The sequence below is a fragment of the Geobacillus sp. FSL W8-0026 genome (assembly GCF_037966255.1).
Classification (GTDB): domain Bacteria; phylum Bacillota; class Bacilli; order Bacillales; family Anoxybacillaceae; genus Geobacillus; species Geobacillus icigianus.
On the sequence record NZ_CP150194.1, the window covers coordinates 2,605,217 to 2,661,822 of the forward strand.

Annotated in this window: 57 protein-coding genes, 1 pseudogene and 3 riboswitches (2 of these 61 running past the window's edge); of the genes and pseudogenes, 22 read left to right on the top strand and 36 right to left on the bottom strand. The window is 51.9% G+C overall.

From position 1 onward, the window contains the following. Window positions 1–505 carry the 3' portion of a ZIP family metal transporter gene (locus tag NST29_RS13010; protein ID WP_033843392.1) on the top strand. The gene continues 230 nt to the left of window position 1, outside the view, so 505 of the gene's 735 nt are visible here — the last part of the coding sequence; its start codon lies beyond the left edge, outside the window; the stop codon is at window positions 503–505. Between the two features lie 338 nt (window positions 506–843). Here the strand turns inward: NST29_RS13010 and NST29_RS13015 are convergent, their stop codons facing one another. The 5 genes from NST29_RS13015 to NST29_RS13035 form a co-directional block, all read right to left on the bottom strand. Beyond that, complete coding sequence (locus tag NST29_RS13015; protein WP_033017646.1) at window positions 844–1,386, bottom strand: cupin domain-containing protein; 543 nt, start codon at window positions 1,384–1,386, stop codon at window positions 844–846. A gap of 31 nt (window positions 1,387–1,417) precedes the next feature. Then, window positions 1,418–2,050 (bottom strand): methylthioribulose 1-phosphate dehydratase, encoded by a 633-nt coding sequence (locus NST29_RS13020; RefSeq protein ID WP_033017644.1) that lies wholly within the window; start codon window positions 2,048–2,050, stop codon window positions 1,418–1,420. Then, window positions 2,047–2,709, bottom strand: coding sequence for a 2-hydroxy-3-keto-5-methylthiopentenyl-1-phosphate phosphatase (mtnX, locus tag NST29_RS13025; RefSeq protein ID WP_033017642.1), 663 nt, complete (start codon window positions 2,707–2,709; stop codon window positions 2,047–2,049). The genes NST29_RS13020 and mtnX overlap by 4 nt, the downstream gene beginning before the upstream one ends. Continuing rightward, window positions 2,706–3,947 (bottom strand): 2,3-diketo-5-methylthiopentyl-1-phosphate enolase, encoded by a 1,242-nt coding sequence (mtnW, locus tag NST29_RS13030; protein WP_033017640.1) that lies wholly within the window; start codon window positions 3,945–3,947, stop codon window positions 2,706–2,708. Before mtnW ends, mtnX begins: the two co-directional genes overlap by 4 nt. Before the next feature lie 67 nt (window positions 3,948–4,014). Further along, window positions 4,015–4,122, bottom strand: a riboswitch (SAM riboswitch). A 97-nt stretch (window positions 4,123–4,219) separates the two neighbouring features. Further along, window positions 4,220–5,395 (bottom strand): pyridoxal phosphate-dependent aminotransferase, encoded by a 1,176-nt coding sequence (locus NST29_RS13035; RefSeq protein WP_339232231.1) that lies wholly within the window; start codon window positions 5,393–5,395, stop codon window positions 4,220–4,222. A 99-nt stretch (window positions 5,396–5,494) separates the two neighbouring features. Here NST29_RS13035 and NST29_RS13040 point away from each other — a divergent pair, with 99 nt between their 5' ends. The 6 genes from NST29_RS13040 (at window position 5,495) to NST29_RS13065 (ending at window position 12,635) form a co-directional block, all read left to right on the top strand. Further along, on the top strand, window positions 5,495–6,310 hold the full coding sequence (locus tag NST29_RS13040) for a carbon-nitrogen family hydrolase (protein WP_033017638.1): 816 nt from the start codon (window positions 5,495–5,497) through the stop codon (window positions 6,308–6,310). Window positions 6,311–6,403: 93 nt separating this feature from the next. Next, a riboswitch (SAM riboswitch) is annotated at window positions 6,404–6,572 on the top strand. Between the two features lie 85 nt (window positions 6,573–6,657). Then, window positions 6,658–7,848: an S-methyl-5-thioribose kinase gene (gene mtnK / locus NST29_RS13045; RefSeq protein ID WP_339232232.1), complete on the top strand. Its 1,191-nt coding sequence runs from the start codon at window positions 6,658–6,660 to the stop codon at window positions 7,846–7,848. Window positions 7,849–7,918: 70 nt separating this feature from the next. Next, on the top strand, window positions 7,919–8,986 hold the full coding sequence (mtnA, locus tag NST29_RS13050) for an S-methyl-5-thioribose-1-phosphate isomerase (RefSeq protein ID WP_033017636.1): 1,068 nt from the start codon (window positions 7,919–7,921) through the stop codon (window positions 8,984–8,986). Continuing rightward, window positions 8,973–10,133 carry a sugar ABC transporter substrate-binding protein gene (locus NST29_RS13055; protein WP_033017635.1) on the top strand — a complete coding sequence of 387 codons (1,161 nt, stop codon included), beginning with the start codon at window positions 8,973–8,975 and terminating at the stop codon, window positions 10,131–10,133. Before mtnA ends, NST29_RS13055 begins: the two co-directional genes overlap by 14 nt. Next, window positions 10,130–11,680 carry a sugar ABC transporter ATP-binding protein gene (locus NST29_RS13060; RefSeq protein ID WP_033017634.1) on the top strand — a complete coding sequence of 517 codons (1,551 nt, stop codon included), beginning with the start codon at window positions 10,130–10,132 and terminating at the stop codon, window positions 11,678–11,680. The genes NST29_RS13055 and NST29_RS13060 overlap by 4 nt, the downstream gene beginning before the upstream one ends. Beyond that, window positions 11,622–12,635, top strand: coding sequence for an ABC transporter permease (locus tag NST29_RS13065; RefSeq protein ID WP_033017633.1), 1,014 nt, complete (start codon window positions 11,622–11,624; stop codon window positions 12,633–12,635). The genes NST29_RS13060 and NST29_RS13065 overlap by 59 nt, the downstream gene beginning before the upstream one ends. Before the next feature lie 61 nt (window positions 12,636–12,696). On the opposite strand, the gene NST29_RS13070 is transcribed toward NST29_RS13065, so the two are convergent. Beyond that, window positions 12,697–13,188: a methylated-DNA--[protein]-cysteine S-methyltransferase gene (locus NST29_RS13070; protein WP_033017632.1), complete on the bottom strand. Its 492-nt coding sequence runs from the start codon at window positions 13,186–13,188 to the stop codon at window positions 12,697–12,699. Beyond that, entirely contained in the window at window positions 13,178–15,394 is a 2,217-nt protein-coding gene (locus tag NST29_RS13075) for a PAS domain-containing sensor histidine kinase (protein ID WP_033017631.1), read from the bottom strand. The genes NST29_RS13070 and NST29_RS13075 overlap by 11 nt, the downstream gene beginning before the upstream one ends. A 198-nt stretch (window positions 15,395–15,592) precedes the next feature. On the opposite strand from NST29_RS13075, the gene NST29_RS13080 reads away from it, so the two are divergent. The 3 genes from NST29_RS13080 (at window position 15,593) to NST29_RS13090 (ending at window position 18,126) form a co-directional block, all read left to right on the top strand. Further along, the gene (locus NST29_RS13080; RefSeq protein WP_033017699.1) at window positions 15,593–17,365 is read left to right on the top strand and encodes a B12-binding domain-containing radical SAM protein; all 1,773 of its coding nucleotides are present in this window, start codon (window positions 15,593–15,595) and stop codon (window positions 17,363–17,365) included. A gap of 260 nt (window positions 17,366–17,625) precedes the next feature. Continuing rightward, complete coding sequence (locus tag NST29_RS13085; protein ID WP_339232235.1) at window positions 17,626–17,853, top strand: DUF4277 domain-containing protein; 228 nt, start codon at window positions 17,626–17,628, stop codon at window positions 17,851–17,853. Window positions 17,854–17,991: 138 nt separating this feature from the next. Further along, on the top strand, window positions 17,992–18,126 hold the full coding sequence (locus NST29_RS13090; RefSeq protein ID WP_255358713.1) for a hypothetical protein: 135 nt from the start codon (window positions 17,992–17,994) through the stop codon (window positions 18,124–18,126). A 134-nt stretch (window positions 18,127–18,260) separates the two neighbouring features. Here the strand turns inward: NST29_RS13090 and NST29_RS13095 are convergent, their stop codons facing one another. From NST29_RS13095 to NST29_RS13130, 8 genes and pseudogenes are all read right to left on the bottom strand, one after another. Next, on the bottom strand, window positions 18,261–18,701 hold the full coding sequence (locus tag NST29_RS13095) for a hypothetical protein (protein WP_235597990.1): 441 nt from the start codon (window positions 18,699–18,701) through the stop codon (window positions 18,261–18,263). A gap of 300 nt (window positions 18,702–19,001) precedes the next feature. Continuing rightward, window positions 19,002–19,336, bottom strand: a pseudogene (locus NST29_RS13100) (UPF0236 family protein); the annotation flags it as partial. Between the two features lie 145 nt (window positions 19,337–19,481). Continuing rightward, the gene (locus tag NST29_RS13105; protein WP_160331370.1) at window positions 19,482–19,637 is read right to left on the bottom strand and encodes a hypothetical protein; all 156 of its coding nucleotides are present in this window, start codon (window positions 19,635–19,637) and stop codon (window positions 19,482–19,484) included. A 105-nt stretch (window positions 19,638–19,742) separates the two neighbouring features. Further along, entirely contained in the window at window positions 19,743–19,895 is a 153-nt protein-coding gene (locus tag NST29_RS13110) for a hypothetical protein (protein WP_165570907.1), read from the bottom strand. Then, a complete protein-coding gene (locus tag NST29_RS13115; protein ID WP_011230441.1) occupies window positions 19,888–20,055 on the bottom strand; it encodes a hypothetical protein in 168 nt (55 codons plus the stop codon). Before NST29_RS13115 ends, NST29_RS13110 begins: the two co-directional genes overlap by 8 nt. After that, window positions 20,052–20,207 carry a hypothetical protein gene (locus tag NST29_RS13120; protein ID WP_165570906.1) on the bottom strand — a complete coding sequence of 52 codons (156 nt, stop codon included), beginning with the start codon at window positions 20,205–20,207 and terminating at the stop codon, window positions 20,052–20,054. The genes NST29_RS13115 and NST29_RS13120 overlap by 4 nt, the downstream gene beginning before the upstream one ends. A gap of 322 nt (window positions 20,208–20,529) precedes the next feature. Beyond that, window positions 20,530–21,357, bottom strand: a complete 828-nt coding sequence (locus NST29_RS13125; RefSeq protein ID WP_033018462.1) for a carbohydrate ABC transporter permease — start codon at window positions 21,355–21,357, stop codon at window positions 20,530–20,532. 14 nt (window positions 21,358–21,371) lie between these two features. After that, on the bottom strand, window positions 21,372–22,196 hold the full coding sequence (locus NST29_RS13130) for a sugar ABC transporter permease (protein WP_051985051.1): 825 nt from the start codon (window positions 22,194–22,196) through the stop codon (window positions 21,372–21,374). Window positions 22,197–22,304: 108 nt separating this feature from the next. Between NST29_RS13130 and NST29_RS13135 the strand changes: the two genes are divergently transcribed. Further along, a complete protein-coding gene (locus NST29_RS13135) occupies window positions 22,305–22,505 on the top strand; it encodes an alpha/beta-type small acid-soluble spore protein (protein ID WP_033018461.1) in 201 nt (66 codons plus the stop codon). A 12-nt stretch (window positions 22,506–22,517) separates the two neighbouring features. Here NST29_RS13135 and NST29_RS13140 read toward each other — a convergent pair whose 3' ends face one another. The 3 genes from NST29_RS13140 to NST29_RS13150 all read right to left on the bottom strand — a co-directional run bounded on the left by NST29_RS13140 (window position 22,518) and on the right by NST29_RS13150 (window position 26,227). Further along, entirely contained in the window at window positions 22,518–23,552 is a 1,035-nt protein-coding gene (locus NST29_RS13140) for an anti-sigma factor domain-containing protein (protein WP_033018460.1), read from the bottom strand. Beyond that, window positions 23,549–24,289 carry an RNA polymerase sigma factor SigI gene (gene sigI, locus NST29_RS13145; RefSeq protein WP_033018459.1) on the bottom strand — a complete coding sequence of 247 codons (741 nt, stop codon included), beginning with the start codon at window positions 24,287–24,289 and terminating at the stop codon, window positions 23,549–23,551. The genes NST29_RS13140 and sigI overlap by 4 nt, the downstream gene beginning before the upstream one ends. 522 nt (window positions 24,290–24,811) lie before the next feature. Continuing rightward, entirely contained in the window at window positions 24,812–26,227 is a 1,416-nt protein-coding gene (locus tag NST29_RS13150) for an amino acid permease (RefSeq protein WP_033018458.1), read from the bottom strand. A 322-nt stretch (window positions 26,228–26,549) separates the two neighbouring features. On the opposite strand from NST29_RS13150, the gene NST29_RS13155 reads away from it, so the two are divergent. Further along, entirely contained in the window at window positions 26,550–26,891 is a 342-nt protein-coding gene (locus NST29_RS13155; RefSeq protein WP_033018457.1) for a DUF485 domain-containing protein, read from the top strand. Further along, the gene (locus NST29_RS13160) at window positions 26,891–28,426 is read left to right on the top strand and encodes a cation acetate symporter (protein WP_033018456.1); all 1,536 of its coding nucleotides are present in this window, start codon (window positions 26,891–26,893) and stop codon (window positions 28,424–28,426) included. Before NST29_RS13155 ends, NST29_RS13160 begins: the two co-directional genes overlap by 1 nt. Before the next feature lie 187 nt (window positions 28,427–28,613). On the opposite strand, the gene menC is transcribed toward NST29_RS13160, so the two are convergent. From menC to NST29_RS13205, 9 genes are all read right to left on the bottom strand, one after another. Further along, window positions 28,614–29,738, bottom strand: a complete 1,125-nt coding sequence (gene menC, locus NST29_RS13165) for an o-succinylbenzoate synthase (RefSeq protein WP_033018455.1) — start codon at window positions 29,736–29,738, stop codon at window positions 28,614–28,616. Then, window positions 29,735–30,574 carry a GNAT family N-acetyltransferase gene (locus NST29_RS13170; protein WP_339232238.1) on the bottom strand — a complete coding sequence of 280 codons (840 nt, stop codon included), beginning with the start codon at window positions 30,572–30,574 and terminating at the stop codon, window positions 29,735–29,737. Before NST29_RS13170 ends, menC begins: the two co-directional genes overlap by 4 nt. Then, a complete protein-coding gene (locus NST29_RS13175; RefSeq protein WP_051962655.1) occupies window positions 30,532–31,722 on the bottom strand; it encodes a M20 peptidase aminoacylase family protein in 1,191 nt (396 codons plus the stop codon). The genes NST29_RS13170 and NST29_RS13175 overlap by 43 nt, the downstream gene beginning before the upstream one ends. 101 nt (window positions 31,723–31,823) lie before the next feature. Then, window positions 31,824–32,261 carry a threonine/serine exporter family protein gene (locus NST29_RS13180; RefSeq protein ID WP_033843369.1) on the bottom strand — a complete coding sequence of 146 codons (438 nt, stop codon included), beginning with the start codon at window positions 32,259–32,261 and terminating at the stop codon, window positions 31,824–31,826. 17 nt (window positions 32,262–32,278) lie between these two features. Continuing rightward, window positions 32,279–33,022 (bottom strand): threonine/serine exporter family protein, encoded by a 744-nt coding sequence (locus NST29_RS13185; RefSeq protein ID WP_033019861.1) that lies wholly within the window; start codon window positions 33,020–33,022, stop codon window positions 32,279–32,281. Between the two features lie 120 nt (window positions 33,023–33,142). Further along, a complete protein-coding gene (locus NST29_RS13190) occupies window positions 33,143–33,358 on the bottom strand; it encodes a hypothetical protein (protein WP_033019850.1) in 216 nt (71 codons plus the stop codon). 109 nt (window positions 33,359–33,467) lie between these two features. After that, on the bottom strand, window positions 33,468–34,382 hold the full coding sequence (gene murB, locus NST29_RS13195) for a UDP-N-acetylmuramate dehydrogenase (RefSeq protein WP_033019848.1): 915 nt from the start codon (window positions 34,380–34,382) through the stop codon (window positions 33,468–33,470). 428 nt (window positions 34,383–34,810) lie between these two features. Then, window positions 34,811–35,851 (bottom strand): ribonucleotide-diphosphate reductase subunit beta, encoded by a 1,041-nt coding sequence (locus tag NST29_RS13200; protein ID WP_339232240.1) that lies wholly within the window; start codon window positions 35,849–35,851, stop codon window positions 34,811–34,813. A 197-nt stretch (window positions 35,852–36,048) separates the two neighbouring features. Further along, window positions 36,049–38,331 (bottom strand): ribonucleoside-diphosphate reductase subunit alpha, encoded by a 2,283-nt coding sequence (locus NST29_RS13205; protein WP_339232241.1) that lies wholly within the window; start codon window positions 38,329–38,331, stop codon window positions 36,049–36,051. A 129-nt stretch (window positions 38,332–38,460) separates the two neighbouring features. Beyond that, window positions 38,461–38,654: riboswitch (cobalamin riboswitch) on the bottom strand. A 208-nt stretch (window positions 38,655–38,862) separates the two neighbouring features. Here NST29_RS13205 and NST29_RS13210 point away from each other — a divergent pair. The 4 genes from NST29_RS13210 to NST29_RS13225 all read left to right on the top strand — a co-directional run bounded on the left by NST29_RS13210 (window position 38,863) and on the right by NST29_RS13225 (window position 42,608). Continuing rightward, entirely contained in the window at window positions 38,863–39,879 is a 1,017-nt protein-coding gene (locus NST29_RS13210; RefSeq protein WP_033843364.1) for an ATP-binding cassette domain-containing protein, read from the top strand. Beyond that, entirely contained in the window at window positions 39,876–40,691 is an 816-nt protein-coding gene (locus NST29_RS13215; RefSeq protein ID WP_033843363.1) for an ABC transporter permease, read from the top strand. The genes NST29_RS13210 and NST29_RS13215 overlap by 4 nt, the downstream gene beginning before the upstream one ends. Window positions 40,692–40,872: 181 nt before the next feature. Then, a complete protein-coding gene (locus NST29_RS13220) occupies window positions 40,873–41,547 on the top strand; it encodes a response regulator transcription factor (RefSeq protein WP_031404957.1) in 675 nt (224 codons plus the stop codon). Beyond that, the gene (locus NST29_RS13225; protein ID WP_031404959.1) at window positions 41,544–42,608 is read left to right on the top strand and encodes a HAMP domain-containing sensor histidine kinase; all 1,065 of its coding nucleotides are present in this window, start codon (window positions 41,544–41,546) and stop codon (window positions 42,606–42,608) included. Before NST29_RS13220 ends, NST29_RS13225 begins: the two co-directional genes overlap by 4 nt. Window positions 42,609–42,955: 347 nt before the next feature. Here the strand turns inward: NST29_RS13225 and asnB are convergent, their stop codons facing one another. Continuing rightward, window positions 42,956–44,863: an asparagine synthase (glutamine-hydrolyzing) gene (asnB, locus tag NST29_RS13230; RefSeq protein WP_172418598.1), complete on the bottom strand. Its 1,908-nt coding sequence runs from the start codon at window positions 44,861–44,863 to the stop codon at window positions 42,956–42,958. Between the two features lie 338 nt (window positions 44,864–45,201). On the opposite strand from asnB, the gene NST29_RS13235 reads away from it, so the two are divergent. Further along, window positions 45,202–46,053 carry a C39 family peptidase gene (locus tag NST29_RS13235; RefSeq protein ID WP_172418815.1) on the top strand — a complete coding sequence of 284 codons (852 nt, stop codon included), beginning with the start codon at window positions 45,202–45,204 and terminating at the stop codon, window positions 46,051–46,053. Window positions 46,054–46,419: 366 nt separating this feature from the next. On the opposite strand, the gene NST29_RS13240 is transcribed toward NST29_RS13235, so the two are convergent. The 5 genes from NST29_RS13240 to NST29_RS13260 all read right to left on the bottom strand — a co-directional run bounded on the left by NST29_RS13240 (window position 46,420) and on the right by NST29_RS13260 (window position 50,141). Then, window positions 46,420–46,758: a DUF86 domain-containing protein gene (locus NST29_RS13240; protein WP_033019839.1), complete on the bottom strand. Its 339-nt coding sequence runs from the start codon at window positions 46,756–46,758 to the stop codon at window positions 46,420–46,422. Then, window positions 46,742–47,083: a nucleotidyltransferase family protein gene (locus tag NST29_RS13245; RefSeq protein ID WP_051962651.1), complete on the bottom strand. Its 342-nt coding sequence runs from the start codon at window positions 47,081–47,083 to the stop codon at window positions 46,742–46,744. The genes NST29_RS13240 and NST29_RS13245 overlap by 17 nt, the downstream gene beginning before the upstream one ends. A 124-nt stretch (window positions 47,084–47,207) precedes the next feature. Then, window positions 47,208–47,411 (bottom strand): copper chaperone CopZ, encoded by a 204-nt coding sequence (gene copZ / locus NST29_RS13250; protein ID WP_033843361.1) that lies wholly within the window; start codon window positions 47,409–47,411, stop codon window positions 47,208–47,210. 21 nt (window positions 47,412–47,432) lie between these two features. Then, window positions 47,433–49,829: a heavy metal translocating P-type ATPase gene (locus NST29_RS13255; RefSeq protein ID WP_033843360.1), complete on the bottom strand. Its 2,397-nt coding sequence runs from the start codon at window positions 49,827–49,829 to the stop codon at window positions 47,433–47,435. A 12-nt stretch (window positions 49,830–49,841) separates the two neighbouring features. Then, complete coding sequence (locus tag NST29_RS13260; RefSeq protein ID WP_033843359.1) at window positions 49,842–50,141, bottom strand: metal-sensing transcriptional repressor; 300 nt, start codon at window positions 50,139–50,141, stop codon at window positions 49,842–49,844. A 419-nt stretch (window positions 50,142–50,560) separates the two neighbouring features. Between NST29_RS13260 and NST29_RS13265 the strand changes: the two genes are divergently transcribed. Continuing rightward, window positions 50,561–51,475, top strand: coding sequence for a LysR family transcriptional regulator (locus NST29_RS13265; protein WP_033843358.1), 915 nt, complete (start codon window positions 50,561–50,563; stop codon window positions 51,473–51,475). A 46-nt stretch (window positions 51,476–51,521) separates the two neighbouring features. Here the strand turns inward: NST29_RS13265 and NST29_RS13270 are convergent, their stop codons facing one another. Beyond that, window positions 51,522–52,559, bottom strand: a complete 1,038-nt coding sequence (locus NST29_RS13270) for a putative sulfate exporter family transporter (protein WP_051962649.1) — start codon at window positions 52,557–52,559, stop codon at window positions 51,522–51,524. Between the two features lie 469 nt (window positions 52,560–53,028). Between NST29_RS13270 and NST29_RS13275 the strand changes: the two genes are divergently transcribed. Both NST29_RS13275 and NST29_RS13280 read left to right on the top strand, forming a co-directional pair. Continuing rightward, entirely contained in the window at window positions 53,029–53,409 is a 381-nt protein-coding gene (locus NST29_RS13275; RefSeq protein WP_033843357.1) for a hypothetical protein, read from the top strand. Window positions 53,410–53,666: 257 nt separating this feature from the next. After that, window positions 53,667–53,921, top strand: a complete 255-nt coding sequence (locus NST29_RS13280; protein WP_033019819.1) for a GlsB/YeaQ/YmgE family stress response membrane protein — start codon at window positions 53,667–53,669, stop codon at window positions 53,919–53,921. A 20-nt stretch (window positions 53,922–53,941) separates the two neighbouring features. On the opposite strand, the gene NST29_RS13285 is transcribed toward NST29_RS13280, so the two are convergent. Continuing rightward, a complete protein-coding gene (locus NST29_RS13285; RefSeq protein ID WP_033019816.1) occupies window positions 53,942–54,313 on the bottom strand; it encodes a hypothetical protein in 372 nt (123 codons plus the stop codon). A gap of 573 nt (window positions 54,314–54,886) precedes the next feature. Between NST29_RS13285 and NST29_RS13290 the strand changes: the two genes are divergently transcribed. Continuing rightward, window positions 54,887–56,383, top strand: a complete 1,497-nt coding sequence (locus NST29_RS13290) for an HD-GYP domain-containing protein (RefSeq protein WP_033019814.1) — start codon at window positions 54,887–54,889, stop codon at window positions 56,381–56,383. 72 nt (window positions 56,384–56,455) lie between these two features. Here NST29_RS13290 and NST29_RS13295 read toward each other — a convergent pair whose 3' ends face one another. Then, window positions 56,456–56,606: the 3' portion of a transposase gene (locus tag NST29_RS13295; protein WP_235597991.1), read on the bottom strand. The gene runs 134 nt beyond the window's last position; 151 of the gene's 285 nt are visible here — the last part of the coding sequence; the start codon falls outside the window, past its right edge; the stop codon is at window positions 56,456–56,458.

Here is a 56,606-nt window from a genome sequence, read left to right on the forward strand (position 1 = left end):
AACCATACTGGAATTAGCAGTTCCCCATCTCGACTTAGAACATACAAAAAGTGGGGTGCCGTTTGACGAAAAGGCAATGCTCATCATTGCTGCCATTACGTTGCACAATCTTCCGGAAGGACTATCAATCGGAGTCAGCTACGCCTCAAACAGCGCTGCTCCAATGGGCAATCTCATTGCCTTAGCCATTGGCTTACAAAATGCGCCAGAAGGGTTTCTAGTGGCCTTGTTTTTAGTCAACCAGCAAATCGGCCGCTTCAAAGCATTTTTGATCGCCACATTGACGGGAACAGTTGAAATAGTCACGGCACTGCTCGGCTTTTATTTGGCCTCTCTCTTTGAAAGCTTAGTTCCATATGGTTTGGCGTTTGCTGCTGGAGCCATGTTGTTTATTATTTACAAAGAACTCATTCCTGAAAGTCATGGTGATGGAAATGAGTGGGCAGCAACATACGCGTTTATTATCGGTATTTTATTTATGTTCTTTTTCATGGAAACATTGTAAACCCTACTAAGAAGGCCAGTGAAAAGCGGCAACCACGAGCAAAGCAGCAACATCTCGCCTACAAAAAAACCTGTTTCGCTGATATTTTTTAGAGAAGCAAATGGAATCGCACTATTTTGTCTGAAATCACTCCTCCTCTAGTGAGAGGGGAAACGCCTTAATAGAGCGAGAGAAGGGAACGAGCTGTTTTCATTTGAATAAAGTGGAATAGAACTAGGCAAACTACTTTATGAAGGAAGGCCACCGGTGCGGCCTCCCTCGTTCCACACCATTCTCAACGAGGCAGCACACTCAGACAAACCGAGCAGAAAATTTCCTGATTAGTCACAGTAGACTGTTCATCCGTTTCCTTCTTCTGTTTCCTCATACGGATGAGCGACCCAGCCGGACGGATCGATGAACAGGCGGACAGCCACCACCCGGCGGTCATCCATCAATGTGAAGTAGTGCGGATTCCCTTCCGGCACGGAAATGACATCGCCGGCTTCGAGTTCCACATCGAAATAGCCCGTTTCTTTGTCGCCTTTGATGATGAAAATGCCGTGGCCGGCCGTAATGGCGCGCACTTCATCTTCTGTATGAATGTGGACTTGTTCAAACTTTTTCAGCAGCTCATCCAAGTTCGGCGTCGCGTCGGACAAAGCGACAATGTCCCATGTTTTGTAGCCGCGGCGCGCCGCCAAGTCTTCGATCTCGTCTTTAAATGCCGCTAAAATTTCCGCTTTCTCTTCATCGCTTAACACATACTTGTCGTGCAAATGTTCCGGCAGCTTTGTAATATCCCAATGCTCGTACAAGACACCTTGGCTGTTTAAAAACGCGCGGACGTTGTCCTCTCCCTCAATCACTTGACCAGTTTTTTTCACTTTAATGACTGCCATCGTTTTCATCCTCCTTGGAAATGAATATAGATCAACCAACTGGCAAGCCAGCCCGTTGCAAAAGCAGCCGCTTTACTTGCCAGCGGAATAAAAACTCCCATGCTTCCAAATGTTTTTTCACTTCAAAGGCGTCGCGGCCCCAGACGGTGATGCCGTGGTTATGGATCAATACCGCGCCCGTATCGCCGTCGACATGTTTCGCGAATTTCGCGGCCAACGTCGGGATGTCGGCGTCATTGTCAATGATCGGAATGCGCACCGCGGCGTTTTCCTCCCAAATGCCGAACGCTTTGATGATTTCTTGGCCGGAAAAAACCGCCTCCCCGTTTTGGGCGTACACGTCGGAAATGAGGTTGTTGTCGACCGTATGGACGTGCAAGACGCAGCCGGCCTTCGTCCGCCGATAAATCTCAACATGCAGCAGCGTCTCCGCCGACGGCTTCAAATGCGTGTCTTCCGCCGGGTTTCCATCACCATCAACGAGCAGAAAATCTTCGTCTGTCTGCTTCCGTTTGTCTTTGCCGCTGGCCGTGACAAGAAAGGTGAGCGGATCGTTTGTCACTTTGATCGACAAATTGCCGCTTGTCGCGAAAAACCAGTCGCGGGCGGCAAGCTCGGCCTTCACCTCGGCGAGCTCGTTCCATTTTTGCACGACGAGGCTCATACGATCACCTCCACCTGCTGCAAATGATCCATCACATCAAAAAACGTCGCAAACGGCGCATGGGGTAAGCCAAGCTCTTGGCATTTTTGGAGCAAAAAATCGCGTGCCAACACGTAATCCGCTTGCTTCGCCACCGCTACGTCCGTAATCGAATCGCCGATGACGACATGATACCCGTCCGGGCGGGAAAGCTTGCGAAGGAGCGACGGCTTGCAGCAGCCGCAGCCGTTTTGGCACTCGCCGTCGCACGCGTAAGGCCACGTGATGCGGATCGTCGCGCCGCTGAAATCGGAGCCGTTGCAAAAAATGCACTCTCGTTCGATGATCCCGTCAAGCAGCGGGTAGACAAAAAAGTCGATCCCACCGCTCACCACATAGAGCGGAATGCCCTGCTCTTTCGTCCAAGCGGCGAATTCGCGAAACCCTTCGCGCAAACGGGCGGTGCCCCGCAGAAAATCGACGATTTCGCCCTTTAGCGAAGACGGAAGGAGGGAAAACATCTTCCCGACCCCTTCCTGAACGGAGATGCGCTCAGCGAGAATGTCGTCTTTGAGCGCCTCCCACTCCGGCGGGGCGAACTGTTTCATAATGGCGATAATGTTGTCGTTTTCCGTAATCGTGCCGTCAAAATCGCAAAAGAGAACAAGCTGCCTCGTCATGCTTCCACCTCAACAGCGCCCCAACGGTCGATCGCTTTTTGTAGGGCCTCGTTTTCAACAGCTGCTTCGCGGAGCGGCCGACCGGCCAACACCGCATCGATCGCCGCGCGAAACGCCTGGCCGCCGCCGATCGCCCCGTCCGGATGGCCGTGAATGCCGCCGCCGGCGTTGACGATGCTGTCAAGGCCGAAATCGCGGACAAGAAGCGGCACGAGCCCCGGATGAATGCCCGCCGACGGCACCGGAAACGCCCGCGCAAACGGCTCTTGGTCATCGGTGAGCGCCCGGGCGATGCCAAGCGCCTGCTCGCGCTCGAGAGCGACGCTGCCGTACGGCGACGGGAACAGGACGAAATCAGCCCCGGCGAGCCGCAACAGCTTGCCGAGCAACAGCGACGGGGCGACCCCGTAAAACTCAGACGGCGTGATCGCGCCGCTAAACGCCGGATGCGCCATAATCGGCACGGTGATGTTTTCATCCTCGCGCAGCCCTTGCAACACATCAAGCCCGTAGGCGAACACGTTAAACAACAGCACGTCGGCGCCAAGCTCGGCGGCCCGTTTCGCTTTTTCTTTCAGCTCAAACGTTTTACCGGTCAAGTTAACGGCGTACAGCGTCCGTTTGCCCGTTTGTTCGTACACTTCCCGAAGCGCGGCCTTTCCTTCCGTAATCCGCTTCTCAAACGGAAGAAGCTCGCTATCAAACAAAATTTCGTCATCTTTGACTAGGTCGACGCCGCCAAGCGCCTGTTTTTTCAATTCGGACGTCAAATACGCCAAATCGCGGCCGATGATGCCTTTAAAAATGCTCATTAACAGCGGGCGGTTATATACCCCGACTTTTTCGCGAATGCCGCTGATGCCAAAGCGCGGCCCCGGAAATTGCCGCTTCCACTCGTCCGGAAACTCGAGATCAAGCAGCCGCACTTCCCCATCAAGCGACAATTTGCCAAACGTCGTCACCAAAAGCGCCGGCAAATCAGCGCTGAAGTTGACCGTCGGATAGGCGATTTTGACGATCGCCCGCTTCAGCCGCTTGCCGAAATACGCGTTTACACGCTCGCTTTCGCCAAGCTCCTCAACGGCGACCACTTCCCCTTTATGTTTGCGAAGCTGCTCCTGCTCCAACGCCGGCAAGTCGGTCCACGTGCCGACCGTCAAGCCGAGCGCGATCCCTTCCGCCTTTTTGCGGATGTCTTTCTCGTCATGAAGCAAATACGTTGCCATCACTGCACTCATCATTCATCCCTCTTTCCAAAGAAAAAAGCCTCTTCATAAGAAGAGGCGTCATTCGTTTATGGCGCTCTTCTTATCTCTCAGCGTTTCCGCTGCAAGAATTAGCACCGTGCTTGAATGTACCAAGCCGGTTGCCGGGCTTCATTGGGCTCGTCCCTCCGCCTGCTCTTGATAAGAATGCTTGCGTAACTATACACTTGTCAAACGATTTTGGCAAGTATGGCAAATTTACTTTGAATTATGACAGCCTTTGCCGCCGTTGTCAATCATTTTTTTCAAAACAGCCCGAGCCGTCCGATCCGCTCCGCCGCTTCACAGAGCCGCGCCTCATCGGTCAATAGGCCGACGCGCACATACCCTTCGCCGTGCTCGCCAAAGCCGATGCCCGGAGCGACAGCGACATGCGCCTGCTCAAGGAGCACATCGGCAAACTCGGCGGACGACCACCCTTTCGGTACGGGGAGCCAAGCGAAAAACGAACCGGACGGCGCCGGTGCTTCCCAGCCGATCTCGCGCAAAGCAGAAATGAACGTATGGCGGCGCGCTTCATACAGCGCGACAAGCTCGTTGACGCAATCTTGCGGGCCGAGAAGCGCTGCAGCCGCCGCTTCCTGGACGGCGCCGAACAGGCTGACGTACAAATGATCTTGCAGCAGCTCAGGCGCCCGAATGATCCGCTCGTTGCCGACGGCAAACGCGACGCGCCAGCCGGCCATATTGTACGTTTTCGAAAACGTGTAAATCTCGACGCCGACGTCTTTCGCCCCGTCAACTTCGAGGAAGCTGACCGGCTTTTTGCCGTCAAAACCGATCGCCCCGTAAGCAAAATCGTGCACGACGGCGATACCGTGCTTGGCGGCGAACGCCACCGTCTCGGCGAAAAACTCGTTCGTCGCCGTCGCACCGGTCGGGTTGTTCGGATAGTTTAAAAACATCAGTTTCGCCTGATCGGCGACCGCCGCCGGAATGGCGCTGTAATCGGGCAAAAATTGCTGCTCGGCGACAAGCGGCATCATTTCCATCCGCGCGCGGGCGAGCGCGATTCCCGACCAGTAATCCGGATAGCCCGGGTCGGGGACGAGCACCACATCGCCCGGGTTGACGAGGCAAAGCGGCAGCTCGACAAGCCCGGCCTTGCCGCCAAACAAAATGGCGACTTCGCGGGTCGGGTCGACCTCAACTCCATACTCGCGCGCATAAAAGGCGGCAACGGCTTCTTTCAAAAACGAGTAGCCTTGAAACGGCGAATATTTATGGTACTTCGGATTGGCCGCCGCCCGCTGCATCGCCTCAACGATATGCTTCGGCGTCGGCTGGTCCGGATTGCCTTGCCCTAAATTAATGACATCATGCCCGGCCTTGATTTTCTCTCCCACTTTGGCGACAAGCGAAGCAAAAAACTGCTTCGGCAGCTGTTCAAGCAGTTCGGAAAAAGGAAATTCGATCGTCATCGCCCACACCTTCTTGAAAAATTCTTGAAATTCTAGTGCAACATCATATATCGTAAAAAGCAAAATGTAAAGCAAATTTTTTCATTGGGGTGAAAAACAATGACCATCCGCATCGCTTGCCTCCAGCTCGATATCGCGTTTGGCGATCCGCAAACGAACGAACAGCAAGCCGAAACAGCCGTGCAATCCGCCGCCAACGAAGGAGCCGATATCGTCGTGCTTCCGGAACTATGGACGACCGGCTATGACTTGACGCGCTTGGACGAAATTGCTGATGACGATGCCGGGCGGGCGAAAGCGTTCGCCTCCCGCCTGGCGCAAACATACGGCGTCCATTTCGTCGCCGGCTCAGTCGCCAAAAAAACCGCTGCCGGTGTGACGAACACGATGATCGTCGCCGACCGAAGCGGCCAAATCGTCAGTGAATATAGCAAACTTCATCTGTTCCAGCTGATGGATGAGCATTTGTATTTGCAGCCGGGAAACGCGCCAGGCTTATTTTCGCTTGACGGGCTGTCGTGCGCCGGAGTCATTTGCTATGACATCCGCTTTCCAGAGTGGATTCGCGTCCATGCTTTAGCCGGAGCGGAAGCGCTGTTTGTCGTCGCCGAATGGCCGCTTCCTCGCCTTCACCATTGGCGGACGCTGCTGATGGCGCGAGCGATTGAAAATCAATGCTACGTCATCGCCTGCAATCGGGCCGGAAGCGACCCGAACAACGACTTTGCCGGCCATTCGCTCGTCATCGACCCGTGGGGCGAAATCATCGCCGAGGCCGATGAAAAGCCGGGTGTTCTTCTGGCGGACATCGACCCGGCGCTCGTTAAACAGGTGCGTGCGCGCATCCCGGTGTTTGCCGACCGCCGGCCGCGCGATTACGACGAGGCGGCAAAAAAATTTTTCAAAACGTATTGACAATCCGCCTGCCCAACCTGTATGATTCGAATCAAGCAACCAAACGATTGTTAACATCGCGAAAATTGCAAAAACTCAATAGCTAGACCGGTACTCTTATCAAGAGTTGGCTGAGGGAATTGGCCCAATGAAGCCCAGCAACCGACCGTAATGCTATCGTGAGATAGGGCGCACGCCAAGGGCGGCGCCGGAAGCGACCCGCTTCCGCAGGGCACGGTGCTAAGTCCAACAGAAAGACCGCTGTCTTTCTGAAAGATAAGAGGCGCGAAGACTAACAATCTTCAAGCCTCTTTCCGTATGCGAAAGAGGCTTTTTCATTTGCCAAAACGTAAAGGGGGAACGTGAAAATGACGATTGTCCAATCAGCTGTTTACGAACCGCTCACCGAACAAAAAGCGACCGCCCTCGCCGTCCGCCTCGGCTTGTTCCGCGACGGGGCGCCACTTGCCTGCCGTGAGATCGGCGACGGAAACTTGAACCTTGTTTTCCATATCGTCGACCAAGAAACAAAGCAAGGCGTCATCATCAAACAAGCGCTGCCGTACGCGAAAGTCGTCGGGGAAAGCTGGCCGCTTACGTTAAAGCGCGCCGTCATTGAAAGCAACGCGCTGCGCACGTTTGCCAGCTATGTGCCGCAATACGTCCCAAAAGTCTATTATTCCGACGAATCGCTCGCCATCACGGTGATGGAAGATTTGTCCCGCCTGCAAATCGCGCGCAAAGGGCTGATCGAAGGGAAAACGTACCCGCTGTTGTCCCGGCATATCGGCGAATTCATCGCCAAAACGGCGTTTTACACGTCTGATTTCGGCATGAACCAACAAGAGAAAAAGAAGTTGGCGCAAAACTTCGTCAATCCGGAACTGTGCAAAATTACGGAAGACCTTGTCTTTACCGATCCGTTTTTCGACCATGACACGAACAACTTTGAGGACGAATTGCGCCCGGACGTTGAAGCGCTTTGGCAAGATGACCGTCTTCATCTTGAAACAGCCAAGCTGAAGCGCAAGTTTTTGACTGAAGCGGATGTACTGCTGCACGGAGACTTACACACTGGCAGCATTTTCGCCAGCGACGACGAAACGAAAGTGATCGACCCGGAATTCGCCTTTTACGGCCCGATCGGGTTTGACCTTGGCCAATTTTTCGCCAACTTGCTGTTAAATGCGTTGTCCCGTCCTGAAGCGGAGCGTCAACCGCTCTTTGTTCACATCGACTCAACATGGAAGGTGTTTACGTCCATTTTCGCTGAGCTGTGGCAGACGGAAAGCGTCGAAACGTACGCCGCGACGCCCGGACTGCTTGATGAGGTGCTGCGGCAAGCGTTCATTGACGCCGTCGGTTTTGCCGGCTGCGAAGTCATTCGCCGGACGATCGGCCTCGCCCATGTGGCGGATCTCGACGGCATTGAACAAAAAGCCGAACGGCTCGCCGCGAAACGGCACGCGCTCCGTCTCGGCCGCCGCCTGATCGTTGAGCGCGCTGAACTGGCGGGAACGGACGGCTTCCGCCGCCTGTTTATCGAAACGGAACGATGACACCCTCTGCCCGGGCCGGCCGTCCAACGCCAGCTTGGGCCAATCGATCAACCGAGAAAGGAAGACGACGATGAACTCATTTGCCATCCCGCGCTCTGTCGAATGGCGCGAGACGCATATCACGATTTTAAACCAACAAAAACTGCCATCGGTCACCGAATACATCGACTTGCATACGCTCGAAGACGTGCATGAGGCGATCGCGACGTTGAAAGTGCGCGGGGCGCCGGCGATCGGCATCACGGCCGCCTATGGCTTGGCGCTCGCCGCCTCGCGCTATGAAACCGAAGCGGTGGACGAATTTCAGCGCCGCTTGCAACAAGACCGCGACTACTTAGCGAGCGCGCGCCCGACGGCCGTCAACTTGTTTTGGGCGCTCGATCGGCTCGTCGCCGCCGCCAACAGCGCCGCTTCCGTCAACGAAGCGAAAACATCGCTCATTCACGAAGCGATCCGCATCCAAATCGAAGATGAGGATGTGTGCCGCCGCATCGGCGAATACGCCTTGACCCTTTTCCGCCCGGGCGACCGGGTGATGACGATTTGCAACGCCGGTTCGATCGCCACCGCCCGCTACGGAACGGCGCTTGCTCCGTTTTATTTGGCGAAAGAAAAAGGAATCGAGCTGTCCGTCTACGCCCTTGAGACACGTCCCGTTTTGCAAGGGGCGCGCCTGACCACATGGGAACTCATGCAGGCGGGCGTCGATGTGACGCTCATCACCGACAACATGGCGGCGCAAACGATCAAGGCGAAACATATTAACGCCATCATCGTCGGCGCCGACCGGATCGCGCGAAACGGCGACACGGCGAACAAAATCGGCACGTTCGGCCTCGCTTTGCTCGCTCAATCGTTCGGCATTCCGTTTTACGTCGCCGCGCCGCTGTCTACGATCGACATCAAGACAAAAACAGGGGCGGACATCCCGATTGAAGAGCGCCATCCGGACGAAGTGACCCATCTCGCCGGCGTGCGCATCGCCCCGGAAGGCGTCAACGTGTACAACCCGGCGTTTGACGTGACACCAAACGAACTCATTACCGCCATCATTACCGAAAAAGGCATCGTCCGCGGCCATTACGAAACGGCGCTGCCATCGTTATTCGCAAAGGAGGAGCAGTATGAAACGATTTAAAGCCTTATCACCTCTTTTTCTTCTTTTCTTTACGGTGTTTTCCATCTTAACCGGCTGCACGAACGAGCAAGATGCCATGAGCGCCAAGCCGGCCAACGAAACGAAACAAACGAACAACAACGACGCCACATCGTCCAACAGCTCCACCGCCGCGAGCAGCGAGCAGGCGGCCATTCCGGAAAAACTGAAAAAGCCGGTGAAAATCGCCGCCATTATGCAACTGTCGATCGGCACATTCTCCTCGCAATACATCGCCGGCGTGAAAGAACAAGTGCAAAAATTCGGCGGCGAAGTGCAAATTTACAACGCCGACAACGATTTGACAAAGATGGCATCGTATGTTGAAACGGCCATTACACAAAACGTCGACGCGATTTTGCTTGACCACGGCCGCGCCGATGCGCTCGAAGGTCCGGTAAAAAAAGCCGTCGCCAAAGGCATTCCGGTTGTGGCGTTTGACAACGATTTGAACATTCCCGGCGTCACCGTCATCGACCAAGACGACTATAGCCTCGCTTGGAAAACGTTAAAGACGCTCGCCGAAGATTTAAACGGCGAGGGCAACATCGTCACGATTTGGGTCGGCGGCTTTACTCCGATGGAACGGCGCCATGTCATTTATGAGGCGTTCAAAAAACGCTACCCGAACATTAAGGAAATCGCCAAGTTCGGCACAGCGAGCGCCAACACCGCGCTAGACACGCAAACGCAAATGGAAGCGATTTTGAAAAAATACCCGAACAAAGGCGACATTGACGCCGTCTTCGCCACATGGGACGAGTTCGCCAAAGGGGCGACGCGCGCCATCGAACAAGCCGGGCGCACGGAAATTAAAGTGTATGGCATCGATTTGAGCGATGAAGATTTGCAAATGATCCAAAAACCGAACAGCCCGTGGGTGGCGACGACGGCGACGGATCCGGCGGAAGTCGGCCGCGTGCAAGTTCGCTTTGCCTACCAAAAAATTGCTGGTGAAAAAACGCCGAACATTTACTCGCTCGAGCCGCATTTAGTGAAACGGTCCGACCTGCCGGACAAACAAGTATCAATGAGCGATCTCTCGCAATACATCCCGGGCTGGGGGCAATCGAACGTCGCCATCTCGCCGTGGATGAAAACGTTGGAAGCTCAGGTGAACAAAAAATGAACGGGTTGTCAATGCGGGGCATGGAAAAATCGTTTGGCGCCGTGCGCGTGCTTGACGGCGTGGACTTCGACGTTCGTCCGGGCGAAGTCCACGCCCTTTTAGGCATGAACGGCGCCGGCAAAAGCACGCTGATGAACATGTTGGCCGGCGCCATTTCGCCTGATGCCGGCACGATCGCAATCGACGGCGCCCCATGCGCGTTTTCCTCGCCGTTTGACGCGAAACGAGCCGGCATCGGCTTTGTCGTGCAAGAAGTCGACACAGCGCTGTTTCCTGGTTTGTCAGTGTACGAAAACATCGCCGCCGATGAACTCGCTCGCGCCACGCAGCGGCCGATCCGCTCGCTGCGCCAAGAAAAAGAGCGGGCCGCCGCTCTCCTTCGCCGCGTCGGCCTTTCCATCCCGCCGACGAAGCTCGTGCGCGACTGTTCGCTCCACGAAAAGCAGCTGATCGTGCTCGCGAAAGTGCTGTCATCCGACGCCCGCTACATCATTTTGGACGAACCGACCGCGGCGCTGAGCGAGGCGGAAACGAAGCGGCTGTTTGCCATCATTCATGAGCTGAAACAGCAAGGCGTTGGCTTTATTTATATTTCTCATAAGCTGAAAGAAGTGCAAGAAATCGCCGACCGGCTGACGATTTTGCGCGACGGCCGCGTCGTCTATCACGGCGCCGCCGGCAGCCTGTCGCTTGAAGACATCGTCCTGCATATGACCGGGACAAAGCGAAGAACGTCTGCCAACCAGGCGCGCACGTACGGGGGCGACATCGCCTTTGCCGCCCGCGGAATCACGATTGACAAAACCGGCACGACCATCGACCTATACGCCCATCGCGGGGAAATTGTCGGCATCGCCGGCTTGGTCGGCGCCGGCAAGACGGAGCTTGCTGAAAGCTTGATCGCCCATCGAAAAACGGCGGGCGAATGGGAAATCGAGGGGCGGCGCTATGTATTCTCGTCACCTTATGAAGCCATCGCCGCCGGCGTTTGCCTTATCCCCGAAGAGCGGCGCAAACAAGGGCTGTTTTTGCCCGAATCGGTGCGGGCGAACATCACCGTGCGCCTTCTTTCCCGCCTAGCGCGCTGGCAATGGATCAAGCGGGCACAAGAAGCGGAAGCCGCCAATGCTCTCGTGCGCTCGCTCGGCATTCATCCGCCGTCAAGCGCCACGGCTGTCCGCCATTTGAGCGGCGGCAACCAGCAAAAAGTCGTGATCGGCAAATGGCTAAACACGAACGCGCGCGTCTTTTTGTTCGACGAGCCGACGAAAGGGATCGATGTTCACGCGAAGCAGGACGTGTTTGCCATCATCCGCTCCCTTGCCGATGAAGGAAAAACGGTGCTGTACTTTTCCAGTGAATGTCAAGAGCTGCTTGACATTTGCGACACCATCTACGTGATGGTCGACGGTCGGCTGCTCGCCCGCCTGCCGGCCGCTGAACTCACGTACGAGCAGCTTGTTTATTATTGCAGCGGAGGTGAAATCGATGAACCAGCCGGCCGTTTCCGCGACGCCGTCGAAAAAAACGGCACCGTCTATTCTTGAGTTTTTGTATAAACACGGGACATTGCTCGCCATTCTGGCCGTGATCGCCTATTTTGGCATCACGCAAGACCGGTTTTTCACGTATGAAAACTTCAGCGACATTTTGCGTTCGATTTCGATCGTGACGCTCGTGGCGATCGGGATTACGTTTTCGCTCATCGTTGACGGCTTCGATTTATCGGTCGGGTCAACGGTCAGCCTTGCGACGATCGCCAGCGCGGCGGCGCTTGTTCTGTATCGCCAAGAAATTTTCGTCACCTTGCTCGTGCCGCTGTTGCTCGGCGTCGCCGTCGGACTGCTCAACTCGCTCTTGATCGTCAAATTCAAATTGCCGGATTTGCTTGCGACATTGGCGACGATGTACGCCATCAACGGGGTACAGCTCACCTATACGAAAGGATTTTCGATTTATAACGATATGCCGCTGCCAGACGGCGGCACGGCGCCGGGCAAATTCATCCCTTCCTTTCTATTTATCGGCCAAGGAGAGCTGTTCGGCGTGCCGTTTTCCGTTTTGCTGATGCTGTTTGTCGTTATAGCTGCCCATTTGTTTTTGACATACACCAAACCGGGACGCCTCTTTTATTTGACGGGGGAAAACCGGGAAGCGGCAAGGCTGTCGGGGATTCCGGTGAACCGTTACCGGACGTACGCGTACGTCATTAGCGGTTTTTTCGCCGCCCTTGGCGGCATCGTCCTCGCTTCACGCATCGGCACCGGGCAAGTGTCCGCCGGCGCCTCGTTTTTGATGGACGGCGTCGCCGCCGCCTACATCGGCTTTTCCGTCTTTGGCGCCGGCAAGCCGAACGTCATCGGCACGTTGTTCGGCTCGATTTTGATGGGGGTGTTGTTGAACGGCTTGACGATGGCCAACGTTCCGTACTACGCCCAAGACATTATAAAAGGCGCCATTTTAGTCGGCGCCCTCGCGTTGTCGCATTGGCAAAAAAAATAACGCCCGATCCCGCCCCTGTGGACTCAAGTCCTAGGGGCGGCGTTTTTTTGCACCTTTGCCCCTATTTGTGGCGCCGCTCGAGCGCCAACAGCTTCTCCTTCACATCGGTGCGGCTTCCGGCATAGCCGGTCAAGGCGCCGTTTTTGCCGATCACGCGATGGCACGGAACGATGATCGCCAGTTCATTCGCCCGGTTCGCCTGTCCGACGGCGCGCACCGCTTTCGGCCGGCCGATTTGCGCGGCAATATCGGCGTAGGTCGCCGTTTCGCCGTACGGAATGCGGCAGAGCGCCTTCCACACGTCTTGTTGAAAAGCCGTGCCTTGCCACCGCAGCGGCAAATCGAACGCTTGACGGCGGCCTTGAAAATATTCATCCAACTGCGCAAGCGCGCGTTCCAAAAGCGGCGACCGGCTTTCCACCACCGGATGCCTGCTCGCAAACGCGCGCCATTCCTCCGAAAACAGCTCAACTTTCACAATCGCCTCACCGTCAGAAGCGATGTACATATCGCCGAGCAGCGCTGAACGGTATACCGCATAGTCAATCGTCATCGTCGTCCTCTCTTTCCGTTCGCTCGATCGGCAGCGTAATATGGAACGTCGTGCCGACGCCGACCTCGCTTTCCACGTCAATTTTCCCTTGGTGTTCTTCGATAATTTTATAGCTGACCATCAAGCCGAGCCCGGTGCCGCGCTCTTTTGTCGTATAAAACGGCTCGCCGAGCTTTTTAATTTTATCTTTCGGGATGCCGCACCCTTGGTCGGTGATCGAGATGCGCACATGGCAACCGGCGCGGGCGATGCGCACCGTAATGTCCCCGCCTTTTGGCATCACTTCAATGGCGTTTTTCAAAATATTAATGAACACTTGCTTCAGCTGGTTCGGCTCGCAATATACCGGCGGCAGCGCGCGCTCGAAATCGGCAATGATTTGCACGTTATGCATCATCGCTTGGGCGCTGATCAAATCGATCGTATCTTGCATAATTTTGCAAATGTCGTTTTGCTTGTATTGCACCGCCTGCGGTTTCGCCAGAACGAGAAACTCGGTAATGATCGACTCAATCCGCTTCAACTCCGACATAATAACATTAAAATACATCGAATAGTCGCCGTCAATGCTTCCTTGCAGCAGCTGGATAAACCCTTTTAACGCCGTCATCGGGTTGCGGATTTCATGGGCGATGCCCGCAGCCAGCTCGCCGACGACATTGAGCGTATCCGATTTGCGCAGCTGCAGCTCCATCTCTTTCCGTTCCGTCACGTCGCGGAGCATCATCATCCCGACGCCGGGAATCACTTCTTTTTTCAACGAAAATTCGACCATTCTTCCTTTCCACTCATCGGAAAACTCCACTTCTCCACTCGCCTCACCGGCTCGCTCGCATTGAGCAAGCAGCTTGTTCAGCTGGCGGCGCGCCCGATCTGGAACGCACTCTCCCACGGTTCGGCCGAGCAGCTGTTCTTTGGCAGCGGCAAAGATGTCGCAGGCGATCGGATTGGCGTCAATGATGCGATGCTCCCGATCCCAGAGCAAAATGCCGTCCATCGCATGGTCGAAAATGCTGCGGAACTTTTGCTCGCTTTCGCGCAGCTCGCGTTCGATTTTGCGCCGCTCGCTCACATTGCGAAAAATGGTCAAATGATAGCCGTCGATCGCCCCTTTTTTCATCGTAAACTCGAGCTGTTTATCCTCACCGTTCGGCATATGGAACGTCAATTCATCGCGAATTTCTCCTTTGCGGCGAAATTCGCTAAAAATGCGCTTCACCTTTTCCTCTCCATAGTCGACAAAATCCAATAAATTGCGGCGCACAAGCAAGTTCAACGGCAGCTCGAACGTGCGGCTCGCCGCTGGGTTGGCGTTCAATATGTAGCCAAAGTCGTCCCAAATGAGAATCGCTTCGTGCGCCTGCTCAAAAATGGCCCGGAATCGTTCTTCGCTTTTTTGCAGCTTGACCTCCATATTTTTCCGCTCCGTCACATCGCGCATAATGGCCATGTAAAATCCGCTGTACACGTTCGACGTCGCCGTCAGCTCGAACATTTTCACCGTGCCATCGGGGCGAATGAGCGACAGCTCGCCCTTGGCTGTCCCTTTTTCTTTCATCTCCGCCAGCAAACGAGCGAACTCCTCGGCGCACTCGCGGGCGACAAACTGCTGGAACGATAAGTTTAGCAACTTGTCTTTTTCCAAATTCAAACTCAGCGAAAACGCCGGATTCACGTCAATAAAGCGGCCGAACTCATCAAAAATGACGATGCTGTCGACCGCGCGGTTAAAGACGTCGCGAAACAAAAACTCGTGAATGATCCGCTCGCGCTCAAGCGCCTTATGGGCCGAAACATCGCGCATCATGACGAGGTCAAATTCGTCGAACACATCTTTTTTCATAGAAAATTCAACATGCTTGACCTTGCCGTCCGGCAGCTTGATGAGCAATTCATCGCTAAACGAACCGAACTTTTGCAGCATCGAGCGCTGAAACAGCAAAATATCGGGCGGCACGAGTTCTAAAAAGGAAGAGAAGGAACGGCCGACGAGCGAAAACTTATCCATTTCAAACAGCTTGCACGCCGCTTCGTTCACATCGACAAATTCGCCGTTTTTATTTAAAATGACAATGGCATCAAGCGACCGCTCGAAAATGATTGAATAGCTGTTTAACCGCTCCTTCAAACGTCGATTTTCTTCTTCAAGCAGCCGCACGTCCGGCGATGCATGTTGCTCTTCCCGGGGAGAAAGGCTTTTGGCCATATCGATCTCTCCTTGTCTATTCAAACCATATCAACTACATGTATATTCGCTGTGGAAAAATTTACTCCTCCCTTTATTTACGAAGATTTTGCAAAAATCTTTTCTTCAATGTTCGACAAGTTTTTTCTTCTTTTTCATTTGGCGAAACTGCGCTATAATGAAAGGTTAGTACGAATGGAAAAAGGGGTTTTCATTTCGATGAACATTATTTGCACGACCTTAAACGCCAAATACATTCATATGAATCTCGCCATCCGCTATTTGAAAGCATACGCCCAACCAGAGTTTGACGTCAAGCTCGTTGAATATACGATCAAAGATCCGGCCATGAACATCGTCGCCGACTTGTACCAGCGCCGGCCCGATGTCGTCGGCTTTAGCTGCTACATTTGGAACATTGAAGAAACGATCAAAGTCGTAAAAATGATAAAAAAAGCGGCGCCGAATCTGATCATTGTCGCCGGCGGACCCGAAGTGTCCTATGATGTGCGCGAGTGGATGGAGCGGGTGCCGGAATTGGACTTTATCGTGATTGGCGAAGGGGAAGAAACGTTTAAACAGCTGCTGTTCGCCCTAAACGGCGGCGGGGACGTAAGCAATATCGCCGGGCTGGCGTTTCGGGACGGAGACCGCATCGTCGTCAATCCACAGCGGAATAAAATTCGCTTGGCGGACATGCCGTCACCGTTTCGCTTTCCAGAAGACATCCCCCATCTTCCCAACCGGATCGTTTATATCGAAACGAGCCGCGGCTGCCCGTTCAGCTGCCAGTTTTGCCTGTCATCCATTGAGGTCGGCGTCCGCTATTTTGACCGCGAAAAAATCAAAGACGACTTGCGCTATTTGATGCAGCACGGGGCGCGGACGATCAAGTTCGTCGACCGGACGTTCAACATCAGCCGCAGCTACGCGATGGACATGTTTCGCTTTTTAATTGACGAGCATGTGCCGGGGACGGTGTTTCAGTTTGAAATTACCGCCGACATCATGCGCCCGGAGGTGATCGAGTTTTTAAACAACGAAGCGCCCCCTGGGCTGTTCCGCTTTGAGATCGGCGTTCAATCAACGAACGATGAGGTGAACCGCCTGATCATGCGCAAGCAAAACTTCGCCAAGTTGTCGCGGACGGTGACGATGATTAAGGAAGGTGGGAAAATTGCCCAGCACTTAGATTTGATCGCCGGCCTGCCGGAAGAAGATTACGACTCGTTCCGGAAGACGTTCAATGACGTGTTCGCTCTTCGTCCCGAAGAGCTGCAGCTCGGGTTTTTGAAATTGCTGCGCGGCACCGGGCTGCGCCTGCGCGCCCTTGAATACGGCTACGTATATATGGATCATGCGCCGTACGAAATACTGAGCAACAACGTTCTTTCCTTTGAGGACGTGATTCGCATCAAGCAAGTGGAAGACGTGCTCGAGAAGTATTGGAACGCCCATCGGATGGATGAAACGATTGAATATTTAGTCACCGACGTCTTCTCGTCGCCGTTTGACTTTTTCCAACAGTTTGGGACGTATTGGGATGAACGCGGCTGGGCGCGCATCGGCCACCAGTTAGAAGACTTGTTCCGCCGCCTCCATGAGTTTTTGCGCACCTCTGCGCCAGACGCTTTGCCGATCGCCGAATCGCTCATGAAATACGACTACTTGCGCAACCAAAATTATAAGCCGCGCAAACCGTGGTGGGACGAAAAAACGGAGAAAACGGCGCGCGCGGCCGTCTACCGGGCGCTGCTGGAGCGCCCCGAGGCGCTCGGAGCGGATTTTGCCGCCCTTGGGCTCGGGGAAAAAGAACTGTTTAAACATACGGTCGTTGAAATCGTGCCGGTGGATGTCGGCCGCTACACGGCCAAAAAACAGCTTTCGTTCACGCCAACCGCCATCGTCGCCTACTTCGCCCCGTCCGGCGCCGGTGCGACGCTGTTTTCCGCGCCGCTTTCAGCGTTGTCGGTTTCTTCGGCATCGGCGTAGACGGAAAGCTTTTTGTCATGGCCGGCCGCTCAAGATATCCAACTCACATTTCGCACCCTCTCGACAAAAATCGGGAGGCTTTTTTTATCTTCCTGTCGAATAAAACCTTGAAACACAAGGAAAGCAAAGGAGTTTGCCCATCATGGACGTTTGAATTCGGGCCATTATTATGAAAGTTCTTATTTGAATAGAATAAGCACCGTGTTCAAAGATCTTGACCTTCCTCAGTTGATGGATCATCTCGTTCCCGTGAATTCGCAATGCCAAACTCGAGCCAGCGATATCGTCAAACTAATCATTCTGGATATCTTGAGCGGCCCCGGCAAGCGCTCGTTCATTGGGAACAATGGGTGCATGACATCGATTGGCCGAAGCGGATTCGGCCAGGGCTGGAGCCGTCTTGGTTCAACGACGATGCCATCGCGCGTCATTGGGATCGACGGTATGAGGCGAATCTCCATCAAGTCCTTTCGTCTTGCCTCGTGTAGATCGACAAGAAAGAAAGCCTCTCTCTGTTGGCCTTGGCCATTTCCCGCGCCGGGCGTCCGTTCATCACCCCGGAACGCCCATGAAAGGGCGCGGGGGGCCGGAAACTGACCCGCCCGACCGGGCAGGCGATTTTTCAATTGTTCCGGTATGTGAACGTCGTCCTACTAGAGCTGCCGGATGGGCGCATCCAACGCGCGTTAGGGAAACCGCTCACCCCTGATCAGCGAAGGATCCTGCAAGGATTGGGCATGGATGAGAGCATTGACGTGTGACGTCATACGCAACGACTAGCGATGGTAAAAAAGGATTGCCATCGCTCGTTGTGTTGGTCGAAATGGTATTCTGAAAAACGAAATAAAACATCCTTTCTTTCTACCCTGTTAAGGTGCGAAAGGTGAGTTAAAGATTATTCCTGAGTCAAGTAATTAAAATGTTTATCAGTGATATATGTTAAATCAATGTCAAAATTCATCTTATCTAAGATAGGTTTAATATACTCTACTAAATGTGTGCCAACCTCAAAATGATGAGGGAATTTACTAATATAGAAAGAGTTATTATTATCACAATTTGGCTTATGTTCAACTAACCCTTCGATTACCTCAGCAATTTGGTTCACAATATTTTCTTCTAATTCTTTTTCTGAAATTATTACCGTGTGGATATAATTCTCCGCGCCTTCAAATGAATCCTCATCCTCTATTTCCTTTAAAATAGGAAAATCATCTAAAACACTAGGTCTCCTATAATCTAAAATCAATAGCATACAGACAGTTTCATTATCTTGATTATCTAAACGAAACAACTCTAAGTCTCGCAATTTCAACATTCTTACCAATTTGAACATTAATATCACCTCTTTAACTTTGAATTCCCTTTTTCAATGCTATCTTTTCAAAGTAATGAAACATAATTAATCCGATTATAAAATATACTAAAGAATTTAAAAAAACTATACTTAAATGAACTATCTAAGTTGCAATAAAGAATTTCCGATTGAGTTAGTCAAGACTTTGTGGAGAACATTTTTTCGGTCTACTACGGGCGTTGTCAATCACCGGTTGGTAGACCATTTTTATGAATTGTTATCGTAAGCGCTTTCGGACTCTCATCCCTCATCTTGAGATGGTTTTTTCTATCCATTTTTTTACATCCATCCACCGTCCCGAAGCGCCGACAATGCTTGGTAGATCGTCGTCCCCGATGACCGCTGAAGACACGGGATGTTCTGGCGCATCACCTCCGCCAACAACCACCCTGCCTTCCGTTTGGCCTGTTTGATCCGCTCCTGCTTCGGCGGGGCCGAGGCTGCCCTCTGGGGCTCTTCCTCCTCCAACTGCCCCGTTCTCCACCCGATTCCGTCGATTTAGGCCACCATCGCCTTCAGTAACGCCCAAAGTCCTTGGTCCTTCCAGCTGCGGCGGGATTTCACCCGGTACGCGAACCGGCTCATCACATCTCGGCGTGGCCCAAAGGTAAAATAGGAAAGTCGTATGCCTATGAAATCCGGCGTTTTTTTCTAGGGGGCCACATCGTGAACTCCTTGATATCACAGCATTTTGGCCATTTTCGTTTGCCTAAAATGACCACAAAATTGTCGAACTCGGGCCTTACGCCCGGAGTGTTGTCAGTGCTTTTCTTTTCCATTGAGCACCCGCTTACCGACTCCTTCCGTCAGCACATGCGGATGTTCCCGATTCTGGATGATCAACGGCGGGCTCGTTTCCGTGAATCGATGAAGCCGCGTCTCACCATCGCTGCTGTTTCGCCACATTCGATTCATTCGCAAATGGGAGCTGCCCATTCATGGCACGAAAAAAGAACGCCGCTTCCGGCGTCCCTTCTGTTTTCGCTTGCCTGCTGTGAAAGCGGCTGGCAGACAGCCCTCTCACCGCGGTGGGTCTTTCTTTTTTGTTTCCTTCCTCTTCGCCCGTTTTTGCTCTTCCATCAGCCAAATAGGTTGATGAGCGGCAAAATCGCCCCATTCAAACGCCATTTCTTCATTTCGTTGGACAGGCCGCTCCTTCTGATCGTTATCCATCGCCGCCTCCTTGGCGCCCTTTTTTCGAATTGCGGTTCGCGCCGCGAATCATGTCTTCTTCGCCGGCGTATTGCGCGGCAAATTCCGTATCCGGCAGGCTCTCGGTCGGCGTTTTATTGTTGTTTTTCGCCGCGTCGAATTTCACTTTTCGTTTCATCATCGTTTCATCTCCCCTTCATCTATCGTTTTCCGTTGATAAGCGACAAGCACAATTTCTTCCCCCGTCTCTTCGCGCAGCCGCTGTTCCAACTGCTGGAGCTGGCGAAGCGTCCCGTCATGAAGACGGGCAACCGGGAACGCGATGTCAGCCACCTTGATCCTCCTTCCGCTTTTTTCTTATCGTGCCTCGGCCATACATCGATTATGCACCGTCATGGCTTCAACACGACGGCAAGCGCAGCCGCCCCCCATCCTCGCCTTATCCTCTTTCCTGCCTGCCTCGGCCACCGCATCGTCCATTCCATGGCGTTGATCCCTTTCCTCGCAGCGTAGGTATTTCACCTATATGATGCTCGTTTTTTCAACGCCTATGCCGCATGAAAAAAAGGCTGTACCAAGGTCAGGAAGACCTTGGTACAGCCTTATCAAAGCCCTTTCTTCCGTTCTCAACGCGCACACAGAAACAAACCCATCTTTATTTCCCGCCCGTAAACGAAATCCCTTTTATAAAATAACGATTGAAAAACGCATGAATGATCAATACCGGCAAAGTAAACACCATGGAGGCGGCCATGATGTAGTTCCAATAACTGATGTATTGTCCTTTGAAGCTGTTCAGGCCAAGCGGCAGCGTAAACAATTGCGGATCCGACAAAATAATGAGCGGGCGCATGAAATCGTTCCACGAACCCATGAAGACGAAAATGGCCTGAGCCGCCAGCGCCGGGCGGGCGAGCGGCAGGACGATCCGGAAAAAGGTTCCGAACCGACCAAGGCCGTCAAGCTCCGCCGCTTCTTCCAACTCTCTTGGAAAGTTAATGAAAAATTGCCTCATCATGAAAATAAACGTCGCGTTTATCATCGTCGGCACAATCATGCCTTGATACGAGTTCAACCACCCGAGCTGTTTCAAAATCAAATAGTTCGGAATCATTGTCACTTGAGCTGGAACCATTAAGACGGCCAAAATGATCAAAAACAGCGGTTTTCTCCCGGGAAATTGCAGCCGTGCGAGCGCATAGCCAGCCATCGAGTTAAACAATAAGTTCAGCACCGTAACGACGACCGCAATCACTACGCTGTTCAAGAGCCAACGCGGAAACAGCTCCTGTTCCACAAAAATTTGCTTGTAGTTCTCAAGCGTGAAGTGGTTGGGAATCAACGAAATCGTACCGCTGACCATTTCCTCAAGGGTTTTGAAGGAAGAGGATAGGGCCCATAAAAAAGGAATGAGCGTAATGACCGCATAAATCACAAGCACCGCATACAGCAAGGCTTTTCCGATCCGTGTTTTTTTCCTCATTCGTCCTCAACTCCTTAATAGAGGGACTCCTCTTTCGATAACTTTCGTTGCAGCATTGTCGCCACGAGAATGACGATGGCTAACGCAAATGCTAACGCGGCCGCATATCCCATCGTCCCTAACGTTTTAAACGCGTATTGATAAATGAGAAGCACTACGGTTAACGTCGAGTTGTTCGGCCCGCCAGAACCGGCCGAGAAAATGTACGATTGGTCGAATAACTGGAATGTTCCAATTAACCCCATAATCACGACAAACGACGTCACTGGGCGCAAATAAGGGACGGTAATGTGCCAAAACTTCTGCCAAGCATTGGCCCCATCTAATTCCGCAGCTTCGTACAAGGAATCAGGAATATCTTGCAATGCCGCCAAGTAAATAACCATAAAATACGGAGCCGTCGACCATATATTCATGATCATGATCGCGTTCAAAGCAACGTCTGGATCGCCTAGCCAATTGTAAGTCGGCAGTCCAACCGCTTCAAGCACATGGTTAATGAAGCCGTTTTGGTTGTACATCCACATAAAAATAAGGGTCAGCACGGCAGAGGACGTTAATGTTGGCAAAAAGTAAACGATGCGGAAAAACTTTTCTCCTTTTAACCCTGCGTTTAAAGTAGCCGCCAATACAAGAGCCAAAACGGTCTGACAAGGAACGACAATGACGACGTATTTCACGGTGTTCCACAACGCGATTTTTGCCCGAGTATCATGCGCCATGCGCGCAAAGTTATCAAACCCTACAAACTCAAAAGATGCCGTTCCTAACAGCTGCACTTTATGAAATGCTAAAAAAACGGCAAATACGATCGGACCGATGATGAATAAAGTTTGCAACGACTTTTTTCATCATCTTGCCTCCCTTTCATTCCCACCTATACCCAAGCAACGGTTTGCTTATACTAATGATGCCACATCGAAACATGACGAAGGAGGCAAAAAAGAATGGCACGTGGAAGCAACAAACTGCTTGTTCCAGGCATTGAACAAGCATTGGAACAAATGAAATACGAGATCGCCCAAGAGTTTGGCGTACAGCTTGGGGCTGGCACTGTTTCGCGCGCCAACGGCTCTGTCGGCGGAGAAATAACGAAACGGCTCATCGCTCAGGCGCAAAGCGAGCTGACGGGCCGAAGAACGGAATAAAGCCGAGCGCAATCACTCGGCTTTTTTTGTGTTGCCATCCGTTGCTTTCGTCTTTCGGTCGGTCTCGTTTGGAGCGAGCGAACCGCGTGTAGGGTTGCCTTTTCCCTCCCCGGCCCGTTTGTTTTCATCATGACCGCCCGGCCGCAGAGGACGGGCGTTCTCATTGTTTTTCCCTTTGGGGGACATTTTGTCTGCAGGGGACGGTTTTGAAGGGGGATCAGCGTTTTTCCGCTGATGCGGCGGCTGTTGTTCGTTTTTCTGCCCCTTCGGTTGTTTTGGCTCATCATGATGTTTCTTCGTTGACGCCGGCGGCTTCGTGGACGACGGCGACGGTTCGTTTCCTTTTTTCCCTTCCTTCTCTTTGCCGTTTGGCGAATGGGAGGGCGATGGCGGGACGGGTTTTCCTTTTTTCTCGATTTGCAGCAGCTTTCCTGTTGTCATTCCCCGTTTGACGGCTCGATTGCGCACTTCCATCGTGCTCTGTTTCGTTGTGACGACAATCTGTTCATCGGCTACCGCTTGCCGGATTTCCGCGAGCTCGGCCGACAGCTTCCGTTCCGAAGAGAGGTCTCGTTCGGTTTCCACCGTCGTAATCAGCACCTCACCGCCCGCTCTTAAATACCCTTTTTGTTCACTCAAAGCAATAATTTGTTTCGCCACCGTTGAAAACGGTTCGCTTTTCCATGCTGAAAGCGCCGCGAGCACGTCGCTCCCTTCTTCATTATAGGCTTTGAGCGTCAATACGCGCAGCTCATCATCCACTCCGGCTTCAATGCTCGGGTTGATGTCGATCGACATATACGCGTACACCGTATCGGCGGGCCGCTGTATCCAAGTGGCCACCAAGAGTGCGGCAGCGATGACGGCGCTCACAAGAGCGTATCGAAAGGAGCGGCGCCGAAACGGAAACGATGAATGGACCGGTCGCGCCTCAATTTCTTCCCCTATTTCGTACTCTCGTTCTTTTTTCAGCTGTACGAATTCTCCTTCCGGCGTCAGCACCGTGACGAACTCTTCGTCCCATTCGAGCACAATCCCCTTTTTCATGATGAAAGCACCCCTTTTATATAGTCCTTTAAGTAAAGATAATCACCCGCCAAAATGACCGCGACCGCAATAATGTATTTTCTGTTTCTCTCGATGGTTTTGCGGCTGACGGATGCCATTGTTTCGAGCTGTTTGATGGGCAATTGCTTTTTCTGAAACAAGAGGGCAAGCCATTCCTCGTTTTCAACTAACAACTGGGCGACACGAACGGCGTTGAGACGGGCATCCTTATGTTTCGGTGACTGTTCAACCAGATCATGGAAATCAATACCGAACTGTTTTAGCACCTGCCGGTAGTAAATGATTTCTTCGCGCCGCTGCTGCTGCTCGATCTGCTTGTAAAACTCATCAATGGAGAGTTTGGCATCCAAATACGTCTGGGCCGCCTGTTCGCTGTCCTCGCCGTCCTCAACGTGCCAGACCGATTCGCGCATTCGCGCCTCTTTCCGAATGTAATCGATCAACCGCCGCTTAATGAGCAGCTCAGCGAAGGAGAGAAACGAGCCGCCCTTGTGCGGCGCATATTTTTCGATCGCCTCATTGAACGCAATCAACCCGATGCTCGCCTCATCATCTTCCTCACGGATGAACCGCTTGCAGACGCTCGAGGCAGTTTTGGCGATAAACGGCTTGTATTGCTGGATCAAGTCATTGCGCAGCGCTTCATTCCCTTGCTGGATCTCTGCCACCGTCCGTTCAAGCGTTCTCTCTCTCTTTTTCAATAATGTGCCAAACATCGATTTCACCCCGCTTAAATGAAACGGACTGACGCTCTTCTTTACACTATTCGTACATCGTAACGGAAATGTGGCCGTCGTTCAAGAGAAAGGTGTCACAACCGGGGAACTCGTTTAGAAGGTTGGTGATTTAGTGTAAAATACTGCTGATTCCATCCGTTTCTCAATGAGAGAAGCCTTGCAAAATCAGCTTTCTTTTCTGAATGAAAATGCCGCCGATTCGTGTGTGACAGCGGTTTCCCCCCCCTTTAGAAACGACGGCTGAAACATCACCGGTTCGCTCGCTGGGTAAAAATCAGGAATGGAAAAATCATCCTTAAGGTGTAATGCCGCTGATTGGCTCGTGGCAGCTGTGTTTCACCGACCTGCTTGAGGAATGTGGCCGGCCCCGGTGTTCCCGCCCCGTTTCCAAGCCCATTTGCCCAACCTCTGTCCGTTTTTCCCCTGCTCAGCCGTCCGAAGCAAAAAAAGAGGTTGTCCAAACGACACCGTTTGGATCAACCTCTCTTCTTTTGACAATCGTCAGCCGACTTTCTCTTTTTTGGCACCCGCCTGATTGAGCGCGCTGTGCCTCCGGCCGTAGACAAAGTAAATCGCTAAGCCAATCAGCAGCCACGAGACAAAGCCCATCCATGTCATCGGCGGAAGCTGAAGCACTAAATAACCGCAGAACAAGACGGCTAAAATCGGAACGACCGGGACGAACGGAACGCGGAAAGCCCGTTTTAAATCAGGCTGGGTCTTGCGCAATACCAACACACCGATGGAAACGGTAATGAAGGCAAAGAGCGTGCCGATATTCGTCAGTTCGGCCAATTTGTTGAGCGGGATGACGCCGGCAAACACCGCTACAGCCGCTCCAGTCAGCCACGTATTGACATACGGCACTTGGCGCGTTGGGCTGATGCGGGCAAACACGTTCGGCAGCAACCCGTCGCGGCTGATGGCGTAGAAAAGGCGCGTCTGTCCGTACATCATCACGAGAAGCACCGTCGTAATGCCGGCGATCGCTCCGAGCGAAATAAAACCAGCGACCCAGTCTTGGTGAATATAGTTCAACGCAAACGCCACCGGGTTTTTGACATTGAGCTGTTCATACGGAACAATGCCTGTCAACACGAGCGAAACAGCGATGTACAACAAAGTGCACACAAGCAGTGAGACGATGATGCCGATCGGCATATCGCGCTGCGGATTGCGCACTTCTTCCGCCGCCGTCGACACCGCGTCAAAGCCGATGTAAGCGAAAAATACCGTCGCCGCGCCGGTCGCGACACCCGAGAAGCCATACGGCATAAACGGCGTCCAGTTTTCCGGCTTGACATACCAAACACCGACAGCTAAAAAGAGGAGCACGACCGCAACTTTGATCGTCACGATGATGGCGTTGAAACGGGCCGATTTTTTCGCTCCCAAATTCAGCAGGAAAGCAATCAGCAACACGATCAAAACGGCTGGCAAATCAACGAACGTTCCTTTTGCCGGATCATACGCACTCGTCAGCGCTTTTGGCAACTCAATGCCAAACCCGGCAAGCAGGCCTTGGAAATAACCGGACCAGCCAACGGCAACCGCCGATGAAGAGACGCCGTACTCCAAAATCAAATCCCATCCTAAAATCCAGGCGAACAGTTCGCCGAACGTCGCATAGCTGTACGTATACGCGCTTCCGGACACCGGCACCGTCGAAGCGAACTCCGCGTAACAAAGCGCCGCGAACACACACGCTAACCCCGACAAAATAAACGAAAGAACAAGCGCCGGACCGGCATGTTCCGCCGCCGCCACCCCGGTCAGGACGAAAATGCCCGTCCCGATGATGGCGCCGATGCCAAGCATTGTCAAATCGAACGCCCCTAACTCCTTGCGCAGCGAGGCTCCTTTCGCCGCCGATTCATTGATCAGCAAGTGAATCGGTTTTTTACGAAACAAACTCATAGATGTCTCCCCTTGTCGTTTTTTGTAGAAATTTGTTGAAATTTATCGAAACAAGTACAGTTAGCATTGTACATGATGATGGTTTTTTTGTAAAGTGCGAAAATAAGAAAAACAGCAAAAAATTTTTTCCGTTTGGCGCGCCAAAGCAAAAAAATTTTTTTCGTTATCGATTGAATAAAAACAATTTACAAATTTTTCAGTCAATTATATAATGAACATGTGACAAATTTGTGACAAGAAAGGAGGACAGTCTTTCCGACCAACGGTGTGCGTCGATATCTTATTTTGAAAACGTTTTAATTCGAACTAAGGAGGGATTTTCATGGCCGTCAAAAAGCAGTCATTTTCCGAGCCGACCGGCGCCAATTACGAAGCGATCGCCCAGTCCGTTTCATTTCGCGCCCTCATCCAAGCGAAGAAACGCTTTATCGTTCCGGCGATCGTCTTTTTCTTCGTTTTTTACTTCGCCCTTCCGGTATTAACGTCGTACTCGAAAGCGCTCAATACGAAGGCGATCGGACCGGTCAGCTGGGCTTGGCTGTTTGCGTTCGCGCAATTTATCATGACATGGGCTTTATGCATCCTTTATTCAAAGCGCGCAGCCGAATTTGACAACATCGTCGAACAAGTGAAACAAGAAACGGTGGAAGGAGGAAATGTCTGATGCATGGGCTCGCCTTTTTCCTCTTTCTTGTCATTGTCGCCTTGACGTTGGTCATTACGTACTACGCGTCGAAACGGACGAAAACGACGAGCGAGTTTTATACGGCCGACAGCAGCCTTACCGGCTGGCAAAACGGGCTGGCCATCGCCGGCGACTATATGTCCGCGGCGTCTTTTTTGGGCATCGCCGGCATGATCGCCTTGGCGGGATTTGATGGTTTCTTTTACAGCATCGGGTTTCTCGTCGCCTACCTTGTCGTCTTGTACATCGTCGCCGAACCGCTGCGCAACCTCGGCAAATACACGATGGCCGACATGATCGCCGCCCGTTTTGACGATAAAAAAGTGCGCGGCGTCGCGGCGTTAAATACGATCGCCATTTCGATTTTCTATATGATCGCCCAGCTCGTCGGTGCCGGCGGTCTCATTAAGCTCCTGCTTGGGCTCGATTACATTTATTCCGTCTTGATCGTCGGCGTTTTGATGACAGTGTACGTCGTCTTCGGCGGCATGACGGCCACAAGTTGGGTGCAAATCGTCAAAGCCGTCTTGTTGATGGTCGGTACGTTTATCATTTCCATCATCGTCTTTGCCAAATTCGACTTCAGCATCGCTAAAATGTTCCATGAAGTCAAAACCGCCACGCCACTTGGCGAAGCGTTTTTAAACCCGGGCAACAAGTTTAAAGACCCGCTTGATACGATTTCATTAAACTTGGCGCTCGTGTTGGGAACGGCCGGGCTGCCGCACATTTTGATCCGCTTCTTTACGGTCAAAGACGCGCCAACCGCGCGCAAATCGGTCGTTTATGCAACATGGATCATTGGGATTTTCTATGTGTTGACCATCTTCTTAGGGTTCGGTGCCGCCGCGTTTGTCGGTTATGACAAAATCGTCGCCGCTAACCCCGCCGGCAATATGGCCGCTCCGCTGTTGGCCGAAGCGCTTGGTGGAGATTTCTTGTTCGCCTTCATCTCGGCTGTCGCGTTCGCGACCATTTTGGCCGTTGTCGCCGGGCTCGTTCTGTCAGCCGCCTCCGCGTTTGCCCACGATTTTTACAGCCATATTTTGCGGCGCGGCCAGGCAACGGAAAAAGAACAAATGCAGGCGGCGCGCTGGGCATCGGTCGGCGTTTCCGTACTCTCGATTTTGTTAGCGTTGTTCGCGCAAAAAATGAACGTCGCCTTCCTTGTGTCCCTGGCCTTTGCGGTGGCGGCGAGCGCCAACTTGCCGACGATCGTGTTCACCATCTTCTGGCGCCGTTTTAACACGACTGGAGCGATTACCGGGATGCTTGTCGGGCTCATCAGCGCCTTGGTGCTCGTCTTCTTCGGTCCGAACGTCTGGTCGCCGCAGCCAGGGGTCGCCATTTTCGTCGGCGAACCGCTCTTTAAGCTCGCCAACCCGGGCATCATCTCGATCCCGCTCGGCTTTCTCGGCGCCGTCATCGGCACGCTCGTTTCGTCGAAAAAAGCGGACGAAAAGAAATACACCGAAATTGTCGTCAAAGCGAACACCGGAATCGGACGGGTGTAACGCCACGAACAAAGAGCTGGCCCAAAGCGGCAACGCGTTTTGGGCCAGCTGAACATGAGTGCTACAGCAGTTTGTACTATAATAACAAATTCCCCGTTGCCGCATCGCTCCCCTCAATCAGTCTTATGATCATTTTTCGTTTCCCCTTTATGTAATAAAATGGAAGGCTTATTAAATGCCATCCGCTTTATGTCGTCGCCCGATGAAACACCTTGGCAAACTGTGTATACCGCTCGACTTGGCGGCGGTCGACACCGTAGCCGATGCCGGGGGCGTCCGGCACGCGAATCAAGCCGTCATCCACTTCGACTTCTGGAATGATCAAATCCCGCTCCCAATAATGGGACGACGCGGCGGTATCGCCGGGAAGGGTGAAGTTTTCTAATGTCGTGATGGCGATATTATGGGCACGCCCAATGCCCGCTTCGAGCATTCCCCCGCACCACACCGGCACGCCGCGCTCAGCGCAAAGATCGTGGATGCGCTTCGCCTCCCCAAGCCCGCCGACACGTCCAATTTTGATATTGATGATGCGGCAGCTGCCAAGATCCAGCGCCTTGCGCGCATCGTCATAGGAACGAACGCTTTCATCAAGGCAAATCGGCATCTCAAGAAGCGGCTGCAAGCGCGCATGATCGATGAGATCATCGGCGGCAAGCGGCTGTTCGATCATCATCAACCCGAATTCGTCGAGCGCTTTCAGCCGATCCATATCGGCAAGCGTGTACGCCGAATTGGCATCGGCCATGAGCGGCACGTTCGGAAACGCGCGCCGCACCTCGCGAATGACATCGACATCCCATCCGGGCTTAATTTTTACCTTGATTCGCCGATATCCTTGCGCCACATACCGTTCAATGACCCGCAGCAAGTCGCCCACCGTTGGCTGAATGCCGATGCTGACACCGACTTCAATCTCCTTTTTCGTCCCCCCAAGAGCTTGATAAAGCGGGACGCCGAGCCGCTTGGCATATACATCCCACACCGCTCCTTCAAGCGCCGCTTTCGCCATATGATTTTGACGGATGGCGTTAAAGCGCGTTGACAGTTCCGCTGGATGATCGATCGGCTCCGCCAGCGCAAGCGGGACAAGGAAGTCCTCGAGCATATGCCAGTTCGTTTTCACCGTTTCCTCGCTGTACCACGGGGCGGCAAAGGCGACCGATTCGCCCCAACCCGAGACGCCGTCGCGATCGACCGCTTCCACTAAAAGAAACTCTTTCGCTTGAAACGTGCCGAAGCTCGTTGTAAACGGCGACTTCAACTCCATGCGCAAATGGCGCAAGATGACGTACTCGATGCTGATCGTCATTCCTCTTCCCCTTTCTGCGGCAGCCATTCGTTTCTCCACCTCCATATGTAATACATCGCCGGCTCCCCGGAACGGCGCCAAGCGCTGGCGGCAATCCAGCCTTCCATGAGCAGCCGCTGAAACAAAGCGCGCGTCGTCAACCGCCACTCAAGCGCCAACGCGAGATCCCGCTCTTTCAACTGCGGAAAGTCAAGCGGAATCGCAGCCAACAACAACGGCGCCGCTTTTTCATCGACGTCCTTCAGCACCGGCCGCAACAGGCCGTCAGCCCTTTGGTCTGCATCGAGCACCACCAGACGTCTCGCCTTGAGAACATCGGCTGTAGCCAAGCTCCGCTCCCCGGTCGGACGCTCATCAAGCCGCCATTCGACAATGAAGCGATCGGACGGCAGCTGACCGTTCAGCGCATCATTCATTTCGCCGTAGCAATTTTCCACATAGCCGACGGCTGCCGCCCCCAACTTCGCTACGTTCAGGTAGCCGTTGCGGCTTTGCAGCGGATCGTACGTCCAGCGGATACGCTGATAGCCGCGTCGGCGCGCTTCTTCCGCCTGTTTCATTTTTAAGCGATAGCCGATCCCTTGATCGCGAAACGATTCGGCAATCCCCATCATATGGGAGCAAAGATACACTTCCCCGTTCCGAAACCCAGGAAAGCTGTAGACAAAGCCGACGAGCTTCCCGTCCGCATACGCCCCGATGATCAAGCTGCCGTTTTTCGCCACCGTCAGCGTTTGATGAAGCGGAATTGGTGCTGTTCCCCAAATCTCCTCCTCAAGCTTGGCCATCTCGTTCAATTGTTCGATCGTCTCAATGATTTGCAGCGACAGAGGCACGCACGCTCGCTCTCCCCCCGCGGCGCAAACGTCACAAACGTATTCATCACAACCCGCGCCAAAATTTCCACGCCGGAAAGCAAATCCTCGCGCCGGAATGTCATCTTGGGATGATGGAGTCCAGGGTGCAAGTCGCAGCCTAATCCAAGCATCGTTGTTTTCAGTTCCGGTTTCTTAAAGGAATAAAAATGGAAATCCTCCCCTCCCGACGTCACGACTGGCGGAACGCACTTTTCCGCCCCCAAAGTCGTGATAATCGCCTCCTCCATCAGCCGCACGGCATCTGGATCGGGATGAGCGGCGACGATGCGCGCCTGCTCCATAAGCTCAATATCAGCTCCGTAAATCGCAGCGACCCCGTTGATCACATGGCGCAGCCCTTCGATGAGCCGCTCCATCGCTTCGTTCGTTTGCGCCCGCAAATCAAGGGCAAATTCCGCGTAGTCCGGGATCGTGTTCGCATCTTTTTCACCGGCGTGAAACTTCGTCATCTTGATCGATGCTGGCACTTGGGGGTCGATATGAATTTTGCCCAGCTCCTGAACGATAGCGCTGCCGACCTCAATGACGTTGACGCCTAAGTGCGGCCGCGCGGCATGGGCCGCTACACCGCGAATTCGTCCTTCGATGCATTGCGCCGCCCCGTGAAGGATCGCCGGCGCCGCGTACCCGCTTTTGACTTCCTGAACCGGACGTAAATGAACGCCATACAAAAACGCCAAGCCATCGGCCGCTCCCTTTTCTATCATCTTCAACGCCCCTGTGCCTTTTTCTTCGGCCGGCTGGAACAAAAACCGGAGCGTCCCCGACGGCTCATAGCCGATGCGGCGAAGCAATTTCGCCACCCCAAGCACGACCGTCATGTGAGCGTCATGCCCGCACGCATGGTTCGGCTGCCAAACGCCGTCGACTTCTTGCCAAAGAGCGTCCATGTCGCTGCGCACTCCGACCGTAAACGGGCCGGCGCCGATTTCCGCCACCGCGCCCGGACAATCGGCAAACGTTCGCACCCGATACCCTTCGCGCTCCAGCTCCTGACGGACAAATTCCGTCGTCTGCCACTCCTCCCAACTGATTTCTGGATGACGATGAAGATGGTCAAAAATCTCCCATAGCTCTGTTTTCAGCTGTCTGATGATGTCCTTCATTGCTCTCCCCCGGCTGTTTAAAAGATGAAATGATGATTATATTTATTATAATATTCAAACAAACAAATGCAACGACAAATAGGCAGAAAGGAAAAAACAACCTATCGCGATGAATGACGGCGGCGTCTCGCCAGTTGGTTGACGACCTCCGAAAAAATCAAGCCCATGGCAATGGCGCCGGAAATCATCAATGCCTTTGCTGCCAGAGCCATCGCCGTATTGTAATCGTTCATAACGACATGGCGCATCGCTTCAAACGCCGTCCCGCCCGGCACGAGCGGAAGAACGCCGGGAACAATAAAAATGGTCGCCGGCGCCCGATAACGGCGGGCGAACGCATTGCTCAAAAAGGCGACAAAAAACGAAGCCATAAACGTCGCAATCACCCCATCCGCTCCGGATCGGAAAGCGAACATATAAGCCGCCCACCCGCTCATCCCGACAAACCCGCTATGCGGCAACAAGCGCGGAGGGATGTTAAAAATGATGCCAAACAGCGCCGATGCCATAAAACTAAGCAACAACTGCATCATGATCATCGTTCCCTGCTCCCCTGTCATCGAATAGACAAAACAAAAGCAATGCCCGTGCCGATCGCAAACGCAGTCAAAAACGCTTCCGCTCCGCGGGACAGCCCGGCGATCAGATGACCGGCCATTAAATCACGCACCGCATTCGTGATCGCCAATCCTGGCACAAGCGGCATCACCGATCCGATCATCATATTTGCGACATCCCGACCGAATCCAGCCTTTGCCAACCATAAGACAAGCCAACCGGCGACAAAGGCGGCGAAAAATTCGGCAAAAAACCGTATTTTCACCAATCGGTGCACCATTTCAAAGCACCAAAAGGCAGCTCCTCCGGAAACGAGCGACGGGAGAAAATGAGCGATGCCCCCGATCAGCGAAGCAAAACAAGCGCTGGCCAACGCAGCCGCGGCGGTTTGCTGCCAAAGAGGGTAGCTTGGTTGCGCATACGCGACGCGCGCTAACTCCTCGCGCGCCTCCGAAAGCGTCAGTTCACCGCGGCTGATGCGCCGGGAAATATCGTTCACGACCGCGACTTTCGCCAAATCGGTCGAGCGCTCAGAAATGCGGATCAACCGCGTCGAGTTCGTTCCCTCAATCGAAAAAATGATGGCTGTCGGCGTGACATAGCTATGGGAGCGCGCCATGCCAAACGAAGCCGCAATCCGCATCATCGTATCTTCCACCCGATACGTCTCCCCGCCGCTTTCAAGCATCAACTTTCCCGCCAACAAACAAACATCGACAACGTCCTCAATTCGTTCGCCCATCATCCATCCGTCTCCTTTCCTTTGGACATCCGCCGGCAAAAACAAACTCCCGCCAATCGATGGCAGGAGTTTTGCTCACACACGGTTTTTACCCAACTCTCCTCCATTATACCAAACCCGCTAGCCATTGCCAAACAGCGAACGAGGTCGCACCGTTTTCCTTTCTTTGCTAGTTTTTTGTCCCTTTGGACCTTTTTCCCTTTCCTCTCCCTTTCGGCTCGTCCAATACGCCTGATAGGCGATTCCTTCCCGATTCAGCTGCGGTTGCAGCTGCTTCCAAATGGACACGGACCGGCCGTTTTGGGCGGCTGGGTTGATAATAAAACGAAGCTTCATCCTCTTCCCCCGTTCATAACCCCTTTTCTTACCTATTGGCGGTCGGTTTCATTTTTCCTCTCGTCAAAATGAAAAAATCCGAACCCGCAAACCGGATTCGGATCTTCCTTCATTCCTCGCCAATAATTTTGACTTCCAACTCCAGATCGACCCCGAATTTTTCTTTCACGGTTTTGCGCACCATTTCGATCGTCGCAATGTAATCGGCAGCGGTCGCATTGTTTTTGTTAATAATGAATCCCGCATGCTTCGTCGACACTTCGGCGCCGCCGAATCCTTTTCCCTGAAGGCCGCTGTCTTGGATGAGCTTGCCAGCAAAATAGCCCGGCGGACGCTTAAACACGCTTCCGACCGACGGATACTCAAGCGGCTGTTTCGATTCGCGCTGAAAGGTTAAATCATCCATTTTCTCCTTGATTTGCTTATAGTCGCCCGGCTGGAGCGCAAAGACCACTTCGAGCACAATATCATGCGTCCGACTGATCAAGCTTGTTCGATAGCCAAGCTCCAGCTCTTCCTTTTTCAACGTTTTCAACTCACCGGCAAGCGTCGCCACTTTGACATGGTCAAGCACATCTTTCACTTCGCCGCCGTACGCTCCGGCGTTCATCATAATCGCCCCGCCGACCGACCCCGGAATGCCGCAGGCAAACTCCAACCCGGTGAGGTGTTGTTCGAGCGCGAACCGCGACACCGCTTTAATATCGGCTCCGCTTTGGGCGATCACGTTGTTTCCTTCACGCCAAATGCGGTTCAAATGCTTCAGCTGCATGACGATGCCGCGCAGCCCACCGTCGCGGATAATGACGTTCGAACCGTTGCCAAGAAGCGTAAACGGCAGGCCGTACTCTTCTTTCAGCCGCAACACCTCAATGACTTGCTCATACGTCTCCGGCCAGACGAGAAAATCGGCCTTGCCGCCGATCCGCACCAATGTATGGTTTTTCATCGGCTCATCGCGAAGGACATTTCGTTCACCACAAATCTGTACGAGTCTTTGATAAAGATGTTCTGCACGTTCCATCGTTCTGCCACCTTCTTTACGTCTTCCGTGCCGCCCAGCGGCATTCACCGCTTCCATTATCGCCGGAATCGCCCCTCATATCAAGTGGGCAATGTTCCTGATTCTGTTTTATTCCGGACGGGGCCAAAAGGTGACGTGGGATGGGCCACGCTATCGTCTCTTTTCTTCCTCTTTCATTGCCTGACTCTTCTCCTCTGAACGAAAACAGCTCACCCTTGAATCAGGTGAGCTGCTTTGCGCGCCAACAGCACAACCCCCATCGAACGCCCGCTTCTATCCTTATCGTCCCCTCACGTTTGCAGACTGCTTGGCCATCTGTCCTGCCAAAACGCTCGCTCCTATTGGTTCAAAAAACGGCAAATCAAGCCAAAGGCGCCTTGCCTGACAAAAAGCCACGCTGACTGTTGTCAAACGTGGCTTCTCTATCATTACAACTCATCAAATCCGTTGTCCACTTGCACTTTCGTATATTGGCGCGGCTTTTGTTCGAAAAAGTCGGATTTGCCAAGGTCGACTTCTTCATACGCTTTAATCCAGCGAAGCGGGTTCGTCCGATAGCCGTCGAACGGGCGGTCAAACCCAAGCTGGTGGGCGCGGACGTTGGCGTAAAACTTAATGTACGCCTCCAAATCAGCCAAGTCGATGCCATCGATCTCATGGCCGATGATTTCCCGCGCCCATTCGATCTCCAGCTCAGCCGCTTTCGTAAACGTTTCCCGGACAAAATCCGCCAACTCCGACGTCCGATATTCCGGATATTCGTTCAACACTTCTTTGAAAATTTTCGCAAACAAATCGACATGAATGTGCTCGTCACGGTTGATGTAATTGATCATCGTGCTCGTCGCCACCATTTTTTGCTGGCGCGCGAGGTTGTAGAAGAACGCAAACCCTGAGTAGAAAAACAGTCCTTCTAAAATGACGTCAAAAACGATCGAGCGCAACAAGTTTTCCACATTCGGCTCTTCCGCAAACGCCTTGTAGCCGTTCGTCACAAAATCGTTCCGCTTGCGCAGCGTCGGTTCGTTCCGCCAAAAGTCGAATACTTCATCTTGCTTCGCTTTCGGCACAAGGCTCGAAAGCACGTACGAATACGAATGGTTGTGAATGACTTCCTGCTGGGCGAGCATAATCATGAGCGCGTTGATGCTCGGATCGGTAATGTAATCAGCGACACGTCCGGCGTAATCGGTTTGGATGCTGTCAAGCAGCGCCAGAAGACCGATGATTTTCAAAAAGGCCTCCTGCTCGCGAGCCGTTAATTGCGGAAACTGCTTCACATCTTGCGCCATATTGATTTCAAACGGCGTCCAAAAATTGGCGAGCATTCGCTTATATTTGGCATACGCCCACGGATAGGCAAGATCATCCCAATTCAACACATTCGAGCAGCGGCCGTTGATGATGCCCGTCGAGCGGTTCGGCGCCTCCGGATCCATAATAGGTCGTTTGACTAAGCCGATCGTCATCGTCCATTCCTCCCTTTCGTTTTCTATAAAAGAATTTCTGATCTCCATGTCCCATCTTGATCACCTGACAAGCTGGCACGGTGACAAGAAGAGCAACAATGCCATGGAAAACCAAATTGTAGCTTATATAGTATCGTGCGCGCGGCCAACCGCTTACGCCTCTCCGGCACAAGGAAGTGCGCCTCTTTTGGCCCCGGTCAGCTCGCGCACGAATCGCACTCTTCGATCGTCCCCGATGTCGAACGCACGTAATACGTCGTTTTCAACCCCGACTTCCACGCCGTCAAATGCAAATCGAGCAGCTCCTTTGCCTTGATCGTATTCATGACGTAGAAGTTAAATGAGATGGCTTGGTCGACATGGCGCTGGCGCGCGGCGTTTTGCTTGATGCTCCAACGTTGGTCGATATGGTACGCCGATTTGTAATACCATGTCGTCTGTTCGTTTAGATCCGGCACGGTCACAGGAATTTTATAATCTTTCTTTTCCTCGGCATACACTTTTAAGAAAATCGGATCGATGCTCGCCGTGCTGCCGGCGATGATCGACGTCGAGGCGTTGGGCGCAATGGCCATGATATAGCCGTTGCGCACCCCGTAGCGGGCCACATTGCTCTTGAGTCGGTCCCAATCGAGCTCGCCGTGGCTTTGGTAGCCGCGCCGTTCGAAATAAGCGCCCGTCTGCCAATCCGATCCGGCAAACGCCGGGTAGCTCCCTTTTTCTTTGGCGAGCTCCATGCTCGCTTGAATCGCCAAATACGCGATCGTTTCATACAGTTCATCGGCGTAGCGGACCGCTTCCTCTGACTCCCAGCGAATGCCTTTTAACGCCAGCAAATGATGCCAGCCAAAAGTGCCAAGCCCGACAGCGCGGTATTTTTCGTTCGTCAAACCGGCCTGCAGCACCGGAATGTGATTTAAATCAATGACATTATCAAGCATCCGCATTTGAATCGGGATGAGCCGCTCCAACACCCCATCGGTCACCGCACGCGCCAAGTTGATCGACGATAAATTGCAGACGACAAAATCGCCCGGGATTTTTTCGATCACAATCACTCCGTCTTTCACATATTGCCGCTTCATCACCGTCGGGCTTTGGTTTTGCGCGATTTCCGTGCAAAGGTTGCTGCAGTAAATCATCCCGAGATGGCGATTCGGATTTTGTCGGTTCACTTCATCGCGGTAAAACATAAACGGCGTCCCCGACTCGAGCTGGCTGCGCATAATGCTTTTCATCACTTCGATCGCCGGCACTTTTTCTTTCGACAGCCTCGGTTCGTTGACGCATTGCCAATATTTCTCCCGAAAGCTGCCCTTCCCTTTTTCCTCATCATAAAAGTCTTCCAAACTAAATCCCATCACCGTCCGCACTTCATGCGGATCAAACAAATACCAGTCGCCGCGCTGTTCGACCATTTCCATGAACAAATCAGGGATGCAAACGCCGGTGAACAAGTCATGCGTCCGCAGCCGTTCGTCGCCGTTGTTGAGCCGCGCATCGAGAAACGCAAAAATATCTTTATGCCACACATCCAAATAGACGGAAATAGCTCCCTTTCGCTGCCCAAGCTGATCGACGCTCACCGCTGTGTTGTTCAGCTGCTTCATCCACGGGATGACGCCGGAGGAGACCCCTTTGAATCCTTTAATGTCGCTGCCGCGCGACCGGATTTTCCCTAAATAGACCCCAATGCCGCCGCCTGATTTCGATAAATTGGCGATGTCGGTGTTGCTGTCGTAAATCCCTTGCAAACTGTCATCGACCGTGTCGACAAAGCAGCTCGACAGCTGGCCGTATGACTTCCCGGCGTTGGCAAGCGTCGGCGTCGCCACGGTCATGTATAGGTTGCTTAACGCCCAATACGCTTCCTTCACCAACTCAAGCCGCCGCTGCTGTGGTTCGTTCGCCATAAGCGTCATGGCGATAACCAAAAATCGCTCCTGCGGCAACTCATACAGCCGCCGCTCATAATCGCGGGCCAAATACCGATCCGCAAGCGTGCGCAACCCTATGTACGTAAACAACTTGTCCTTCTCCGGATCAAGAAGCGCACCGATGGACGTAATTTCTTCTTTCGTATAACGTTCAAGCAGCAGCGGATGATATACTCCTTGTTCCGTCAGCGCAACAAGGAGCGAGTAGAAATCGCCATACCGCTTGCGCTCCTCGTACCCGCGATGCCGCGCTGCCTCGCGGTACAGTTGCTGCAAATACAGGCGGGCGCACACAAACGTCCATTCCGGCTCCTCCTCACTAATATACGACAGCCCTTCCAAAATGGCGGTTTGATACAGCTGCCGGAAGGTGACCATCTCTTTTCGGCTGAGAAGCTGCCATACACGTTCTTCATATTCCTCGAGCGACAAACGGACAAAGTCGGCCGCCGCCTGCTCCACCAACCTAGCAAACTCCTCGCGCGAAAATGCTTTCTCTTTTCCTTGATCATCGACAACAATTGATTTCGTCGACACTGTCATTCGTTTCCCCTCTCCTCCATAAAAAAATCCGCTCGGGCAGGCGAGCGGATGAAACGACAGACGGAAAAAGGCAGACGAACTCCCTTTTTCTTTTCCCCTATCGTTTCATCTTCTCACACCCCGAAGAACATGAAACGTTCCAAGCAAGGCAGGTCTCCTGACTCGTGCATCGTCCTACTTTGGGTCCTTCCCAGCGGCGCTAAATGGCTCTTGCCGCCAGTGGCCATCCCATTTCGTCCGCACATACAGTTGCGGGGGCAGTTCCGGATTCGCACCGGATTCCCTATTAAGTCCTGATGGACACCATTGCTTGGCGCAACGATATATAGTTGTTTAAAAAAGAGAACAAAACAATATATAGTGGATGATCATCCTGATGGAACAAGCATATACCAAAACCGGGAGAATTGCAAGAGTGGGTGAATCAAATTTTCTCTTCCTCAAAAAATCATGCCGTTGTTCACATTCCGTTCATAAAAGCATGCTACGATTCACCATGTACGAGAATCATACGAAGGAGGGGGACACAAAATGGGATACAAACCCCAAATCTCACCCGCCCATCAAGAGTGGGCAGTGGAAACACACGAATTGGTGAAAACCTTTGGCGACCACCGGGCCGTGGACGGTCTCAATTTGCGTGTGCGCGCGGGCACCATCTATGGTGTGCTGGGCCCCAATGGTGCCGGCAAGACAACGACAATCCGAATGTTAGCGACGTTATTGCGCCCGGACGCCGGTTCCGCCCAAATTTTTGGGTACGACGTCGTCAAACAACCGCAAATCGTCCGGCAATTGATTGGTGTCACCGGTCAATACGCCTCTGTTGACGAAACGCTCAGCGCAACAGAGAATCTAATGATCTTTTCTAGGCTTCTGGGACTGAGCCGAACAGAAGCAAGGCGAAAAACAAGCGAATTATTGGAGGAATTTGGCTTGACAGAAGCAGCCAAGCGCCCATTGAAACATTTCTCTGGCGGTATGCGCCGGCGTCTAGATCTCGCCGCCAGCCTCATTGCCCAGCCGCCGCTCATTTTTCTTGACGAACCGACCACCGGACTCGACCCGCGCACGCGCAATCAAATGTGGGAAACGATCCGGCGCTTGGTGAATATGGGGACAACGGTGCTGCTGACAACCCAATATTTACAAGAAGCGGACGAATTGGCAGACCGCATCGCCGTAATTGATCACGGCCGAGTCGTCGCTGAAGGGACACCCGATGAACTCAAGGCGTCCATCGGTCAATCGTCATTGCAAGTCAAGCTGCAACATCCTGGAGAGATCGAAACGGCCAAGCGCATCATTGAGCGCGTTCTCCATGTTCGGCCGACAGTATCCTTAGAAACCGGGAACATCACGGCGCCGATGGCCGATCCAGACCATGTGACGGACCTGCTTATCGCCTTGCGTCAAGAGGGCATCCACTTAACCGAGTTAAGTGTGCAAAAACCAACCCTCGATGAGGTCTTTCTGACCATTACCGGCCATGGAGTGGAAAAACGTGCAGATGAATCCAATGATGTAAGGGAGGAAGCGATGAGATGAAACCAGTGTCTCCTCAATTGGAGGTCAAACGCCAACATAAAAACCGTACAAGCGTTTCCCAAGCTGTACGAAATTCGCTGACGATGGCCTATCGTGGTTTGTTGAAGGTGCGGCGCACACCCGAACAATTATTTGACGTCACTTTTCAGCCGATTATCTTCACCTTGATGTTTACCTACATCTTTGGTGGAGCCATCGCGGGGAATGTTCATAACTACTTGCCCATGATCATTCCCGGCATTCTCATCCAAACGTTGATCGGGGCTTCCGTCACTTCAGGAGTTCAACTTCGCGATGATATGGATAAAGGCGTGTTCGACCGCTTTAAATCGCTGCCGATCGCCCGCATCGCTCCGTTGGCTGGGGCGTTATTAGCCGATGTAGTCCGCTATGTCATCGCCACCACCCTGACGTTTGCCATGGGATTTCTTATCGGCTACCGTCCGGAAGGAGGGATCGCCAGTGTGGCGCTTGCAGGCGTTTTCGCCATTGGATGCGCGTGGGCCGTCAGCTGGATCTTTGCCTTCTTCGGCGTCATTGCCCGTCATGCGGCCGCTGTACAGGGAATCTCCATGCTGGCGTTGTTCCCACTGATGTTTGTATCGAATGCGTTCGTGCCGATCAAGACGATGCCCGATTGGCTACAATGGATTGCCAAAGTCAATCCCATTTCCCATATGATCGCGGCCGTCCGCGAGTTGACGAATCACGGAACGATAGGCACCGATTTCGTCCTCTCCTTGCTCGGCGCGGCAGCCATTGTTGCGATCTTTGCTCCGATCACCGTTCGTGTCTATATGCGCCGGGCATAACCACTGGGGATGTCCGCGATGAGCATCCCCGCTTCTCCAATGAATATTAAGAATCAAACCCATCGTTTCATTATCTGCTGTCACGACGAAATTATAAACGAACCAGCTTCAACATTGACGAAGGCCAAGCAAAAGCGACACAATGGAAAATAGCATGAAAGGACAATGAAAGGGGATGACGATGGCACGAATTTTAATCGTCGATGATGACGCGCATATCCGCGAACTCGTCAGCCACTTTTTAAACTTAGAAGGATTTACAATCCATGAGGCGGCTAACGGAAAAGAAGCACTTGACGTATTGGAAACGGTGAAAGTGGATTTGGTCATTATGGATATTATGATGCCGGAAATGGATGGTTGGGAGCTATGTCGCGAACTGCGCGACTACGACGATGTCCCCATTTTAATGTTGACGGCCAAAGGGGAAACAAGACAGAAGGTGAAAGGATTCGAGCTCGGGGCGGACGATTATCTTGTCAAACCGTTCGACCCACTTGAGCTCGTCGCCCGGGTCAAAGCATTGCTCAAACGGTATCGAATCGCTACATCGCAAATCGTACAAATAGGCCGTTTATCGTTAAACCGCAAGACGTACGAATGCCGTTTGGGAGACCAAGAGATCTTCTTGCCGCCGAAAGAATTTGAACTGCTTTTTAAATTGGCCAGCTATCCGGGCAAAACGTTTACACGCGACGAGTTGATTGAACAGATCTGGGGCTACGATTATGATGGGGATGAACGAACAGTGGACGTGCATATCAAACGGTTGCGCGAACGGTTTGCCCAACCAGATTCTCCATTTTCCATCCGCACGATTCGCGGGCTCGGCTATCGGTTGGAGGCACAGTCATGAAACGATTGCGATTTGTGCTTAAATCCATCTTGACGGTTATCGCTGTAATGTCCATCGTCTCTCTCTTTTGGACTGCGGCATATTTCATCACAGAAGCGCTCTACACCCGATTCGCTTGGCGGCCGCACCCGCTCGTTCGTCAAATCATTTCATCGATCCTCGGCTTTTTGCTGTTCGGGATGACTATGAGCGCGATCAGTCCTTTTTTGCGAAAGCGCGAAAAAGTATTTTGGCAGCACTTAATAGATGCCATTAATCGAATCGCCAAAGGCGATTTTCGAGTAAACCTACAGGCTGACTGGGGCGGACGGAATCATCCGTTTGCCGAACTCGTGACACGCATTAACGACATGGCCGCGAATTTGCAGGCCATGGAAGAAATGCGGCAAGAATTTATTTCTAATGTGTCTCATGAGATCGGCTCTCCGCTCACATCGATCCGCGGGTTCGCCCGAGCGCTCAAAAACGAGGACCTAAGCCGTGAACAGCGGTTGCATTATCTCGACATTATTGAAACGGAGTGCGTCCGTTTGTCGAAGTTAAGTGAGAATTTGCTGCGGTTGGCGATGTTAGACTCTGATCGCTACCCGTTTCATCCCACATCCTATCGCTTGGACACACAGCTGCAAACACTCATTCTTCACTGCGAGCCACAGTGGGCGGAAAAAGAATTGGACATGTGTGTCCTGCTTGAAAAAGTCATCATTACAGCCGATGAAGATTTGCTTAGCCAAGTATGGCTGAACTTGATCCATAATGCGATTAAATTTACACCGAAAGGGGGAACCATCACCATCCAGCTACAACGCCGCGGTGAACAAGCCATCGTCACCGTTTCCGATACAGGGCCAGGAATCAACGAACATGACCAGCTCCGCATTTTTGAACGATTTTATAAGGCCGATAAATCCCGCCATCGCGCCGCAGGGGGCAGCGGGCTCGGGTTGTCGATCGCCAAGAAGATTGTCGATATCCATCATGGAATCATCTCCGTGCAGAGCCAGCCGGGAGAAGGAGCGACTTTTACGGTGGAACTCCCCGTTCATGGTCCGGTTTCTTAGCCCTCTCCATTCCCTATGACAAAAACAAACGAGCAGCATGTTCTTCCTTTTGGTGAAACGCCCATTTCGCGACATTGCTCTCGTCATCTAGAAGGTTGTGATGGAATAGAAAACTTTGGTTGAGCGGGAGGATTTCTAAAATGGAGAAACCTTACGAAATTGTTTTTTGTCTGAACAAAAAAACAGACCATGTTCAAGGAAATCATGGTTTTTCACCACCCTCTAAAACAATGGGTTTCTGTTTCGAATATCAAAACGGGCTGAATTCCTTCACTTGAAAGTCAGCCTCTTTCAATCAAGAGATGAACAAACGTCCCGGCTGAGCCCCGGGACGCTTCCTTTCTCTGCTACGCCTCCAAAACAGACGCTGGCCGCTTCTCGTTTTGTACGGATTGAGCAAAATCGTACTTCTTTTCCACATAGACTTGATGCCAAATCATAAACGTCAACACCGTCCACAGCTTGCGGCTATGATCCGCTTTCTGCTGCGCATGCTCATCGAGCAAGCGATACAGCACGTCTTTATGGAACAAGTGGTCCGTTTCGCTGTCGTGAATGAGCTGTTTCGCCCAATCATACATTTCGTTTCTCAACCAGTGGCGAATCGGCACAGGAAACCCTAATTTTTTCCGGTTTAATACATGATCCGGCACGATGCCTTCGGCCGCTTTGCGCAAAATATATTTCGTCGTGCCGTTGGCGGTTTTCATCTCCGGAGCGATCGTAGCAGCTGCTGCAAACACCGCTTTGTCCAGAAACGGCACCCGCAACTCAAGCGAATGCGCCATCGTCATTTTATCGGCCTTAACTAAAATATCGCCTCTCAGCCATGTATGGAGATCAATGTACTGCATCCGGTTGACCGGCGGATAATGAACGGTTTCTTGATAGAGCGGTGCGGTCACCGTTGTATACTCACGGCCTTTTTCATACGTTTTGAGCAAGGCCGCCTTTTCCGCTTCACTGTATATTTTGGCGTTCCCGATATACCGTTTTTCAAGCGGGGTCGTGCCGCGCTCTAAAAAACTCTTCCCTTTCACCCCGTCAGGAAGCCACTTGGCGATGAAGCGCAGCACGCTCTTCACCGCTCCCGGCATCCGCTCCAACCACCGCAACGACTCTGGTTCACGATAAATGTTATAGCCGCCAAACAGCTCGTCCGCCCCCTCGCCGGAAAGCACCACGGTAACATGCTTTCTCGCTTCACGGGCGACAAAATACAGCGGCACCGCGGCCGGATCCGCCAACGGATCATCCATATGCCACATAATTTTCGGCAGCTCGTCCATATACTCCTGCGGCGAAATGACATAGCTGATATTGTCTACGCCCAGCTTCTCAGCCGTCTCCTTGGCCACATCGATTTCGCTGAACCCTTGCCGCTCAAACCCGACCGAAAACGTCTTTAAATCCGGATGAAACTGTTTGGCGATCGCCACGATAAACGAGGAATCAATGCCGCCCGACAAAAACGCCCCGACCGGCACATCGCTGCGCATATGGACACGGACCGAATCAACCAACGCCGTGCGGATGTTCTCAACCAATTCCTCCTCCGACTGGCGAACAGGGCGGAAAAACGGCTTCCAATAGCGATGAATCGTGAGCGGTTCACCGACTCGTTTCTTGATATAATGCCCCGGCTCCAACTTCGAAATACCGGCCGACATCGTCGATGGCTCGGGGACGTATTGGAAGGTTAAATAATGCTGGAGCGATTCATGATCTACCGTTTCCTCCCCAAGCGCAAGCAAAAGGCTTTTCTTCTCCGAAGCGAAAAACGTGCGGCCGCCTTGTTCCGCATAGAAAAACGGTTTAATGCCGAACGGATCGCGGGCTGCAAACACCGTTTTTTCCTGCTTGTCCCAAATGACAAACGCAAACATCCCGCGCAGCTTTTCGACCGCTTTTTCTTGTTCCATGCTATAAAGCGCAACGATGACCTCCGTATCGGAGTTTGTCGCAAACGACAATCCTTTCGCCGTCAGCTCTTCCCGCAATTCGACGTAATTGTAAATCTCCCCGTTAAAAATGATCCAGTACCGATCGTTTTCATACGAGAGCGGCTGATGCCCCGCTTCCAAATCGATGATGCTGAGCCGCCGAAATCCAAACCCGACGTGCTCATCCATATAATACCCCTCATCATCCGGCCCGCGATGGGTAATCAGGCGGTTCATCCGCCTTAATTCCTCGCTCCATCCCGGATCTTGACATTCCGGACGATCGACAATCCATCCAATAAATCCACACATAACGATGACTGTCCCTCCAATGAATTGACATCAAGGCAACCCGTTTTTATTCTTTGCCTTACGCCTTCGGTTGCAATAAAATAATAGGCAAAGAAGAAAACAAAACCAGTTCCATTCTATCTTACAAAAAGCAAAGTTTCAAAACCAATCTTTCGCCATTTTTGACAAAACCCAACGTTCCATCACAACCATCGGAGGCACAATGGGCAGCTGACTATACATTTAACGCTTTCTTGTTCCAATACCCTTCTTTGGAAACGGGAAAACAATCAAAACAGCCCGGAAGCCGCCATTGAAGCACTGCTGATCGATGAAGGGGGAGAATCGCTTTGCTCACCATGATCTCGCTGTTGACCGCTCTCATCGTGCTCCTCTGCCTCGCTCTTTTGCGAAGCCCTCTCAGCCGCAAAAGGGACCAGCTGTTGCTGGCTGTATACGCGGGCTGTCTCGCCTTGCTTCTAGCCGTTTTGTCCAATCATAAAAGCTGGGCGCAAACAAAGGATCGATTTCAACATTTTGTACAGGAAACCATCGTCCCGCTTGTCAATTATGACCAAGCGGCGAACGCCGGCAAATCGACGTTGAAATCAACGGTGTTGATTGACGCGCCGTTAATCTCGCAGCTCCCCGAGCTGCCAAGGGGATGTGAAGTCACCAGCTTAGCCATGCTGCTGAACCATGCGGGAATTGATGTTGACAAAATGACATTAGCGAGACAAGTACGGAAAAATCCGACGCCATATCAAGTAAAAAACGGCCGCGTCTTTTACGGCCATCCAAATGAAGGATTTGTCGGCGACATGTATACATTGTCGAAGCCTGGATACGGCGTATATCACAAACCCATTAAGGAGCTGGCCGAACGATACTTGCCAACGCAAATCGTCGACTTGACCGGACAATCCTTTGAACACATTTATGACTACGTAGCGAAAGGCTCCCCGGTGTGGGTCATTACAAACACCACCTTCCGTCCGCTTCCCCCCTCCGCCTTTCGCGAATGGCAAACACCGCAAGGACCGGTCAAAATCACGTATCGGGAACACGCGGTACTCATTACGGGATACGATGAGCAGTACATTTATTTCAACGACCCATTGACCGCCATCAAAAATCAAAAAGCACCGAAGCAAGAGTTTATCGCGGCTTGGGTTCAAATGGGACGGCAAGCGATTACGTATCGCCGCTAAGCTCGGCGAATCCGAATCGCTTGCTTTTTTTTCATTTTCGTTGAACGATTTTCTCCATACATTTTGCACATCTATTTTTTATCCTAGTGAGAAGCATTGTGAAATCAGCTTTCTTTTCCTGTGAAATACCGCTGATTGGCGAGCGGAACCCTTTTTTCACTGGTCTTCTAGATGGCTGGTGAAAAACAGTTGTTTCTTTTGAGCAATGGGGGAGCGTTTGAAAGACGATCCTGATGCGACAAGGTTTTTCTATTTGAGAAACAGGCTTGATAAGAGGCTTGCTCCCTTAAATCACCGGCCTCCTAGGCCACCCCTTTTTTGAATAATGAGCTATCCCCAAACGGCGCATACGGTTTGAATGGAAGTCTAACTTTCATTTAGCAATCGTTCAACGTGCTGTTTTAATACAGGAATCTTATTTCGAACGACATCCCACACAATTCGATAATTAATGGAGAAATAACTGTGGATCAGCATATCCCTCATGCCAGCCATCTTTCTCCATTCGATATATGGAGATGCTTGCCTGATTTCGTCTGGAATGTTTTTCGCTGCTTCTCCAATCACTAATATATTTTTAATGACTGCATCTGATACTAAATCATTATCTAAAAAGTCATCATAAGAAAGCCCTTGGGTGTACTTCTCAATTTTCTCTGCAGCAACCAAAATATCTTGCAAAAAGACGCTAGGATCCCTCTGCATACTTCACACTCCTTAAAATAGTCGGCTTTAATCCTGGTTTGATATCATCTACAATCACTAAATCCACTGATTTTTGAAAAAGATCTTCCAAACTCAGTTTCAACTCCATATAATGATCAAACGTCACCGCATGATCCATAAATTCTACCAACACATCAATGTCACTCGACTCCCTTTGTTCCCCCCGACTGTACGAGCCAAATAACCCAATTCGCTTCACACCATACTTTTTCTTCCATAAATCTAAACATTTCGCCATTTCATTAAGGATGTCTTGTTGCGATCGCAAATCAATCCCCCCTTTTTCCGCGCCTGTTATTTTCATTATAACATCCCGCTTTCCCGATATTCTTCAAGAAGAGAAAAAAACTTTTCCCAGCCGAGAACTCGTCATGTCCCGTTACGCTCTCGATTAAAAAGGCCCCGTCTTCCCTCGGGGCCCCTTCTCGTTATTTCACATCATATCCTTGCTCTTCAATCGCTTCTTTCAGTTTTTCTACGCTGACCTTTGTTTCATCATACTCCACATCGACCGTCCCTTCTTGCAAATGCACTTCGACGCGGCTGACGCCATCCAACGCTTGAAGGGCGTTCGTCACCGCCGCTTGGCAATGTCCGCATGTCATTCCTTGCACTTGCAATGTAATCGTCATCATCGATTCCTCCTTAAATGTTTATAGTTTCACACGCTTCAACCGAAGCGCGTTGGTCACAACCGACACAGAGCTGAATGCCATCGCCGCTCCCGCGATCCACGGCTCCAACAATCCGAAAGCGGCGACCGGAATGCCGATCGTATTATAAAACAACGCCCAGAACAGATTTTGCCGAATGTTTTTCATCGTTTGCCGGCTCAACTCAATGGCTTTCGAGATATGGCGCAAATCGCCGCCGACCAAGGTCACATCGGCCGTTTCGATCGCCACATCCGCTCCTGTGCCAATCGCCATCCCAATATCCGCTTTGGCCAAAGCCGGCGCATCGTTAATCCCATCGCCGACCATCGCCACACGTTTTCCTTGTTTTTGCAATTCCTCGACGATGTTCGCTTTTTCTTCCGGGAGCACCTCGGCATACACATGCTCAATGCCGACTTCATGGGCGATCGCTCCTGCTGTCCGCTGATTGTCCCCTGTTGCCATATAGACATCGATGCCCATTTGTTTTAATGTTTGAATCGCTTCTTTCGCGCTTTCTTTCACCGTATCCGCGACCGCCATGATGCCGGCCAGCTCTCCATCGATGGCCACAAGCATCGCGGTTTTTCCTTGTTTTTCAAGCTCTATCAAGCGATTTTCGCACTGAGAAATCTCAACAGCGCGGTCCTTCATCCATTTCCGCGTCCCGATCAAAACGGTTTTGCCGTCAATGACCGCTTCAATGCCGTGGCCGGCAATGGCGGAAAAGTGCTCCAATGGCTTCATCGAAATCGCTTGTTTCTTCCCGTATTCGACAATCGCCTGAGCGAGCGGATGCTCGGAAGCGCTCTCGGCGGAAACCGCATAATCAAGCATGTCCTCGCGGAAGGCCAGCACATCGGTGACTTCCGGTTTTCCTTTTGTCACTGTTCCTGTTTTATCGAGCAATACGGCATTGATTTTATGCGTTCCCTCTAGGTACTCACCTCCTTTAAAGAGAATGCCTTGTTCTGCCCCTTTGCCGGTGCCGACCATAATCGATGTCGGTGTCGCCAAACCGAGCGCACAAGGGCACGCGATGACAAGAACAGCGATGGCCACCTCAAGCGCTTTGGCCAAATCACCCGGCGCAACGAAGAAGTACCAGATGAGAAAGGAAACAACCGCAATTCCGACAACAATCGGTACGAAAATGCCGGAAATGACATCGGCCATCCGCTGAATCGGCGCTTTCGACCCTTGCGCCTCTTCGACGATTTTAATGATATGAGAAAGCGCGGTATCTTTTCCGACTTTTTCGGCGCGAATAGTCAGCACCCCATTTGTATTAATGGTTGCCCCGATCACATAGTCGCCTTCCTTCTTATCGACCGGAATCGATTCACCGGTAATCATCGATTCGTCTACGGAAGATGCTCCGGCGATGACCGTACCGTCTACCGGAATTTTTTCTCCCGGCTTAACAACGATCGTATCGCCGATCACCACTTCCTCGAGTGGAACTTTTATTTCGTCCCCATTCCGAATGACGGTCGCTTCCTTCGCCTGCAGGCTGACTAACTTCGAAATGGCTTCCGTTGTCCTCCCTTTCGCAATCGCTTCAACATATTTGCCGACAAGCACAAGCGTGATCAAGACGGCGCTCGTTTCAAAATACAGCCTCGGCATATAGTCAGGATTCCCGAGCGTCCGAAAAGCTTCAGACAAGCTGTACACGTACGCGGCGGATGTTCCGAGCGCCACAAGGACGTCCATGTTCGCACTTTTGTTTCGCAACGCCCGGTACGCCCCGACGTAGAAGGGACCGCCGATGTAAAACTGAACGGGTGTAGCGAAAAGAAGCTGGAACCACGGATTCATCAGCCAATGCGGCATCGGTAAGCCGATAGCAAACGGCATATGCGCCAGCATCGTATAGAGCAGCGGCAACGATAAGAGGATGGAAATGGCGAGTCGCCGCTGCTTCTGTTTCAACTGCTCTTCTTTCCGGCCAGCACCCTCTTGTTCTTCGTTTCGAATTTGCCCCCTGTACCCAAGCGTTTTGATTTTCTCTAAAATGTCTTCGACAGATGCAACTCCCTCTTTGTATTCAACGACCGCACTGTTGGTCGCCAAGTTGACCGCAGCGCTTGTCACCCCTTCCATCCGATTCAACCCTTTTTCAATCCGTGTCGCACAAGCCGCACATGTCATGCCTTCAATATCGAGCATCACTTTTTCTGTCGCCACGCCATACCCTAAATGCTCAATTTTCGTCTCGAGATCGGCGATCGTTTGCTTCGCTGGATCGTAGTGAATCGTTGCGTTTTCCATGGCCAAATTGACATGGGCGTTGACGCCGTCCATCTTATTTAATGCTTTCTCGATCCGATTGGCGCACGCGGCGCATGTCATGCCCGTCACCTTCAGCGTCACGGTTTTCAGCTCTCCCATTTCCATCCCCCCTTACTTCGAAAATTGTTTCATCACATCCATTAATTCGCGAATCGATTCATCTCCGCTCCCTTCACGGATCGCTTTGGCCACACAATGGCTCACATGGCGTTCAAGCAACTGTAGCCCGACTTGGTTCAACGCTGCTCTAATCGCGGAAATTTGCACTAAAATATCGATGCAATACCGATTGTCCTCCACCATTTTTTGCACCCCGCGCACTTGCCCTTCGATGCGCTTCAAACGCTTGATGATGCGTTCGATTTCCTGTTCCGTCCGTGGAACCATTTTGTGATCTTCATAATGGTTCATCCAACATCACCTCTTTCAATTACATTATACCGGTAACGGGTATAAAACACAACAGAAATCCCCTCTACAAATCATGCTCACAAGCAAAACCGTAATCAATACCTACGCGGGAAAATTCCACTTTCCACTAAAAACATTCATGGGCAAGCCTTGCTTCCCACCCTAGCATGAAAATGACGGATTGAGGCGGTGTATTTAACAGAAAATTAACATTTTTTACAGTATGTAGATTGAACAATAAAGAATTTCTGCTTTTACGCTTCCGTTTTCGTCCGCATGCAAGCAGATATAGCCGGATGAAAAACAATATGCCAACTTGCCTCGATCTACCAAGCCACTTTCGCACGCAGTGATTGGCGCTCACGAAAAGGCATGGTAAACTAAGCATATCATTACAAAAAAGGTGGGGAGGGACTGCCTTGGATCAGTTGCTGCATGTGTTTGTCAAAGTAGTGGAAAAAGGAAACTTCACGAAAGCAGCTGAAGAGCTGCATATGACGCAACCCGCGGTCAGCCAGCACATTCAAACATTGGAACGATTGTTGGATACAAAACTGTTAGACAGGACAAACAAGTATGTCAGATTGAACAAAGCCGGGGAAATCGTTTACCATTATGCGCAAGAAATTCTCGGATTGTACACACGTATGAACCAACTGCTTGATGATTTACTGAATCGAGCGAGCGGGAAGCTGTCGATTGGAGCCAGCTACACGTACGGCGAGTATGTTCTTCCCCAGATGATCGCTCAATTGCATCAACACTATCCGCTCATTACACCGACAATCACGATCGGAAACTCGAATGAAATTGTTGAAATGGTAAGCAGCCATCAACTGGATGTGGGGATTATCGAAATGGACATCGAGTCAGCGAGCGTATCTATCGAACCATTAGCCGAAGATCAAATGGTTGTCGTGGCTTCGCCTCGCCACCCGTACGCCCACAAAAAGAAGGTCAAGATCGAAGACCTAGAGAGCGCCACATGGATTGTTCGAGAACAAGGTTCGGGGACAAGGAAAGCAACGGATGAATTTTTTCGCAATCACCGCTTTGTTCCGTCTTCGATGATGGAATTTGGCAGCACACAACTCATTAAAGAAGCGGTCGAAGCCGGCTTGGGGATCACGTTTCTCTCCCTTTGGACGATCAAAAAAGAACTTTCGTTTGGCACGTTATCCATCATCCCGATCGATGAAGAGCCGTTTGTTCGCCGCTTTTCTCTCGTAACGCCGAAAACCCCGTTTTATACAAAAGCTATGGACGTCTTTTTAACCATCATTCGCACTCACCACCCTTCCGTCAGGCAGTGGTCCCCTCCTCCGTCTCTTTGAGCAAAGACGGCCGACAGCGTCGCCGGTCGTCTTTTTTCCTTGACCATTAAACAAAGAATAACGATAACAGAGACAAGCAAAATGATACGAGACACATCGCGGCAAGAGGACGCCAGCCATTTCTCCCCCATGTTCGCAAATCGACATTCAATCCAAGTCCGACCATCGCCGCCGTCAAGAAAAGCGAAGTGACAAAAGAGAGAAAGCTTAGAACACCGGGAGAAACTGAAATGGCGTTTCCCAGCACATAACTGCCGAACAAACTCATAACGATAAATCCTAGCAAAAACCACGGAAAGGGAACTTTCGTTTTTCTTCCGTCATGACAATTCGCTTTGGTCTTTTTCCAATACATAAGAACAAAACTGAGCGGTGCAAGCCAAAGCACCCTCCCTAGCTTGGCCAACAACGCCAACGCCAGCGCCTCCTGCCCGGCCGGAGCTCCTGCCAGTGCGACATGGGCGATTTCATGCAAGCTCATCCCGCTCCACGCCCCATACTGCAACGAGGAAAGCGGCAAAAGCGGGCGAATGAGCGTGTATCCAATTGAAAACACCGTGCCGACCAACGCAATCATTCCAATTGAGAGAGCCGTATCCTCATCATCTGATTGCAAAATGGGGGACACAGCGGCAATCGCCGCCGCCCCGCACACCCCCGTTCCGATACCTAGCAACAAAGACAAAGAAGGGCTGACGTTTACCATTTTTCCAATCCATACCATCGTAAAGATAGCAAACACAACGATGACCAAATCTCGAAAGACAAGCCCCCATCCGTGCTGAAGCAAAACGGCTATATTCAACTTCAGCCCGAATAGCACAATAGCCAATCGCAACAAATATTTCGAAACAAATTGAATCCCCGAACGAAGGGCCACAGGATAGCCAAATACGTGCCGATACAGCACCGCCAGTAAAATAGCACAAGCGAGTGGACCTAAATGATCGAGTCCAGGCAGGGAAGCCAGCGCCATGCCAATGGCAGCGACCGAAAACGGAAAAACTACCCCTCCTACCCATCGACGTTTCTCTTGTCCCCAGGTCAGCCTATCAGGCCGAACCGCTTTCTTTCCCTTCTCCATTCCCATTCCCCCTATCCATACTGCGAACTTCGTGTTTATCATACGCCTCTTTGACTTATAAGTAAAATAGCGTTTTTTTATCATTATAATAAGTAATAGATTATGATAGACAAAATACTCTCTTCTCTGCACCATTTCCATAAAAGGGCAACCGATGGCTTCCTTTCTCAGCGCTACTCGCGCGCCTCAACGGCCTTTCTCAAACCGAAAAACCAATCGCTTCGGAATTGCTTCTCACACGTTCCCCCTATCGACCAAGGACGATCAGACTAAAACCGGCAGGAAACCACCCGTTTCGCCGGATTTCCAAACGATGAGGGGATGGTGCTGCCAAGCTTTTCAACTTGGAAAACGCCGCTGGGGGCAGTCCTCTGCCCTCATCTCCCCCGCTAAGGAAAAGTTTGTCGAAACCGCTATTTTCTTTCCCATCTGCACATTGTATAATCAAACTAGAGGGAGGTGAACAAGCGTGGAACGCGATACCATCGTGAAAGAAGTAGTCGAGGCGCTGAAAATGTTTTCCCGCGATATCCGCACCCAAATTGACGAAATGGGAAGCCAATTGCGAGCCGAAATCCAAGACACGGCCAACCAACTGAGAGCCGAAATCCAAGACACGGCCAACCAACTGAGAGCAGAAATGCAAGATACAGCCAATCAGTTGAGAGCGGAAATGCAACAATTTCGCGCCGAGGTAAACGAGCGGTTTGATCGACTCGAACAAAAATTCGCCGGCTTGCGCGTGGAGTTGACAGAAACGCAAGAAACCGTCCATTTCCTCGCGTCGAAAACCATCCAGCACGAGAAAAAGCTCCACCATCTGGCCAAGCAACTCGAATCCGTTCGTTAACTTCCCTTCACTCCAAGAGCCGCGTTGGATTCATCGTCAGACGCGGCGTCTCTGTTTCTCCGCTCGCGCGTCCAAGCGGGCCCAAAAGCTGAAGACAAACGAACAACGATACAGAAAACAAACGTCCTCTATCCTGTCAAGCAACGAAACTGGCAACAAACGACGCATGTCAAACCGTTTCACGTATACGTGCATGTCTTTTAACATAAACTACGATCAAAGAACAGTTTTCACCAAACGGCAAGGAGGAACCATCCATGTCATTTCTATGGAGTTTGATCGTTGGCGGTATCATCGGTTGGCTAGGCGGGCTTTTGACAGGTCGCGATATTCCCGGAGGAATCATCGGCAATATCATCGCCGGGTTTATCGGTGCATGGCTTGGAACAAAGTTATTCGGCAATTGGGGGCCGACCATCGGCGGATTTGATATTATTCCGGCTCTGATCGGTTCGGTCATTCTCATTTTGCTGGCTAGTTTTATCATTCGCAAGCTACATCAAGCTAGGTAATGATGATCGGTCACCAGAATTCAAGATGGAAAAAACCGGGCCATGTTCCGCCCGGTTTTTTTCGTGAATATCCCCACCACTTGGTGAATGCGGTCAAGTGCGGTATACGCAGTTTGTTGAAGAATCGATCCACCGGCTCGACGGCATTCGCCTTTTTCTGTTTTTCGGAGAACTTGTCTATACCATTTCTTTTCCACACGAATATGGTGAATCGACAAGATGAATTTCTGCTCAATAAAGGAGAAACGATACTGCAACAATTGCCTAGCGCGATCAATACGATCAATACGGCTCTGCCAACGATTTCCTCCACCTTGCAACAAGTCCTCTCCGTCTTGCAGCAACTGCTCAACGTGCTCGGCGGCTTGCCGCTTCCTTTGCAAAACAATCAACAATCATTCACCTTTCTCAGCCAATGGAGTGTCTCAGTGCAGCGAGACGCTCTATTGGCCCATACATAAGCACAGCCGGTCTTTCTCGCTCACCCGCCACCTTTTGGCGGCCATCGGCAAGCTCGTCCGTCCCCTTCCCCTTCCGCCGACAAACGAGTGGACACGACCAGTCGATCGATGTCATTTCAAAAAATCACTTACACACATTGTCACCATGCCAAAGAACTAGTATAGTAGACTTAGAAGCCCGGTGAAAAACCGCTAATTCCCTTCATCGATGGGGGAGCGCGTGAAAAGCAGGACCGATGCAACAAGGTTTTTCTCGTTGAGAAATGAGATGGCAAAGCCGTATCCACGAATCAATCACCGGACGCTTAGGAATACCATTGGCTTTTCGGTTTTTCATCCCTCCGGTGCCTCGTTGTCACCGACCTTTAGCAACATGCAAAACAAAAGACATGGTGCGCCGAATGCAAGTTTCCACCCTCGCTCGCCTTAACGGACGGGGTTTCTGTTCCAACAGCATCCAGACATCATCACTTGCCGAATTAGACAAAGAAAGGTAGGAAACCAATGTATCGTTCCTTTTTGCGGCAATTATGGCGCTACTACGTCATGGGATCCGCAATGGCCGTCGGAGGAGTAGGCACAACGTTCATGTTGACAACGTTGCGTGTATCAGCGCAGGAAGGAAAATGGCTGATCGCCATTTTATTCACATCGGCAATGGTGATGGCGGCCGCGGAAGCGATCGTCTTCGCCCGGGATGTAGCCCCTATTCGCCGCTTTTTTGCATCCCAATCTCCAGACCCGTCACTGGCGCTCGCAGCCTTCAAACAAGTGCAGCGCTTTCCGCTGTTGGCCGTTCGGCGGATTTTAGGGCCGCACTTATTCGGGTTGTCGATCCCGGGCGCCGGGCTGACCGCCTTGTGCATTCGCTACCATATTTTGTCCCTTCCATATCGGTATATTCTGTACGCGTTGGCCGGGGCTGTGCTGATCGCCTCACTCCATGCGCTCATTGAGTTTTTTTTGACAACGAAAGCATGCCGACCCTTGTTGGCATCTTTATCGGCGCAAATCGGTTCAATGGCAGAACAAGTGCCGCTTTCCATTTCCTTAAAAACGAAACTGCAGCTCACCGTATTATTCAGCAGTGCGTTTCCTGTTCTGCTGTTTAGTCTTGCTACTGAAATCAAATGGTCGATGACCGATCCAAATGGGGCCCATTGGTCCTACTGGCCTTGGGCTGCGACGATTTTGCTCTTTTGCATCGGCTTTTCTATATTTTTGGCGCGCTTATTGGTCGAAGAAATCCATGAACCGGTCAACGTTTTGCTCACTCACATGAAACGGGCGGAAACGGAAGCGTATGAACCGATCGCCCACAACGTTTATACCGATGAGTTCGCCGAATTGCTTCGCGGATTCAACCATATGATCGGCGCTGTACACAGTCGTGATCAGCTGAATAAACAACTATTGGACAGTTTCATCACGGTTTTGACCGCGGCGTTGGACGCCCGCGACCCTTACACCGCGGGACATTCGTTGCGCGTGGCGCATTATGCTCGCGCCATCGGGGAAAAACTCGCTTTGCCACCGGAACAGCTTGAGGTGCTATACCGCTCAGCCCTTCTCCATGATATTGGCAAAATCGGCATCCCCGACGCTGTTTTGCTGAAAGAAGGGAAACTGAGCGAGGAAGAGTTTGCCTGGATTAAAAAACATCCTGTCATTGGCGAATCGATTTTGCGCGAGATCCAACCGCTAGAACCGGTTGAGCCGCTGTTGCCGGGGATCCGTTCCCATCATGAGCGGATCGATGGAAAAGGATACCCAGATGGACTGCGCGGCGAGGACATCCCTCTGTTCGGACGCATCATCGCCGTCGCTGACGCGTTTGATGCCATGACATCGGATCGCCCGTATCGCAAAGGCATGGAAATTCACCAAGCAGCCGCTATTTTGCGTCAAGGAAAAGGAACACAGTGGGATGAAGAAATGGTGGAAGCCTTTTTGCAGTGGATGGAAGAAACGATGCCATCGACCGCCACGGCAGTATCTTAACGGGCGGGGCCAATACGATTGGAGAAGATCGAGTGCTTTCCGTTCACTGATTTGAATGTCTTCCTTTTGATGTCAATACATCCGAGCGTGAAACAGAAACATCTGGGTGACGAAAATGGCAACCAACGTCCCGTATAAATGGCATTCGAAACGTTCTTTCTTCATCTTCTTAACTTTCTGCAAATCAAATAATTCAATTGGCCAGCGCAGGGAATAGAGCTCA

Excerpts from the sequence above, each read along its gene's own strand:
- NST29_RS13205 (WP_339232241.1), bottom strand. The coding sequence starts at position 38,331 with ATGACAGTGTCGACGAAATCAATTGTTGTCGATGATCAAGGAAAAGAG.
- NST29_RS13070 (WP_033017632.1), bottom strand. The coding sequence starts at position 13,188 with ATGACGATTGACTATGCGGTATACCGTTCAGCGCTGCTCGGCGATATG.
- NST29_RS13290 (WP_033019814.1), top strand. The coding sequence starts at position 54,887 with ATGTATCGTTCCTTTTTGCGGCAATTATGGCGCTACTACGTCATGGGA.
- NST29_RS13210 (WP_033843364.1), top strand. The coding sequence starts at position 38,863 with ATGGGATACAAACCCCAAATCTCACCCGCCCATCAAGAGTGGGCAGTG.
- NST29_RS13110 (WP_165570907.1), bottom strand. The coding sequence starts at position 19,895 with ATGGATAACGATCAGAAGGAGCGGCCTGTCCAACGAAATGAAGAAATG.
- NST29_RS13060 (WP_033017634.1), top strand. The coding sequence starts at position 10,130 with ATGAACGGGTTGTCAATGCGGGGCATGGAAAAATCGTTTGGCGCCGTG.
- NST29_RS13020 (WP_033017644.1), bottom strand. The coding sequence starts at position 2,050 with ATGAGCCTCGTCGTGCAAAAATGGAACGAGCTCGCCGAGGTGAAGGCC.
- NST29_RS13095 (WP_235597990.1), bottom strand. The coding sequence starts at position 18,701 with ATGTTCAAATTGGTAAGAATGTTGAAATTGCGAGACTTAGAGTTGTTT.
- NST29_RS13255 (WP_033843360.1), bottom strand. The coding sequence starts at position 49,829 with ATGGGAGAGCTGAAAACCGTGACGCTGAAGGTGACGGGCATGACATGC.
- NST29_RS13175 (WP_051962655.1), bottom strand. The coding sequence starts at position 31,722 with ATGAAGGACATCATCAGACAGCTGAAAACAGAGCTATGGGAGATTTTT.
- NST29_RS13220 (WP_031404957.1), top strand. The coding sequence starts at position 40,873 with ATGGCACGAATTTTAATCGTCGATGATGACGCGCATATCCGCGAACTC.
- NST29_RS13225 (WP_031404959.1), top strand. The coding sequence starts at position 41,544 with ATGAAACGATTGCGATTTGTGCTTAAATCCATCTTGACGGTTATCGCT.
- NST29_RS13040 (WP_033017638.1), top strand. The coding sequence starts at position 5,495 with ATGACCATCCGCATCGCTTGCCTCCAGCTCGATATCGCGTTTGGCGAT.
- NST29_RS13135 (WP_033018461.1), top strand. The coding sequence starts at position 22,305 with ATGGCACGTGGAAGCAACAAACTGCTTGTTCCAGGCATTGAACAAGCA.
- NST29_RS13270 (WP_051962649.1), bottom strand. The coding sequence starts at position 52,559 with ATGGAGAAGGGAAAGAAAGCGGTTCGGCCTGATAGGCTGACCTGGGGA.
- asnB (WP_172418598.1), bottom strand. The coding sequence starts at position 44,863 with ATGTGTGGATTTATTGGATGGATTGTCGATCGTCCGGAATGTCAAGAT.
- NST29_RS13080 (WP_033017699.1), top strand. The coding sequence starts at position 15,593 with ATGAACATTATTTGCACGACCTTAAACGCCAAATACATTCATATGAAT.
- NST29_RS13085 (WP_339232235.1), top strand. The coding sequence starts at position 17,626 with ATGCCAAACTCGAGCCAGCGATATCGTCAAACTAATCATTCTGGATAT.
- mtnX (WP_033017642.1), bottom strand. The coding sequence starts at position 2,709 with ATGACGAGGCAGCTTGTTCTCTTTTGCGATTTTGACGGCACGATTACG.
- NST29_RS13200 (WP_339232240.1), bottom strand. The coding sequence starts at position 35,851 with ATGACGATCGGCTTAGTCAAACGACCTATTATGGATCCGGAGGCGCCG.
- sigI (WP_033018459.1), bottom strand. The coding sequence starts at position 24,289 with ATGTTTGGCACATTATTGAAAAAGAGAGAGAGAACGCTTGAACGGACG.
- NST29_RS13215 (WP_033843363.1), top strand. The coding sequence starts at position 39,876 with ATGAAACCAGTGTCTCCTCAATTGGAGGTCAAACGCCAACATAAAAAC.
- NST29_RS13015 (WP_033017646.1), bottom strand. The coding sequence starts at position 1,386 with ATGGCAGTCATTAAAGTGAAAAAAACTGGTCAAGTGATTGAGGGAGAG.
- murB (WP_033019848.1), bottom strand. The coding sequence starts at position 34,382 with ATGGAACGTGCAGAACATCTTTATCAAAGACTCGTACAGATTTGTGGT.
- menC (WP_033018455.1), bottom strand. The coding sequence starts at position 29,738 with ATGACGATCAGCATCGAGTACGTCATCTTGCGCCATTTGCGCATGGAG.
- NST29_RS13115 (WP_011230441.1), bottom strand. The coding sequence starts at position 20,055 with ATGATGAAACGAAAAGTGAAATTCGACGCGGCGAAAAACAACAATAAA.
- mtnA (WP_033017636.1), top strand. The coding sequence starts at position 7,919 with ATGAACTCATTTGCCATCCCGCGCTCTGTCGAATGGCGCGAGACGCAT.
- NST29_RS13240 (WP_033019839.1), bottom strand. The coding sequence starts at position 46,758 with ATGCAGAGGGATCCTAGCGTCTTTTTGCAAGATATTTTGGTTGCTGCA.
- mtnK (WP_339232232.1), top strand. The coding sequence starts at position 6,658 with ATGACGATTGTCCAATCAGCTGTTTACGAACCGCTCACCGAACAAAAA.
- NST29_RS13155 (WP_033018457.1), top strand. The coding sequence starts at position 26,550 with ATGGCCGTCAAAAAGCAGTCATTTTCCGAGCCGACCGGCGCCAATTAC.
- NST29_RS13125 (WP_033018462.1), bottom strand. The coding sequence starts at position 21,357 with ATGAGGAAAAAAACACGGATCGGAAAAGCCTTGCTGTATGCGGTGCTT.
- NST29_RS13190 (WP_033019850.1), bottom strand. The coding sequence starts at position 33,358 with ATGAAGCTTCGTTTTATTATCAACCCAGCCGCCCAAAACGGCCGGTCC.
- NST29_RS13185 (WP_033019861.1), bottom strand. The coding sequence starts at position 33,022 with ATGGGCGAACGAATTGAGGACGTTGTCGATGTTTGTTTGTTGGCGGGA.
- NST29_RS13035 (WP_339232231.1), bottom strand. The coding sequence starts at position 5,395 with ATGACGATCGAATTTCCTTTTTCCGAACTGCTTGAACAGCTGCCGAAG.
- NST29_RS13055 (WP_033017635.1), top strand. The coding sequence starts at position 8,973 with ATGAAACGATTTAAAGCCTTATCACCTCTTTTTCTTCTTTTCTTTACG.
- copZ (WP_033843361.1), bottom strand. The coding sequence starts at position 47,411 with ATGACGATTACATTGCAAGTGCAAGGAATGACATGCGGACATTGCCAA.
- NST29_RS13150 (WP_033018458.1), bottom strand. The coding sequence starts at position 26,227 with ATGAGTTTGTTTCGTAAAAAACCGATTCACTTGCTGATCAATGAATCG.
- NST29_RS13280 (WP_033019819.1), top strand. The coding sequence starts at position 53,667 with ATGTCATTTCTATGGAGTTTGATCGTTGGCGGTATCATCGGTTGGCTA.
- NST29_RS13065 (WP_033017633.1), top strand. The coding sequence starts at position 11,622 with ATGAACCAGCCGGCCGTTTCCGCGACGCCGTCGAAAAAAACGGCACCG.
- NST29_RS13260 (WP_033843359.1), bottom strand. The coding sequence starts at position 50,141 with ATGAACCATTATGAAGATCACAAAATGGTTCCACGGACGGAACAGGAA.
- NST29_RS13235 (WP_172418815.1), top strand. The coding sequence starts at position 45,202 with ATGATCTCGCTGTTGACCGCTCTCATCGTGCTCCTCTGCCTCGCTCTT.
- NST29_RS13160 (WP_033018456.1), top strand. The coding sequence starts at position 26,891 with ATGCATGGGCTCGCCTTTTTCCTCTTTCTTGTCATTGTCGCCTTGACG.
- NST29_RS13140 (WP_033018460.1), bottom strand. The coding sequence starts at position 23,552 with ATGAAAAAGGGGATTGTGCTCGAATGGGACGAAGAGTTCGTCACGGTG.
- mtnW (WP_033017640.1), bottom strand. The coding sequence starts at position 3,947 with ATGAGTGCAGTGATGGCAACGTATTTGCTTCATGACGAGAAAGACATC.
- NST29_RS13180 (WP_033843369.1), bottom strand. The coding sequence starts at position 32,261 with ATGATCATGATGCAGTTGTTGCTTAGTTTTATGGCATCGGCGCTGTTT.
- NST29_RS13105 (WP_160331370.1), bottom strand. The coding sequence starts at position 19,637 with ATGAATCGAATGTGGCGAAACAGCAGCGATGGTGAGACGCGGCTTCAT.
- NST29_RS13245 (WP_051962651.1), bottom strand. The coding sequence starts at position 47,083 with ATGAAAATAACAGGCGCGGAAAAAGGGGGGATTGATTTGCGATCGCAA.
- NST29_RS13075 (WP_033017631.1), bottom strand. The coding sequence starts at position 15,394 with ATGGCCAAAAGCCTTTCTCCCCGGGAAGAGCAACATGCATCGCCGGAC.